A 55295-nucleotide genomic window follows, 5' to 3' on the forward strand; every position below is an offset into this window, starting at 1 on the left:
CCACCATTGGTCCGGCAGCGGGGCGGCCGGATCGAAGGCACCGGCCTGCGTCACGAAGGCGCCGCTGGCGGCTGCTTTGGCTTCCGGGCGGTGATAGTCGGGGCCGGTGGCGCATCCGCCGGTCAGGAGCACCGCGATCAGCGGTAACAGGGATTTACGCATGGACGGGTTCTCCCGCAGACAGGCCGCTTTCATCGCGGGCATTGGCCTTGCGATGGTCGCCGGCCAGCAGCGTGTAGAAAGTGGGCAGGACGAAAAGGGTGAAGAGTGTGCCGATCAGCATCCCCATCACCACGACGATGCCGATGGCGAAGCGGCTGGCAGCCCCCGCGCCGGCCGCGAAGATCAGCGGCACAAGACCCGCCACCATCGCAGCCGTGGTCATCAGCACTGGCCGCATGCGGACGGCGGCGGCATGGCGGATCGCTTCCATTCTGCTTAGCCCCTCCTTCGCCTGCATCTCATTGGCGAAGGACACCATCAGGATGCCGTGCTTGGAAATGAGGCCGATCAGCGTCACGAGGCCGATCTGAGTATAGATGTTGAGCGTGGTGAAGCCGAGATAGAGCGGCACCAGCGCCCCGCACACCGCCAGCGGCACGGTGACCAATATGACCAGCGGATCGCGGAAGCTTTCAAACTGCGCCGCGAGCACCAGGAAAATGACGATCAGCGCGAAGGCGAAGGACAGGGTCAGCCTGTCCCCCTCCGTCACATATTGGCGGCTGTTGGACAGCCAGTCGATGCTGGTGCCGGCCGGCATGGGCTGGCTCTTCAGGAAATCGACCGCCTGCCCCATGGTGACGCCGGGCATCAGCACGGCGGACAGGGTGGCCGAATTCATCTGGTTGAACTGCGGCAGTTTGTTGGGTTGCGGCCGCATTTCCACCTTGGCCACGGTGGACAGCGGGATCAGCGCGCCCGACCCGGCCTTGACATAATATTGACCCAGATTGTCGGGCGTGACCCGCTTGTCGCGGGGTACCTGCGCGATCACGTCATAGCTGCGGTCATGCCAGTTGAAGCGGTTGACGTAATTTTCGCCGACCAGCACGGCCAGCGTGTCGGCGATTTCCGCCATGGTGACGCCCAGTTGCCCGGCCTTCGCCCGGTCGATGCTGATATGCGCTTCGGGACTGTCGAAGGCGAGGTCGCTGTCGACGAAGGCGAAAAGGCCACTGCCCCAGGCCGCGCCCTTCACCGCCTCCAGCGTCTTGTAGATTTGCGGGAAATCGTCGGAGGAGCGGATGACCATCTGCACCGGCAGGCCGCCGCTGCCGGCCGGCAGAGGGCTGTCCTGAAAGGCGGTGGCATAGATGCCGGTCACTGCGCCGGTGCGGCCCGTCAGTTCGCCCTGAATGGCGTCGGCATTGCGCTTTCGCTCACCCCATTCGGACAGGATGATGCCGCCAAAGCCACTGTTGGTGCCATTGGCCCCGCCCGCATCGAACCAACTGCCGCGATATTCAGGGAAGGTGCGGAAGATGTCATCGACTTGGCGGTTGAAGCGCGAGATATAGTCGATATTGGCATATTGCGGCGCCTTGGTCGCGACGAAGACATAGCCCATATCCTCCTGCGGCGCGAGTTCACGCTGGCTGCCGGTGAAGAGCAGCACGATCGCGCCCAGCATCGCCACGCCGACGACCAGCACGGCCGTGCGCGCCGCCAGCGTGCGATCGAGCAGCCGGCCATAGCCCAGCGTGACACGGTGCATGGTGCGTTCGATGGATTGGCTGAGGCGGCCTTCGGCGAGCTTGTTGTTGAGCAGCAGGCCGCTCATCATCGGTGACAGGGTCAGCGCGATCACGCCCGACACGATCACCGATCCGGCCAGCGTGAAGGCAAATTCCCGGAACAGCGCGCCGGTCAGGCCGCCCATCAGGCCGATCGGCGCATAGACAGCCGCCAGCGTGATGGTCATGGCAATGACCGGGCCGACGATTTCCCGCGCGCCCAGCAATGCGGCGTCGAACGGGCGCAGGCCATCCTCGATATGGCGGTGGATATTTTCGACGACGACGATGGCATCGTCCACCACCAGCCCGATCGCGAGCACCATGGCCAGCAGGGTCAGCAGGTTGAGCGAGAAGCCGAAGGCCAGCATCAGTGCCGCCGTGCCGAGCAGCGACAGCGGGATGGTGACGATCGGGATGATGACCGCGCGGAAGGAGCCGAGGAACAGGAAGATGACAATCACGACGATCACGATCGCCTCGACCAGCGTATGTTCGACCTCCTCAATGGAGGCGTTGACGAAATGGGCGACGTCGAAGTCGTTATGCACCTTCACGCCCGGCGGAGCGACGCGCTGCATTTCCGGCAGCAGGGCATGGACGGCCGCGACGATCTCCAGCGGATTGCCGTCCGGCGTGGGCGATATGGCGATGGAGATGCCCGGCACACCCGATGACAGGGCGCCGGCATCATAGCTTTGCCCGCCCATTTCCACGGTCGCAACGTCGGCAAGGCGCACGATGCTGCCCCCGCCATTCTTGATGACCATGTCGCGGAAGGCGGCGACATCGCGCAGGTCGGTGGCGGCGGTGATGTTGATAGCGGTATCGGCGCTCTTCAACTGGCCGGGAGACGCCTGCACATTATTGGCGCGCAGCGCATTGGCAATGTCGCCGGGGGTCAGGCCGCGCGCTGTCAGCTTCACCGGATCGACCCAGATTCGCATGGCGAGCGGCGCGCCGCCGGTCATCTCCGCCGACGCGACGCCGGGGACGGAGGTGATCATCGGCTGGGCCACGCGGGTCGCGAAATCCTGAATCTGCGGCGGAGAGAGGGTTTTGCTGGAAAAGGACACATATTGAATCGCCGATGCGCCATCGGTGATCTTGGCAATGACCGGATCGGTCACACCGGTCGGCAGGCGATATTTCACCTGTTGCACCTTGGCCAGAATCTCGGTCATCGACCGGTCGGCATTGGCGTTCAGCACCAGCTTGGCGGCGATATGGCTCTTGCCCTGGCTGGAGGTGGAGGTGAGATATTCGATGCCGTTGGCCGTCGCGATCGCCTGCGCGATCGGCGTGGTGACGAAGCCCTGCATCACATCCTGCGTCGCGCCGGGCAGCGCCGTGTCGATCGTGATCGTGGCGCTTTCCATCTTGGGATATTGGCGGATCGGCAGGCTGAACAGAGCCGCAAGCCCGACCAGCAGGATCAGCAGGCTGACGACGACCGACAGGATCGGCCGGCGGATGAAAAGATCGGTGAAGGCGCGGTTGGCGGTCATGTCAGCGCCCTCCCTGCTTCACGGGCGCGGCGACCTTGACCTCTGCACCAGGCTGCACGCGCAACTGGCCCTCGGTCACGATGACGTCGCCCGGACGGATGCCGCTGGTGACGACGACGTCATTGCCGATGCGCCGCCCGGTCTGGACCGGCAGGATCTCCGCCTTGCCGCCGACGCGGGCATTCTTGCCGCGAATGACGATGATGCTGTCCCCCTGCGCCGACGTCTGGATCGCGGTGGCGGGGACGAGCAACGCGCCCTGCTGCACCGGTAGTTCCAGCGCGGCGGTGACATACATGCCGGGGCGCAGCGCGCGGTCGGGGTTGGGCAGCAGCGCCTGCACCGTGACGTTGCGGGTATCCTCGCCGATCTTTGGCTCGATCGCATTCACCCGCGCAGTGAAGCGACGGCCCGGCCAGGCATCGCTGGTGACGATGACGGTCGATCCGGGCTTCAGCCGGCTCAATTCCTGCTGCGGCAGGGCGAAGTCGACGAAGAGGCTGTCGAGCGCGGTGAGCGTCGCGACGGCATCGCCGGGATTGAGATATTGGCCAAGATTGACCTGACGGATGCCCAGCACCCCGGCAAAGGGCGCGCGTACCTGTTTCTGGACCAGCCGGGCGTCGATCTGTTGCACGGCGGCAACGGCCTGGTCGCGGTCGGCGCGGCGCTGCTCCAGTGTTTCGCGTGGCTCCGCACCGGTTGGCGCCAGTTCCTGCGACCTTGCGACCTGCACGCCGGCAAAGGCTGCCTTGGCTTGTGCGGCGCGGCGATCCGCGCGCTCCGGTCCGTCGAATAGTTGGACCAGCAACGCGCCGGCACCGACCTGCCGCCCGGCTTCGAAATGGATGGCGGAAACCCGGCCGGCGACTTCGGGCGACAATATCACCTCTCGCACTGCGCGCAGATTGCCGACCGCTTCCAGCGCGGCGGGAATGTCGCGCGGTTGCACCACCGTGGCGGCAACCGGTACGGCCTGCGGCTGCCACGCCTGCGCCTGACCCGCGCGCCAGCCGCGCCAGAGATAAAGCGCGCCGAGCAGCAGGATCAGGATCGTGACCGTCAGCGCGATGGTGCGAATGGGCCGATGCGCCGCAGAGGCGGGTGGAGGCAAATCATGGTCGGTCATGGGGTCATGGTCTGTCATGCCGGGGCCTCCGTGCGCTTCGCACCGCCAAGGCGGGGCCACAGGAGAACGGCAAGGCTGAAGGGGTCGATGCTCATCGAATGTCCATTAAGAAAAGAGGAGAGGCAGGACGCGGCGCGCGCGATCAGCGATGATCGGCGTTGCGGTAGGTCCAGGTCAGGCAGGAAAGGTCGAAAGAATAAGTGCGCACGGGCTGTCCTTTATTGGGGACAGGGCGTGCGGAAGCGGAAACCACGAAATGCGCGCGCCATGCCCCGATGGAGGTCGGGTCGACGCCGCGGCGGGGAAGAACTTGCAGCAAGGCAAGCGCAGGAGACACCACCCTGCCACTCTATTTCCGGCGCGCTTGGAATAGGGTTGTTGCGAGCGACTTGCAACAAATTTCGAGGCTCGGCGCGTGGCCGGAAACAGCCGGTGACAGGATCATGCAAATTTCGTCTCCCTTGCGAATCAGGGAGTGTCCCTATAAAACCTCAACAATAGTTGAGGTAAAGACCTTTCCTTTCCCTGTGATCCTGAAAGGCAAAATATGCCGCTCGCCGCATCCGACCTGAGCGTGGGCGAAGTTGCCCGCCGCGCCGGCGTGGCCGTTTCCACGCTGCATTTTTATGAAGCACAGGGATTGATCGAAAGCAGGCGGACACGGGGCAACCAGCGGCGCTACCACCGGATGGTGCTGCGCCTGATCGCAGTTATCAAGGTGGCGCAACGGGTCGGCATTCCGCTGGGACAGATACGAGAGAATATCAGCCACCTCCCCTCGGGCCATTTGCGCAATGCGGCCGACTGGTCGGCCCTGTCGACGGACTGGCGCGGGGAACTGGACCAGCGGATCGCCCTGCTGTCGCGGCTGCGCGATCAGTTGGATAGCTGTATCGGTTGCGGTTGCCTGTCACTGACGGATTGCCCGCTGCGCAACCCGGACGATGTCGCGGCAGGCGGTGGCGCGGGCGCGCGCGCCTTCGATGATAGCCCGCCTTGTTCGGGACATGGCGAATAGCGGAGCAGGCGCGGTATGGAAAACTGGCTGGGGCGGCAGGATTCGAACCTGCGCATGGCGGCATCAAAAGCCGCTGCCTTACCGCTTGGCGACGCCCCAGCAGCGCCGAACATGATGCCGGCGCGGGGACGCCATATAGCGTGTCATTCGTGAAAGGAAAGCCTAGTCATGATAGTTTGATGACGCCAATATGCGCGCAGCCCTTTTGCCGGATCACAGCCCTTCATGTCGGTTTCCAATGCCTCCGCCACGCAGATATCGCCTGCCTCGCCGCTGTTCCTGCGCGAGGATGAGATCCGGCGAGGGATCGAGATGCTCTATTTCGGCTATTCCGCGCTCACCCGGTCGATCGACGAGGGGCTGGCGGCGCAGGGGCTGGGACGCGCGCATCATCGGGCGCTCTACTTCATTTCCCGCCAGCCGGACCTGACGGTCAAGGATTTGCTGCGCTTGCTGGCCATCACCAAGCAATCGCTGGGGCGCGTGCTGAACGATCTGGTCGAGCGGGGCTATATCGAGACGCGCACCGGGGCCAGCGATCGCAGGCAGAAACTGTTGCGGCTCAGTCCCGCTGGCAAAGCGCTGGAGGCGGAGTTGTTTCGTGCGTTGCGCGAGAAGATGGCGACCGCCTATGCGCAGGCGGGGCAAGGGTCGGTGACGGGTTTCTGGCGCGTATTGGAAGGACTGATTCCCGAAGCCGACCGGTCGATGGTGTTCGGCCTGCGCGGCGGATAAACGACACGGCTGCGAAACCTTCTGTCGCTTCCTGCGCTTAGAGAGGCTCTATTCACTGGCAAGAGGAGCCATCATGCGCAATTCCCTACTCGCCGCGGTCGCGGTGCTGACCGTCGCCGGCCTGTCCGCCTGCTCGGAAAAGGCGCAGGATAATCTGGAGAATGCCGGATCGGCCATCGGCAATGACATGACCAACGCAGTCGATGATGCTGGCGCGAAGATCGACAACGGGCTGGAGCATGCCGGCCATGCGATCGACAATGGCGCCGAACGGATCGGCGCGGCCAGCGACAATGCGGCGGCCGATGCCAAGCGCGAGGCGGGCGAGGCCAGGCATGATGTCGGTACGACGCTGGAAAAGGCCGGGAACGACCTGAAGAAGGAATAAGGCCCCCTTCGACTGCCCGCCTGCGGCAGTCGCTCGGGACAGGCTTAGACAGGCTCAGGGCGAACGGACTTTTCGCGACTGACGCCTAGAACACCACATTCCTGACGAAGCGGACCGGTTCGGTTTCGCGGTTGGCGAAGAGATAGGGGCGATCGCTGGTGAAGATCAGGAAGTCGCCCCTTTCCACGCGCTTGGGAGCGGCGCCCTCCCGCTCCACGGTCAGTACGCCGTCTATCACATAGAGCATTTCGTGCCAGTTGGCGGCATCGGCTTCGGCCGGATAGACCTCCCCTGCCCCCAGCGACCATGTCCATAACTCTGCCTCCCGCGCGGCGGGGACGGTGCCGAGCAGGGTGGCGCGGCTGTCCGGACTTTGCCCGCGCCAGGCGAGGCTGTCGATGCGGCTGTTGTCGGGCATTTCGGGCGGGCGGACGAGGCGCGAGAAGCTGACGCCCAGCGCCGCCGCCAGCCGGTCGAGCGTGGAAAGACTGACGTTCGCCTCCCCGCTTTCGATGCCGGAGATCATGCGGCGGCTGACATCCGCCGCCGTCGCCAGCCCATCCTGACTGAGGCCGCGTTCGGCCCGGAGTGCACGGACATTGCCGGCGACATGGGCGAGAACATCGGGGCGCCGTTCCATCGGCCGATCTTGACTGTGCAATATATTACTCATAGGGCGACGTGCATTATGTTGCACAATGACGCTTCCGGCAAGCCCGACTCTCCGCGCCTGATGATCGGCCGCCCCGAACTGGCGCTGATCGGCGTGACCGTCCTTTGGGGCGGGACTTTCCTGATCGTCCATCATGCGATGCAGGAAACCGGGCCTTTCTTCTTCGTCGGGCTGCGCTTCGGCACGGCGGCGCTGATCGCCCTGCCGCTGGCGCTGCCGGTGCTGCGTGGACTAACGGGCAAGGAATTGCTGGCGGGTTTGATGATCGGGCTGGGCATTTTCGTCGGCTATTCGCTCCAGACCTGGGGCTTGCAGACGATCAGCAGCAGTACGTCCGCCTTCATCACCGCCGCCTATGTACCGCTGGTGCCGATCATGCAGTGGATCATATTGCGCCGACGGCCGCGCCTGACCAGTTGGATCGGCGTGGTGCTGGCCTTTATCGGGTTGATGCTGGTGGCTGCGCCCAAGGGTGGACTGGCGCTGGGCAAGGGCGAGGCATTGACCCTGATCAGCACGGTGGCGATCGCGCTGGAGATTATTTTCATCAGCCTGTGGGCGGGCAAGGTGAATGTCGCGCGCGTGACATTGGTGCAGTTGGCGGTAACGTCGCTGCTGGCCTTTGCCTGCATGGGCGCGGTGGGTGAGCAGGTGCCGCCGCTCAGCTGGACCGTGGGGTTGAGCGCCTGCGGGCTGGGCGCGATGACGGCACTGATCCAGTTCGTGATGAACTGGGCGCAGCGTACCGTTTCGCCGACGCGTGCGACGTTGATCTATGCCGGCGAGCCGGTCTGGGCGGGCATCATCGGCCGGATCGCGGGCGAGCGGTTGCCGCCCACGGCGCTGATGGGCGGCCTGCTGATCGTCGCGGCGGTGATCGTCAGCGAGATGCAGTTCGGGCGGAAGAAAAAATGCGAGGAGGCCGACGCTGGGAAAGAACCGGCATCGGCGTAACGCGGATCGGGGCATGTAGGACAGACATATTTTTGTTTATCGTCCGCCCCGCCCCAACCTCTCCCCTGAAGGGGAGCGACTCATCTATTATTCCCGCCTGAACACTGGCGCGCGCTTCTCGAAGAAGGCGGCGAAGGCTTCCTGCGCTTCAGGGGAGGACAGGCTTTCGCGGAACAGGCGCGCTTCTTCCTCGATCCGGGCGATCAGAACGGCAGGATCTCCCTTCATCAGGCGACGGGTGGCGAGCAGGGCCTGGGGTGGCTTGGCCATCAGCGCCGCAGCCTTGGTCCGCGCATGGGCGAGCAGGCCGTCCGCCGGGACGATCGCCGTGACGAGGCCGGCGCGGTCGGCGCTTTCGGCATCGAGCGGTTCACCCAGCAGCAGCATCGCCGCCGCCTTCGCATGCCCCAGCACGGCCGGCGCGAGCAGGCTGGAGCCGGCCTCCGGCACGATGCCCAGATTGACGAAGGGCATGACGAAACGCGCGTCCGGCGCGGCGTAGACGAGGTCGCAGTGGAAAAGCATGGTCGTGCCCACGCCCACGGCCAGCCCCTGCACCGCCGCGACCAGCGGCTTGTCGAAGGCGGCGATGGCGCGGATGAAGTCGAAGGCGGCGGCCCCGCCCTCCGGCCCGGCCATGAAATCCTTCAGGTCATTGCCGGCGCAGAAGGCATCCCCCTGCCCCGCGATCAGCACTGCGCCGATTTCAGCACGGGCCGATGCGTCCGCCAGCGCGGCGGTCATCGCGCGGTACATGGGCGCGGTCAGGGCATTTTTCTTGTCGGCGCGGTCGATCATGATTTCCACCACGCCCTGATGTTCGGCGATCGCGATATGCTCGCTCATGGGGGAGCCTCTCCTTGTCTGCATCCAAGGGGAAATTGTTGGCGCAGGCAGAACGCCGCGTCTATCCCCCGCGGCAATCCATCGTTCGACCCGGAATAGCCATGAACCGCCTGCGCCAAGCCCTCGACCCGTTCCTGATGCTGCTGATCGCCACCGTTGCCCTAGCGTCGGTCCTGCCGGCGCGCGGCGACGGCGCACGGATTGCCGACTGGGTGGCGGATGCCGGCATCGTGCTGCTTTTTTTCCTGCATGGCGCGAAATTGTCGCGCGAGGCGATCTGGGATGGGGCTAAAGCGTGGAAATTGCATCTGGCGACGCTGGCCACGACCTTTGCCGCCTTTCCGTTGCTGGGCCTTCTGATCGGGCGATTCGGCTTCGTGCCGCAGGATATGCGCGCGGGGCTGCTGTTCCTGACGCTGCTGCCGTCCACAGTGCAATCGTCGATCGCCTTTACCGCAATCGCGCGGGGCAATGTCGCCGCCGCCGTGGTGAGCGCGTCCTTCTCCAACCTGCTGGGCATATTCCTGACGCCGCTACTGGTCGCGCTGCTGATGCAAAGGAGCGGCAGCGGCAGCCTGATTTCTCTGTCGTCGGCCGAGGGGATCGTGCTGCAACTGCTGTTGCCCTTCGTCGTGGGGCATTTGCTGCGGCCGTGGATCGGGGGATTTGTGGCAAAGCACAAGGCGATGATCGGACGGGTCGATCGCGGGTCCATCCTGCTGGTCGTCTATGCCGCCTTTTCCGCCGCCGTGGTCGAAGGACTGTGGGCCAAGGTTTCGAGCGAGGAATTGCTGGTGCTGGCAGGGCTGTGCATCGCGATGCTGGTGGTGATCCTGCTGTTCACGCTGGCGCTGGGACGGATGCTGGGCCTGTCGCGGGAAGATGCGATCGTGCTGCAATTTTGCGGGTCCAAGAAGAGCCTGGCATCGGGGGTACCGATCGCGGGCGTGCTGTTCCCGGCGGCGGCAGTCGGGCCGATCCTGCTGCCGATCATGCTGTTCCACCAGATTCAGCTGATGGCCTGCGCCTGGCTGGCGCGGCGCTATGGCGCGCAGGCGGAGGCCGATCCGGTCGCAGATTGAGACAGCGAGTTGGACAGGTGAATCGACTTTTGCGAAATACTGTTATACATACGTAAAACATAACGATGCCGGGGGGCGTTCGACATGATGCAAGGGGAAGTGGTGAGGCCATTGTCCGGCAATGATCCCGACGCGGGATGGAGCCTGCCGGCCTGGACCTATGCCGACGCCGAATTTTTCGGCGTGGAGGTGGAACGCATTTTTCGCCCGTCCTGGCAGATCGTCTGCCATGAGAGCGAAATTCCCCACCCCGGTGATTTTCATACGCTCGATTATGTCGGCGAAAGCGTGATCGTGATGCGCGGCGATGATCGGGCCGTGCGGGCTTTCACCAATGTCTGCCGTCATCGCGGGGCACGGATCGTGGACGAGGCCAGCGGCTGCGCCAAGAAGTTGGTCTGCCCCTATCATGGCTGGACCTATGAGCAGGATGGCCGGCTGTCGGGCGTGCCGATGAAGGCCAGCTATGGCGCCGCGTTCGCAGTGACGGATCATGGGCTGGCAACTGTCGAGGTGGATAGCTGGCAGGGTTTTCTGTTCGTGCGGCTGGAGGATGATGGCGGACCTTCGGTCGCGCAGATGATGGCGCCCTATGATGCGGAAGTCGCGCCCTATCGCTTCGGGGACTTGCGGGCGCTGGGGCGAGTGACGTTGCGGCCGAGGGCCGTGAACTGGAAGAATATCGGGGACAATTATTCGGACGGGCTGCATATCGCGGTCGCACATCCGGGGCTGAAGCGGCTGATGGGCGATGGCTATGGGGTGGAAGCGTCCGCCCATGCCGACAAGATGTGGGGGCCGATTGTCGATCGCCCGTCGGCCAATCTGTCCGAGCGGGCCTATCAGCATTTCCTTCCGCCGGTGCCGCATCTGCCGCCTGAGCGGCAACGGCTGTGGACCTATTATAAGCTGTGGCCCAATTTCGCCTTCGACATCTATCCCGATCAGGTCGATTTCATGCAGTGGCTGCCGGTGTCGCCTACGGAAACGCTGATACGGGAGATCAGCTATGCGCTGCCCGACGATCGGCGGGAGATGCGGGCGGTGCGCTATCTGAACTGGCGGATCAACCGACAGGTCAATGCCGAGGATACCGATCTGGTCGGGCGGGTGCAGGCGGGGATGGCATCGGCCAGCTTCACCATGGGCCCCTTGAGCGAACAGGAAGTGGCGCTGCGGCATTTTTGCGGGCGGGTGCGGGAGATCATTCCGCAGGCGCGGTTGCATCGTGCACCGGGGATGGGGTGGAGCAGCAAAGCATGAGCAAATCCTACGACGCGGTCATCATTGGCGGCGGGCATAATGGCCTTGTCTGCGCCTTCTATCTGGCGCGGGCGGGATATAAGGTGCGCATCCTGGAGCGGCGCAATGTCGTCGGCGGGGCGGCGGTGACGGAGGAATTCCATCCCGGCTTCCGCAATTCGACCGCCAGCTATACCGTCAGCCTGCTCAATCCCAAGGTCATCCGCGACATGAAGCTGGCCGACCATGGCTATCGCGTGATCGAGCGGCCGGTCAGCAATTTCCTGCCGCAAGAGGATGGCGGTTATCTGAAGCTGGGCGGTGGGCTGGAGAAGACGCAGGCCGAGTTTCGCAAGTTCAGCGCGCATGATGCCGACGCGCTGCCGGCCTATTATGATGCGCTGGAAGTGGTGGCCGATGTGCTGCGCGATCTGGTGCTGAAAAGCCCGCCCAATGTGGGCGACGGACTGACTATGATCGTGGATGCCTTGAAGCAGGGACGGCGGATCGCCGGGCTGGGGCTGGAGCAGCAGCGCGACGTGCTGGACCTGTTCACCAAATCGGCGCGTGGTTTCCTCGATAGTTGGTTCGAGAGCGATGCGGTGAAGGCCGCGTTCGGTTTCGACGCGGTGGTCGGTAACTATGCCTCGCCCGATACGCCGGGCAGCGCCTATGTGCTGCTGCACCATGTATTCGGCGAGGTGAACGGCAAGAAGGGAGCTTGGGGCCATAGCGTCGGCGGCATGGGGACGATCACACAGATCATGGCCAAGGTCGTTGCGGCCATGGGCGTGGAGATCAGCCTGGAAGCGCCGGTGGCGTCCGTCTTGATCGATGGCGCGCGCGCGGTCGGCGTGAAGCTGGAGAGCGGCGAAGAGGTGATGGGCGGCGCAGTGATCGCCAATGTCGGGCCGAAGCTGCTGTACGAGCGAATGATGGCGCCGGGCGACCTGCCGGCCGATTTCACCAAGCGGATCAAGGCGTTCAAGGCCGGGTCGGGCACGTTCCGGATGAATGTGGCGCTGTCCGCCCTGCCCGACTTCACCTGCCTTCCGGGCGTGGGCGAGCATCATCAGTCGGGCATCATCATCGCGCCGACGCTGGACTATATGGACCGGGCGTTTCTGGACGCGAAGCGGGACGGCTGGTCGAAGGCGCCGATTGTGGAGATGCTGATTCCGTCGACCATCGACGATACATTGGCGCCGGAGGGCTGCCATGTGGCCAGCCTCTTCTGCCAGCAATTCGCGCCGGAATTGCCGGACGGGCGAAGCTGGGACGATGAGCGGGAGGCTGCGGCGGACCATATCATCGCCACGGTCGAGGCCCATGCGCCGGGCTTTGCCAAGAGCGTGATCGCGCGGCAGATTCATTCGCCGCTCGATCTTGAGCGCAAGTTTGGCCTCATCGGCGGCGATATCATGCACGGCAATCTGACGCTGGACCAGATGTGGGCGGCGCGGCCGGTGCTGGGCCATGGCGCCTATCGCGGGCCGGTGAAGGGCCTTTATATGTGCGGCGCGGGGACGCACCCGGGCGGCGGCGTGACCGGCGCGCCGGGCCATAATGCGGCGCGCGAAGTGATGAAGGACAAGGCCATCTTCGGGAAATGGCGCGGACGGGCCTGAGCGCATCAGGACGCCTTGCCCTCCCCGGCTGGCTCCCTTAAAGCACCGGCTCATGCCAGACATTTTCATCCCCGACGCCACGCCCGAGCTGACCGGCCGGGCGCTGTTTCCGCACAGGCATCTTCTGTCCATCGCGGACCTGAAACCCTGGGAAATCCGCTTCCTGCTGGATGAGGCCGAACATTGGGCGCAGGCGAACAAGGGCCAGGCGCGCAAACATGACGGCCGGCTGGCCGGGATGACGCAGATCAACGCCTTTTTCGAGAATAGCACGCGGACGCTGCTGTCGTTCGAGATTGCGGGCAAGCGGCTGGGCGCGGACGTCGTGAACATGGCCGCGGCGACGTCGAGCGTGAAGAAGGGCGAGACGCTGATCGACACGGCGATGACGCTGAACGCCATGGCGGCCGATGTGATCGTGATCCGCCACGCCAGTTCGGGCGCAGTGCGGCTGATCGCGGACAAGGTCGACTGCCCGGTGCTCAACGCAGGCGATGGCTGGCATCAGCATCCGACGCAGGCCTTGCTCGATGCGCTGACCATCCGGCGTCGGAAGGGCAGTTTTGCGGGGCTGGTGGTCGCGATCTGCGGCGATGTGCTGCATAGCAGGGTGGCGCGGTCGAACATGCTGTGCCTCGCCGCGCTGGGGGCGCAGGTGCGCGCGGTGGCGCCGCCGACTTTGCTGCCGCCGGAGGTGGAGATGCTGGGGGCGACGCCCTTTACCCGGATGGACGAAGGGCTGGACGGCGCCGATGTCGTCATGATGCTGCGGTTGCAGAACGAGCGGATGGATGGGGCGTTCATCCCTTCGCCGCGTGAATATCATGCGCTGTACGGGCTGACGCCGGAGCGGCTGGCGCTGGCCAAGCCCGATGCGCTGGTGATGCACCCCGGCCCGATGAACCGGGGCGTGGAGATCAGCAGTTCGGTGGCCGATCATCCCGAGCGGTCCGCCATTACCGAGCAGGTGGCGATGGGCGTGGCGGTGCGCATGGCGTGCCTGGACGTACTGACGCGCAGCGCGCGCGGCGTGGAGGGATGGGCATGACCATCCCGACCAACAAGGAAAGCGCGATGGGAATGACCAAGATCGCCATCATCAACGGCAAGCTGGCCGATCCCAAGGGCGATGCGCTGACCCCCGGCACGATCCTGATCGAGGGCGACCGGATCGTCGCGGCGGGCGATGTCGCGGTGCCGCACGATGCGCAAAGCGTCGATGCGGGCGGGCTGGTCGTTGCGCCGGGCCTCATTGATCTGGGCGTGTTTGCGACCGACAAGCCGGCCTTTCATTTCGGCGGGATCACGCGCGCAGCGCTGATGCCCGACCAGCGCGCGCCACTGGACGAGGTCGGCCTGATCCGGGAAGCGACGCGGGCGGGCAAGCCCGATTTCTGGGTCCATCCGATCGCGGCGGCGACGCGCGGCCTGCTGGGCAAGGAAATGGCCGAAATGGGCCTGATGCAGATGGCGGGCGCGAAGGCGGTCGGTACCGGGCGCCAGTGGATCGCCGATGCGGGCGTGATGCTGCGGGTTCTCTCCTATGCCAGCGGGCTGGGCCTGACGGTCATCGCCCATGCTGAGGATAGCGGGCTGACGGCCAAGGCGGTGGCAACCAGCGGCGAGACGGCGACGCGGCTCGGCCTGCCGCACGCGCCGGCCTGCGCCGAGGCATTGGCGATCGCTCGCGACATCATGCTGGTGCGTGAGACGGGCGCGGCGATCCATTTCCGACTGGTGACGACGAAGGCGGGCTTCGATCTGATCCGCGCAGCCAAGGCGGAGGGACTGAAGGTCACATGCGGCATCAGTCCGGCCTATCTGTTCCTGAACGATCAGGCGGCGACCGATTTCCGCACCTTTGCGCGCCTGTCGCCGCCATTGCGGGACGAGCGGGACCGGCAGGCCAGTCTGGCGGCGGTGGCGGATGGGACGGTGGACGTCATCACATCCAGCCATGATCCGCGCGGGCCGGAGGACAAGCGCCTGCCCTTCGCCGATGCCTCGCCCGGCATGGCGGGGGCGGAGACGTTGCTGGCGCTGTCGCTCAATCTGGTGCGGGAGGGGCATGTGTCGATGGGTCGGCTGATGACGTTGCTCTGCGCCAATCCGGCAAGGATATTGGGCGTGGATGCGGGCAGTTTTGCGAGCGGTAGTGCGGCGGACCTGATCTTCGTCGATCCCGATGCGCCGTGGATCGTGGACAGCGCGAAGATGGCGGCGGCGGCCGGCAATACGCCGTTCGACCGCGTGCCGGTGCAGGGACGCGCGCGGCGGGTGATGAAGGGTGGGATGTTCCTTTAAGCGAACGGCATTTGTCATATTTGCGGCAACCGATCCTTTACCGTGACGCGCCTAACCACCGGGCATGACTGTGGGACATTTTGGCATGAAGGCGGCTTTGGCAGCGATCGTGATCGGCGGCGTTGGCGGGGTCGCATCGCGCCAGTTCGCCAACGAACCGGCCGCAACCACGCAGGCCGCGCCAAGCGAGCCATGGCGGCCCACCCGCAACACGATCGGCACCGATCGCCCCATGTCCGCCGCTGATCTGGACCGGCAGCAGCCGAGCGGCGGCGGCGCGCCATCGGCGCCGCGCGTACGGCAGGTCGGGGCGGTAGCGGCCACCGGCGCAAACTGGTCCTATCGCGGGTGCCGTGAAGCCAGAGCTGCTGGTGCAACGCCGCTCTATCGCGGTCAGCCGGGCTATGGCGCGCATATGGACGGCGACGGGGACGGCATCGCCTGCGAGGATTATCACGCGCGCTGATGCGATGGTGCCGGCCAGAGAATATCTGGCGGCGGCGATCGAGATCATGGCGACGCGACAGGGCGAAGTTCACAGTATTGCCCGGCTTTTGCGGCGGAAGCGTTCCCGTGGCGCTCGCAACGCGCTCGCGAAGCGTCACACACGCTACATGCGGGTCACGATCGCGCGTCATCAGGAGCACAGGACCGCGCCACCCACGCGCCTGTATCGTGCCTTTGCGCACTGACCGATCGGTGATGCCATTGAAGGGCGAGGCTTTCATGCCACAGGATAGATCAGAGAAAATCCTACATTGGAAGCGTGGTGGGAAGTCGTTGATGATGACCGAGAGCCGCTATCCTTCTCCCCTTGAGGGAGAAGGATATGAAGCCTTGGCGACGAAGGAGCCTAGGCGCAGTTGGATGAGGGGAACGGACGCAAGGCCAGCCTATTGTCGAGAGGCTGCTTCCCCCTCACCCAGCTACGACTAGGCAGCAAGCTGCCAAGTCTGCGCAGCCCTCTCCCTCAGGGGAGAGGGGTAAAAGGATGGCCGGAAGCGACCAAAAGCAGATATGTTCCCTCTCCCGTTTACGGGAGGGGGCTAGGGGGTGGGCTGGACGTCACGAGAGCCCACCCCGCTGCGACTAACGCGCTGCCCGCGCAAGTCTCGCTTCCCCTCCCGCAAGCGGGAGGGGAATGACCGCTATCCACCCAACACCCCGTTCCATCGCCCGTCCGCCTTCATAAGGGAACCACCCTCCCCCTTTGCGCGCTTGCTTTTATGAACAGCAGGGGAATGTGATGACCGCACAAGTCGCGAGCCAAGTGCATGTCGATGCGCCGTGGAAAATACCGGCGCGGGGATGGTGGGAGATATTGAAGCGGGTCCATGGCGCGCTGTCGTCCAATCATGTCGGGTTACTGGCGGCCGGCGTGGCTTATTATGCGTTTCTGTCGATCGCGCCGTTGCTGGCCGCCGTGGTGCTGACCTATGGCCTGTTCGGCGATCCGGCGATGGTCGGGCGGCATATGCAGGCGATCATTTCCGTCGTGCCGCAGGACGCCGCATCGCTGATCAACGACCAGTTGCTGGGCGTGGTCAGTACGCGGAAACCCGCGATCGGGTTCGGGCTGCTGCTGGCGCTGGCCATCGCCGTCTATGGCGCGACCCGTGCGGCGTCGGCGATCATGGAGGCGCTCAATATCGTCTATGACCAGAAAGAAGGCCGCAACATCCTGAAATTCTATCGCACGTCGATGGGGATCACCTTTTCGGCGGTGCTGGTGGTGGTCGCGGGCGTGTTTACCGCCACGATCATCGGGCTGTTGCAGGATTTCCTCACCAACTGGGGGCCGGGCGTGTTGTTCGCGATCAAGGCGGCGACATGGGTGTGCGCGGGCCTGCTGGCCAGTACGATCTTCGGCCTGATCTACCGGTTCGGGCCGAACCGGCGCCATGCGCAGTGGCAGTGGCTGACGGTGGGATCGGTGGCGGCGACCCTGTTCTGGCTGGCCGCGACGCTGGGCGTATCCTTTTACGTGTCCACATTCGGCAATTATAACAAGACCTACGGGTCACTGGGCGCGGTAGTGGTGCTGCAACTCTGGCTGTTCGTGTCCGCTTATATCGTGTTGCTGGGCGCGCAGATCAACGCAGAGGCAGAACGGCAGACCAGCGTCGACACGCAAGTTGCCGAGCCAATGCAAAAAGCCGCATAATGGCGCTTGCCCTCCCCGCACGGCCACGCTAAAGCGCCCTCCTTCGCTGGTCCCGGCCAGTGCAGGAGTGTAGCTCAGTTGGTAGAGCGTCGGTCTCCAAAACCGAATGCCGTGGGTTCGAGTCCCTCCACTCCTGCCAAGCGAACTGGCCGCGAGCCCTTGAAAAGCAAGGGCTCGCGGCTAAGTGTGCTTAGCGATTTCGAGGTGGGCGGCACGTCCACCGTTAAGAAATCGCGGCCTTACAGGCCGGCGAAGTTGGTCGCGGAGCGTGCGGCCGCACCCCCGGACGCTGAAACATAGCGGGATCGGGAGGGCGGACTGTTGCTTCGCGATTTGGTGTTGGTTTCAAGACGTGCAAAGGCAGACGATGGCGAAGGTATCCCCCGGCGAATTCGTCAACCAGGTACAGACCGAAGCGAAGAAGATCGTATGGCCGACCGGCCGCGAAACGATGATGACCGGCGTGATGGTCGTCATCATGACGACGCTGCTGGGCCTGTTCTTCTTTGGCATCGACACTTTCTTCGGCGCGATCGTCCAGTGGTTGCTGGGCGTGGCAGCAGGTCGCTAAGCCACAGGCTTAGATTTGCGGGCGTCGGGACATTGAGCATAATGCTCTGAACAGGAGTTTAGACGGTAACATGGCGCGCTGGTACATCATCCACGCCTATTCGGGCTTCGAGAACAAGGTCAAGGAATCGATCCTGTCCGAAGCCGAGCGCATGGGCCTGTCGCAACTGGTCGAGCAGGTCGAAGTGCCTGTCGAAACCATCACCGAGGTCAAGCGCGGCAAGAAGGTCCAGGTCGAGCGCAAGTTCATGCCCGGATACGTCCTCGCCAAGCTGGCGATGAACGACGACATCTATCACCTGGTGAAGAACACGCCCAAGGTGACGGGCTTCCTGGGTTCGATGGGCAAGCCGCAGGCGATCAGCGAGGCGGACGCTGCCCGCTATTTCGGCGCCCAGAAGGAAGCCGAAGCCGCCCCCAAGCACAAGGTCAGCGTCGATTACGAAATCGGCGACAGCGTCAAGGTGCTGGACGGCCCGTTCGCCAGCTTCAACGGCGTGGTCGAGGAACTGGATTTCGAAAAGAACCGCGTCAAGGTGTCGGTGTCGATCTTCGGTCGCGCCACCCCGGTGGAACTCGACTTCGAACAGGTCGAACTGTCGAAGTAAGATCCGGCCGCAAGGCAGGTTGCAAAAAGGGTCGCCTTTCTTCGGATCGGCGGCCCTTTTGCCGTAAAGAGCAGGTCGAACAGGGGTTTGTCGCACATGTCGACAGACCCCCTTTCCTTTCAAGGCGAACATCGCTATAGGCCCGCGCTTCCGTGCCGCCCTCTGGGTAGCCGGACCATGTGCGGGAGGTCGTTTTCGGATGACCGTTCGACCGCTAAACTTGAACCGGGCGGCATGCTTGCCAAGTCGCCCAGCTAAAGAGTGAGTGACAATGGCCAAGAAGATTACGGGCTATATCAAACTCCAGGTGCCCGCTGGAGACGCAAAGCCCGCCCCGCCGATCGGCCCTGCCCTGGGTCAGCGCGGCGTGAACATCATGGAATTCTGCAAGGCGTTCAACGCCCAGACGGCCAGCATGGACAAGGGCACCCCGCTGCCCACCATCATCACCGTTTATGCAGACCGCAGCTTCACCTTCGTGATGAAGCAGCCGCCCGCCACCTATCTGATCAAGAAGGCCATCAACCTGAAGTCGGGTTCCAAGGAACCGGGCAAGGTCGTCGCCGGCAAGATCACCCGTGCGCAGCTCGCTGAAATCGCCCAGTCGAAAATGGTCGACCTGAACGCGAATGACATCGACGCAGCGACGAAGATCATCGAAGGCTCCGCCCGCGCGATGGGCCTCGAAGTGGTGGAAGGCTAAGAGCATGGCAAAGATCACCAAGAAGGCCAAGGTTCTGGCCGCCGCCATCGACAAGGAAAAGCTGCACGGCGTTGACGAGGCGCTGGGCCTGATCAAGACCCACGCGACCGCGAAGTTCGACGAAAGCGTCGAAATCGCGATCAACCTGGGCGTCGATCCGCGTCATGCCGACCAGATGGTCCGTGGCGTCGTCACCCTGCCCGCCGGCACCGGCAAGGACGTCCGCGTCGCCGTGTTCGCCCGCAACGACAAGGCTCAGCAGGCGCTCGACGCCGGTGCCGACATCGTGGGCGCCGAAGACCTGCTCGAATCGATCCAGGCCGGCAACATCGACTTCCAGCGCGTCATCGCCACCCCCGACATGATGGGTCTGGTGGGTCGCCTGGGTAAGGTTCTGGGCCCCAAGGGCCTGATGCCGAACCCGAAGCTGGGCACCGTGACGCCGAACGTCGCCGAAGCCGTGAAGGCCGCCAAGGGTGGTCAGATCGAATTCCGCGTCGAAAAGGCCGGCATCATCCACGCTGGCCTCGGCAAGTCGAGCTTCTCGGCCGAAGACCTGCGCAAGAATTTCGACGCCTTCGTCGACGCGATCGTCAAGGCGAAGCCATCGGGTTCGAAGGGCAAATATGTTCGCAAGATCGCCCTGTCGTCCTCGATGGGTCCGGGCGTGAAGGTCGACGTGGCGGAAGTCGCTTCGGTCTAAGTCTTGCGCTATAGATAATGGGAAAGCCTCCTTCCTCGGAATGCGGGAAGGAGGCTTTCTTATTTGAGGGAAGACAGGCTTCGCGCCCTTCCCTTTCGTCATGCCTGCAATGGCAATGACGTGTCGGGCAACCGGCAGGACAGGTGCGCATTGACCTGACGCACCGGCTGATCCGCGCATGGCGGCAGCGAGAGGTCATCAAGTATCCGTCGGGAATGGCGGGTCGCTTTTACCGATGGAAAACAGAAAAATGGCTTTTGAAACTCTCCCCGCCCTCCTGTCCCAGGCGCTCGTCGCCAAGGGCTATGAGGCACTGACCCCCGTTCAATCGCAGGTGACAGAGGAAGAGGCGCATGGTCGCGACCTCCTCGTGTCGGCGCAGACCGGTTCGGGCAAGACCGTCGCCTTTGGCCTCGCCATGGCGGGCGAATTGCTGGGCGATGCCGATCGGCTGCCGGTTGCCGGCCTGCCGCTGGCGCTGGTGATCGCGCCGACGCGCGAACTGGCGTTGCAGGTCAGCCGCGAGCTGGAATGGCTGTACGGCGCCGCGCGTGCCCGCATCGCCACCTGCGTGGGCGGCATGGACGCCGCCAAGGAACGCCGCGCCCTGTCGCACGGCGCGCATATCGTGGTCGGTACGCCGGGCCGCCTGCGCGACCATCTGGAGCGCGGCGCGCTGGACCTGTCGGCGATGCGCACCGTTGTGCTGGACGAAGCGGACGAGATGCTCGACATGGGCTTCCGCGAGGATCTGGAAGGCATTCTCGACAGCGCGCCGCAGGAACGCCGTACCCTGCTGTTTTCGGCCACCATGCCCAAGCCGATCGTGGCGATGGCCAAGCGTTACCAGAATGACGCGCTGCGCATCTCGACGATGAGCGAAGAGCGCGGCCATGGCGACATCAGCTATCAGGCGCTGACGGTCGCCCCGTCCGATATCGAGAATGCGGTGGTGAACCTGCTGCGCTTCCACGAGGCGGAGACGGCGATCCTGTTCTGCGCCACGCGCGACAATGTGCGTCACCTGCATTCGAGCCTGACCGAGCGTGGCTTTGCCGCCGTGGCGCTGTCGGGCGAACATAGCCAGAATGAGCGCAACCATGCGTTGCAGGCGCTGCGCGACAAGCGCGCCCGCGTATGCGTGGCGACCGACGTGGCTGCGCGCGGCATCGACCTGCCCAGCCTGACGTTGGTGGTGCATGTGGAACTGCCGCGCGACGCCGAGACGATGCAGCACCGGTCGGGTCGCACCGGCCGCGCGGGCAAGAAGGGCACCGCCGTTCTGATCGTGCCCTATCCGCGTCGCCGCCGCGTCGAATCCATGCTGCGCGGGGCGAAGATCCCGGTCGAATGGGGCACCCCGCCGAGCCGCGAGGCGATCCTGGAGCAGGACAATGCCCGCCTGCGTGCCAGCCTGATGGAACAGGCGGAACTGGACGAGGCGGACTGGGCGCTGGGCGCCGAACTGCTGGCCGAAAAGTCGGCCAAGGAAATCGCCGCCATGCTGGTCAAGAGCGCCCGTGCAGCCCTGCCCGCGCCAGAAGAGCTGCTGGACCGCAGCGAAGCGCCGGTGCGCAATGACGGGCCGCGTCCGGGCTTTGAGGATACCCAATGGTTCCGCATGGACATCGGCCGTCGTCAGAATGCCGATCCGCGCTGGATATTGCCGCTGATCTGCCGCCGTGGCCATGTCTCGCGTCAGGATATCGGCGCGATCCGCATCACCACCAATGAAACGATGTTCGAAATCCCCAAAGCGATCGTCAGCCGCTTCATGTCGGCGGTCAAGCGCAGCGGCGAAGCGAATGACGAGGGTGCCGACGTGGCGTTCGAGATGATCGACGGCGCGCCGCGCGAAGAGGCTCGCGAAAACCGCAAGCAACTGCGTCCGTCCAACGGTGACCGGCCGAACCGCAGCGGCCCGCCGCGCGGTGGTCCGGGTGGCGGACGTCCGCACAGTGCGCGCCCGTTCAAAGGGGCCGGCGCTGGCGGCCCGCGCAAGGGACCGCCCCGTTCGCGCGGCTGATAGCCCCGATTAGAAAAAGGCCCCGTTCGGCATGACCGAACGGGGCCTTTTTCTTTTATCTCACGCCGCAGAGCGTGAGCATACGCCCGGCCAGTTCGCGTTCGCCCATGACGACATGGGGGACGCCCAGCCGCTCCAGATGCTCGACCTCCGCGTCGCTATGGGCGCGGGCAATGACCTGAACCTTGTCGTTGAGGTTGCGGGCATGTTCGTGGATGGCGCCACCTTCATAGCCTTCAGGCACGGCGATCAGCAGGTGGCGCGCCTCGCAAATGCCGGCGGCGAGCAGATGCTTGTCCTCCAGCGCATTACCCTTCACCACCGACAGGCCGTTTTCTTCCGCTTCCTCCGCGCGTTCCGGGTCGCCTTCCACAACCACAAAATGCACGTCGCGTTCATGCAGGCGCAGGGCGATCAGCTTGCCGACCCGGCCATAGCCGATCAGGATGACATGGCCGATGCGCGGCTTCTCCGGTGCCTTGACGGCTTCCACGTCCTCATCGTCATCCTTCTTGTGGTCGCGCACGATGAGCGAGAAGAGGATGGGATTGAGGAAGATGGAGACGAGCGCGCCCGCAAGGATGAGGTCGCGCGCGTCGGCAGGCAGGACACCAAGGCCCGTGCCCAGCGAAGCCAGGATGAAGGAAAATTCGCCGATCTGCGCCAGGCTGGCGGCGATGGTGAGCGCGGTGACATTGGCATGGCCGAAGGCGCGGACGATGCCCCAGGCGGCGATCGACTTGCCGATGACGATGATGAGGACCGTCGCCAGCAAGGGCAGAGGATGCTCCAGCACGATCGAGGGGTTGAAGAGCATCCCGACCGATACGAAGAAGAGCACGGCGAAGGCATCGCGCAGCGGGAGGGTTTCCTCCGTCGCGCGGCGGCTGAGCGGGGTTTCGCCCAGGATCATGCCGGCGAAGAAGGCGCCCAGCGCAAAGGACACGTCGAAGGCCAGTGCGGCGCCGAAAGCGACGCCCAGCGCGATCGCCAGCACCGCGAGGCGGAACAGCTCGCGCGAGCCGGTATGGACGACCCAATGGAGCGCCCAGGGGATGACCCTGCGGCCGACGATCAGCATGACCGCGACGAAGCCTGCAACCTTCAGCAGCGTGCCCAGCAGCGGCGCTATGAGCGCCCCTGCCCCGCCGCTGCCATCGGCATTGTTGAGGACGCCGGCGAGCGCGGGGAGCAGGACGAGCGCGAGGACCATGACCAGATCCTCCACGATCAGCCAGCCGATCGCGATTCGGCCGCGCCGGGTTTCGACCAGGTCGGCGCCCTGCAAGGCGCGCAGCAACACCACGGTACTGGCGACCGAGAGCGCGAGGCCGAAGACGATGCCACCCATCAGGCCCCAGCCCATATAATAGGCCAGGCCCATGCCGAGCAGGGTCGCGACCGCGATCTGCACCAGCGCGCCGGGGACGGCGATATTCTTGACCGACAGCAGGTCTTTCAGCGAGAAATGCAGGCCGACGCCGAACATCAGCAGGATGACGCCGATTTCGGCCAGTTCATTGGCGAGGCCAGCGTCAGCGACGAAGCCGGGCGTGAAGGGGCCGACCAGGATGCCAGCGACCAGATAGCCGACCAGCGGTGAGAGTTTGAGGCGATGGGCGATCGCGCCCATGATGAAGGCGACGACGAGGCCGGCAACGATGGTGCCGATCAGGGGCGTATGGTGGGGCATGAAAGCCTTTCGATCCTGTCGCCAGACGCTGTGCGATGCGTCTGGCGGGACTATTGATACCACATCCGTTCGTTTCGAGCCTGTCGAGAACGCAGGCGCGGAGCTGACTGCTTCTCGACTTCGCTCGAAGCGAACGGTGTGGGGGGATGGGGATTATTCTACGACGGTCATCATCACCGCCGACAGGCCGACCGCCGCGATGGCAAGGCCGGACATGACGGCGGGCATGAACCACCAGGGCGGGCGACGGCGACGAATGCGCCGCGCGGCTTTCCTGCGAGCCATGGGAGATGCTCCTTCTTCCGACGAAAGCCCGGTTCAGGGCCGGGCAAGGGCGCGAATCGTCAGGAAGCGGCGGGCGGCGCACGGGCGCGGCGGGTGCGCGCGGGGGTGAAGGATGGAAGATGTGCGCGATAATGTGCTACAGAGCCGGTCGGGCGGGCATGACGACGCCCTAGCAGGACGATGGCCAACGCCAGCGCCAGCAGCATGGGTGGTGGACCGCCGTCGCCATCCGGGCGCGGCGCGACCACCACCGTCTGCGCCGCGGACTGGGTGCGCGCCTTCAGCACTACGTCCAGAGTCGCGGGGTTGAAGGCGGAGCCGGTTGCGCGACTGAGCGGCGGTCCCAGCGGGGCGAGCGCGGACAGCAAGGTCACCGCCAGCAATGTCCACAGGGCGGCAAGGATCGGCAGGCGCATCATCGCGCCCTTTCCGTTCCACCATGACCCCGTACCCTGCCGCATGCGTGAGACTTGCTCCTTCAAGGCCGCGCGTGTAACGCCGCCTTCGCCTGTGTAGCCGTGAAGATAGGGACGAAAAAGCGGGAAAACCACCCCGGTTCCGAACCGCCATCGGTTGACAGGCGCGAGTCATTCCACTAACGGGCCACATTCCCGCGCGGGTCGGCAAGGCATCATGTCTTTGGTGAGCTGCGTAAAGCAGATTTGAACGAGAAGAGACAAGCCATGTTCGCTATCGTGCGCACGGGCGGCAAGCAGTATCGCGTCGCCGCCGGAGACAAGATCGTCGTTGAAAAGCTGGCTGGCGAAGCCGGCGACAAGGTTACGCTGGACGACGTCCTGCTGGCCGGTGAAGGCAGCGACCTGAAGGACGTTGCCAAGCTGACCGTTGCCGCCGAGATCATCGCGCAGGCGAAGGGCGAGAAGGTCATCGTCTTCAAGAAGCGTCGTCGTCACAACTATCGCCGCAAGAACGGTCACCGCCAGAATCACACGATCCTCAAGATCGTGTCGATCGCCTGAGCGCAGCTAAGTTAAGGAGTTTAGGTCATGGCACATAAGAAAGCTGGCGGTTCGTCGCGCAACGGTCGCGATTCTGAGTCGAAGCGCCTTGGCGTGAAGAAGTTCGGCGGTCAGGAAGTGATCGGCGGCAACATCATCATTCGTCAGCGCGGCACGCGCGTCTATCCGGGCCGCAATGTCGGCATCGGCAAGGACCACACCCTGTTCGCGCTGAACGAAGGCCGCGTGGTATTCCACACCGGCAAGCTCGGCCGCAAATATGTGTCGGTCGACGCCGTGGCGCTGGCCGCCGAATAACGGACGATCGATGACGGATCGTTCCTCCGCAAAGGGGCGATCCTCCCGGCAGATGTCACCAGACAATTGCCGGTTTTCGAGGGAAACAAGGGGCGCTCCTTCCATGGGAGCGCCCCTTTTTCCGTTGCGCGATTCGAGCCGGATCGTAACAAAAGAATAAAGCGGCAATTCCTCTCCCGATTTCCCTCAAGCCTCTGGAACTCCTCGCCTTCTCGCGCGTCTAGCGGGCGGGGAATCATCCAGACCATGCCGTCGCGAAGTCGTCATCATTGGCGGCTAACGGCGCAGCCAAGAGGAGAGACGAGAATGTTTGCCCGTACCCCCCGCCTGCTCCTTCGTCCGGGCTGGATGGAAGATGCCCCCGTGCTGGCCCAGACGATCGGTGATCCGTCGGTCCTGCGTAACCTGACCCGTGCGCCCAGCCCCTATGGACTGGACGATGCGGAAGCATTTCTGGCTTTGCCGCAGCATCCGCAATTGCCGCGCCTGCTGGCCTTCACCCGCACGCAGGGCGCGCCGCGTCTGGTGGGCGGATGCGGCATCCATCTGGATGAGCAGGGTGCGCCCGAATTGGGTTACTGGATCGCCCGCCCCTATTGGGGCCTGGGCTTTGCGACCGAGGCTGCACGCGCGGTGATGAGCATGGCGCGGGCCAATGGCGTCCGCGATATCCGCGCCTGCCACTTTGCCGACAATCCGGCTTCCGGCAACGTCCTGCGCAAGCTGGGCTTCCGCTTCACCGGGCAGAAGGCGCAGCGCCATAGCCTGGGCCGCGACGCGATGGTCGATTGCCTGCTGTTCGAGGAAGGCGATGCCATGCGACAGGATAATGATCCGGCCATGGACCTGTATCGCGACGCGCTGCCGGTGGCGGCGTGAAGTCGATATCGTAAATGTCATCGCCATCTCCGCGAATGCGGGGATGGCGACTCTTTTACTGTTTCGGCCGATCGAAGACGCGGGTGGGTTTGCCGCCATAGTCGGTATCGACCAGCGCATGGAAACCCAGTTTCTCCGCGACATGGATCGAGGCTGCATTGTCCGGGTCGATGATGCAGCGGAGCGAGGGTGCATCAACATGCGCGTCGGCCCAGTCGAGGATCGCCTGCATCGCTTCGGTGGCGATCCCCCTGCCCCACGCCTGCGGCCCCAGCACCCAGCCTGCTTCGGGCACGCCTTCCAGTTCGGCGATGCCCCGTTCGGCGCTGAGCAGACCGGCTTCCCCCAGGAAGGCGCCGCTGTCGCGTTCCTCGATCACCCACATGCCGTGGCCGAGCAGCGACCACATGCCCGCATAGCGCAGGATGCGGAACCAGACGGCCTGGCTATCCTGCGGCATCCCGCCGATATGGCGTACGACATCCGCGTCAGCCCATAATGTGCGGCAGTTGGCATAATCCTCCACCCCGTGCGGGCGGAGGATCAGGCGAATGGTTTCGAGCGTGGGGGCTTGCGTCATGCGCCGATAAGACGCCGTCCCTTCCGTCCGGTCAAGCCGGCGACGGCAGGGCGCCCTGTTGGAGCGCATCGGCATAGGGGCTTTCGGCCAGCGCGATAAGCGCGCGGTCGTCCACTTTCCACGGATGGAAGCCGGGCAGGAAATAGCCGAGCCATGGCCGCGCTACCCGGCGCAATATGCCGGGACGGACTAGTGCATAGCGCAGCAAGCCGCCCCATGCGCGCTGGCCGGTGATGCCGTCCTGCCGCAACAGGTCCATCATGCCGCGGGCACGGTGGTGGAGGAAATGCTTGGTCACGACCAGCATCATCGCGCTCTTCACCCACCAACGTTTGAAACGGCTCCAGTCGCGGGTCGCGTGGACCCATGTGTCATGGGCGACGCCCTTATGCTCGATTTCCTCGATCGCGTGCCAGCGCCACAGGGCGGCAATCTCCGGATCGGCCCCGTCCAAATGGCGCGAGTCGCTCAACAGTTCATGGGCGAGGATGGCGGTGAAATGTTCGAGCGCCATGGTCGCGGCGAGGCTGGCGATGGGTGGGCGCTGTTTGGCGAGGTCCAGCACCATCGTCACGTCGGCTTCGAGGCGCGATACGTTATAGCCATGATCCGTCACCTGACGGTTGAAGGCCAGATGTTCGCGGCTGTGGACGACTTCCTGCTTGATGAAAGCAGCGATTTCACCGGCCAGCTTGTCCGGCACGCCGGCGCGAAAGGCGCGGACGCTGTCGATGAAATAGGCTTCCCCGCGCGGGAAGGTGATCGACAGGGCGTTGAAGAAAGCCGTGGCGATCGGATCGCCGTTCAGCCAATGTCGCGCGGCCCGGCGATCACGCGCAAAGCGACGATCGCGCGGCGTGATGGTGAGATCAGTCGGGGTCATGGAGATGCCTCCGGTTGTTACTTACATTGATGTAAATAAGAGTAACTGACACTCATGTCAATTAAACGTGCCCGCCTCAGCCCGGATGAAAGCCGCCTCGTCGCCGTGGAGGCCGCGCGCGACCTGCTGATCGAGGCCGGACCGCAGGCAGTGACGCTGAAGGCCGTTGCGGGTCGGGTCGGCCGGACGCATGCCAATCTACTCCATCATTTCGGGTCGGCGGCGGGATTGCAGAAGGCATTGGCCGCCCATCTGGGCGACACGATCACCGCCAAGATCGGCGATGCAGTCAATGCGGCGCGGCGCGGCGAGGTCAGCCCGCGCATCATCGTCGACATGACATTCGATGCGTTCGACCGGGAAGGCGCGGGCGCGCTGGCGAGCTGGATGCTGGCGTCGGGCAATGAAGATGCGCTGGACCCGGTGGTGGAGGCGATTCACCGGCTGGTCGACAAGCTGGCGGCGAGCGCGCTCACTCCCAACCTTGCCGAGCTGATCCGCGAAAATACGCTGATGCTGGTGCTGCTGGCTTTGGGCGATTCGCAACTGGGTGGCGCGATGGCCGGCGCATTGGCCCTGCCCCGCGAAAAAGCGCGCGAAATCGCGACGCGCAGCCTGACATTTGCGCTGATGCAGGAGGCTGCGGCCATTGCGGCGCAAGCCAAGGTTTAACTTTCGCACTAATGGCGCTATGGGCGCGCCATGCATTTTCTCGATCAAGCCAAAATCTATATCAAATCCGGCTGGGGCGGCCCCGGCGCGGTCAGCTTCCGCCGTGAAAAATACGAGGAATATGGCGGCCCGGACGGCGGCAATGGCGGCAAGGGCGGCGACATCATCTTCGAAGCCGTACAGGGCCTCAATACCCTGATCGACTTCCGCTACACCCAGCATTTCAAGGCGCAGCGCGGCACGCCCGGCATGGGCAAGAACCGCTATGGCGCCGGTGGCAAGGATCTGATCATCAAGGTGCCGGTCGGCACGCAAATCCTGTCCGATCCCAAGCCGATCGAGGGCAGCGAGGACGAGGACGGCTATCCCGAATATGAGGATCAGGACGTTCTGGCCGACTTCACCGAAGTGGGGCAGCGCGTCACCTTCCTGCGCGGCGGCGATGGCGGGCGTGGCAACATGTCCTACAAGACCAGCACCAACCGCGCCCCGCGTCAGCATGGCACAGGCTGGCCGGGCCAGGAAATGTGGGTGTGGTTACGGCTGAAGCTGCTGGCCGATGTCGGGCTGGTGGGCATGCCCAATGCGGGCAAGTCGACCTTCATCAATCAGGTGACAAACACCAAGGCGAAGGTCGGCGCCTATGCCTTCACCACCACCAAGCCGCAGCTGGGCGTGGTGCTGCATCGCGACCGCGAATTCGTGCTGGCGGATATTCCCGGCCTGATCGCGGGCGCGGCCGAGGGCGTGGGGATTGGCGACCGGTTCCTGGGCCATATCGAACGGTGCCGCGTGCTGCTGCACATGATCGACGCGACGACGGATGATCCGGTCGAGGCCTTCCATATCGTGACCGACGAACTGGCCGCTTATGGGGAAGGTCTGGACGAGAAGCCCCAGCTGGTCGTGCTGAACAAGGGCGACCTGCTGGGGCAGGAGCTGATGGAAGATATTGCCGAGCAACTGCGCGAGGAAGCGGGCGTGGAGGATGTGTTCATCATTTCCGGCGCGACCGGCGAAGGCGTGGGTCCGTTGCTGGACGCGGTTTTGCTGATGATGGACGAAGACGCCGAGGACCGTGAAGAAGAAGGCGGCGCGGAGAGCGACGCCGGCTGGTCGCCGATTTGACGAACTAATCTCCCCTCCCTTTTAAGGGAGGTTGACCAGAGGCACGTGACTCTGGTCAAGGAGTGGGTCGCGAGCGAAGCGAGCGCTGCTTCCGGTTGAGACGTAGAAGCGCCGCTGACGCGGCGCACCCACCCCCTGCCCCTCCCTTAAAAGGGAGGGGGGAAATAGAATATGACCTCACCCCTTTCCGGTTTCCCCCCTGCCCTTGTCCGCCGTCTGGTCATCAAGATCGGGTCGGCCCTACTGGTCGATCCGGCGGGTCAGGTGCGCGTCGACTGGCTGCGCACGCTGGTGGCCGATGTGGCAGCGCGCAAGGCGGCGGGGCAGCAGGTCATCATCGTGTCGTCGGGCGCGATCGCACTGGGCGCGCGGCGGTTGAAGCTGCCCAAGGGCGGACGCGGATCGCTGGAGGATGCGCAGGCGGCGGCGGCGACCGGGCAGATTGCACTGTCGCAGTGCTGGGCCAGCCTGTTGGATGAAAAGGGCATTACTGCCGCGCAGATGCTGGTGACTCTGGACGATCTGGAGAACAGGCGGCGCTATCTCAACGCTTCGGCCACGCTGGAGCGGCTGATGGCACTGGATGTCGTGCCGGTCATCAACGAGAATGACAGCGTGGCGACCAGCGAGATCCGCTTCGGCGACAATGATCGGCTGGCGGCGCGTATCGGACAGGCGGCACGGGCTGACGCGGTTGCGCTGCTTTCCGATGTCGACGGGCTTTACACCGCCAACCCGCACGTCGATGCCAGCGCCATGCTGATTGAAACGATAGAGACGATCGACGCCCGGATCGCGGCGATGGCCGATACCGGCTCCGCGTCCGGCATGGGATCGGGCGGCATGGTGTCGAAGATTCAGGCGGCGCGGATCGCCACGGGTGCCGGCGCGCATCTGGCGATCATTTCGGGCAAGGTGGAGTCGCCGCTGGCACATTGGGCCAATGGTGGGCGTGGTTCGATCTTCCTCGCAGCGCAGGGCAAGGGCGCGCGCAAGGGCTGGCTGGCCGGGCGGTTGACGACGCGCGGGCGGATCATCGTGGACGCGGGCGCGGAAAAGGCGCTGGGCAAGGGCAACAGCCTGCTGCCCGCCGGTGTGGCAAGCGTCGAAGGTGTGTTCGATCGCGGCGATGTGGTCGACATCGTGGCGCAGGACGGCCGGGTGATCGCGCGGGGCCTGATCGAATATGACAGCGAAGCGGCCGTGAAGATCGCGGGCAAGCGCAGCGAGGATATCGCGGCGCTGCTGGGCGAAATGCCGCGATCCGTGCTGGTCCATCGCGACCATATGGCGATGGTCTGAGCGCGATGCAGCAGATGCGGATTGCCATTACGGGTGCGACGGGCTTTGTCGGTGCTGAAGTGCTGGAACAAGCGCTGGGCGAAGGGTTGCGCGTCAACGCGCTGACCCGCCGGGCGCAGCCGCCACGCGCGAAGCTGAAATGGGTGCATGGGTCGCTGGAGGATGCAGCCGCGCTCGATACGCTGGTGCGCGATGCCGATGCGGTGATCCATATTGCCGGCGTGGTGAACGCGCCCGACCGCGAGGGTTTCGAGGCGGGCAATGCGCGCGGTACCATGGCGGTGGTCGACGCGATGCGGAAGCGCGGGATCAAGCGGCTGGTGCATGTGTCGTCGCTGGCGGCGCGGGAGCCGGGCCTGTCCGACTATGGATGGTCCAAGGAACTGGCCGAAAAGCATGTGAAGGCGAGCGGCCTGGACTGGACCATCGTGCGGCCGCCGGCGATTTACGGGCCGGGTGACAAGGAAATGCTGGAACTGTTCCGCATGGCCAAGCGCGGCATCATGATGCTGCCGCCGGGCGGGCGGTTGTCTGTGATCCATGTGGGCGATCTGGCCGCGCTGTTGCTGGCGCTGTCGGGTGAGCGGGAAAACAGCCTGACCCGCACCTATGAAGTGGACGACGGGACGCCGGGCGGATGGGATCACAGGGATTTCGGGCAGGCGATCGGCCGGGCGGTCGGGCGCGCGGTGCGGACGGTGGCGACGCCGGCATGGCTGCTGAACGTGGCGGCGCGGGCTGATCGGCTGGTGCGCGGCAGACATGCCAAGCTGACGCCGGATCGGGTCGATTATTTCTGCCATCCCGACTGGGTGGTGGGCAAGCGGAGGCAGCCGCCCAAGCGGCTGTGGTTGCCGCAGGTGAAGACCGAGGATGGGTTGAGCGCGACCGTGGCGGCCTATCGATTGAAGGGCTGGCTGTAGGGCCGCTCCATTCGATAAACACAATTCCGTTCGTGCTGAGTAGAGGCTGAGCCTGCCGAAGCCTCGTATCGAAGCACCAATCCTTCGATACGCCATTTCGACTTCGCTCAATGGCTACTCACGACGAACGGCATGTTGATTGTCGTTTATACAAGTATTTCCGACAGGCTCAGCCTGAACGGGCTTTCTTACCGATCCTCAGCCGCCGGCTTTTTCGCGCGTTGTTCTGCCAGAAATTCGCTGATCGCCTGACCGCTGGCGTTGAGCAGCGGATAGGTGCGTGCGTCGCTGAGCCAGTCGGGGCGGCGGGCGCCGCTGCCGTAGAATGTGTCATAGACCAGGCTGAAAGCGAGGAAGAGCAGCGTCGCGCCGATCAGGCCCTTTACTGCGCCAAAGCCTGCGCCCAGTACCCGGTCTACGGGGCCGAGGATCGACTGGCGGGTGCGGCGGCCGATGGCGTGGGCGATCAGCTTGCCGACGCCGAAGGTCACGCCGAAGACGAGGACCAGCGCCAGCATCGCCGCGCCGCTGCTGTTGCCGACGAAGGCGCTCAGCACTTCGGCGGCAGACGCATGGAACAGGCGGATGGCGAAGATCGCCAGCACCCAGGCGATGAGCGAGAGGGTTTCCAGCACGAAGCCGCGCATGAGGCCCAATATGGCGCAACCGCCGATAGCAAGCAGGACGAGAATGTCGATGGCGTTCATTGCCCCTGTCGCTATCCGCGTCCCAGCATCTGGTCAACCAACTGCGCGAGGGTGCGGAAACCGCTGACTGCGATTCCCTTGACCCCGTCCGCCGCCGACGCCGGGATATAGGCGCGGGTGAAACCGAGTTTCGCCGCTTCGCGCAGGCGCAGGGGGGAGTGGGAGACGGGGCGGATTTCGCTGGAGAGCGCGATTTCGCCGAACAGGACGATGTCGACCGGCACCGGCCGTTCCGACATGGCGGAGATAAGCGCGGCGGCGACGGCAAGGTCGGCGGCCGGATCGGTCAGGCGATAGCCGCCCGCGACGTTGAGATAGACTTCGCAGGTCGAGAAGCTGAGGCCGCAGCGCGCCTCCAGCACGGCGAGGATCATGGCGAGCCGGCCACTATCCCAGCCGACGACGGCGCGGCGGGGCGTCGCGCCACTGGAGAGGCGCACGACCAGCGCCTGTATTTCTACCAGCACCGGGCGGGTGCCCTCCAGTGCGGGGAAGACAGTGGCGCCAGTCACTGTCTCGTCGCGATTGGTGAGGAACAGGGCGGATGGGTTGGCGACTTCCTCCAGCCCTTCGGCGACCATGGCGAAGACGCCGATCTCGTCCGTGCCGCCGAAGCGGTTCTTGACCGCGCGCAGGATGCGATATTGGTGGCTGCGTTCGCCCTCGAACGCCAGCACGGTATCGACCATATGTTCCAGCACGCGGGGGCCGGCGATGCTGCCATCCTTGGTCACATGGCCGACCAGGATCAGCGCGGTGCCGCGCTGCTTGGCGAATTTGATGAGTTCCTGACTGGAGGCGCGGACCTGGCTGACGGTACCGGGCGCGCCTTCGATCAGGTCGCTGTGCATCGTCTGGATCGAATCGATGATCAGCAAGGCGGGCGGTGGCCCATCGCCCAGCGTCGTCAGGATATCGCGGACAGAGGTGGCGCTCGCCAGTTGCACCGGGGCGTTGCCGAGGCCGAGGCGCTGGGCGCGCAGGCGGACCTGATCGGCGGCTTCCTCGCCACTGATATAGGCCACGGAAAGCCCGCGCGCGGCGATGCGGGCGGCGGCTTGCAGCAACAGGGTGGATTTGCCGATGCCCGGATCGCCGCCGATCAGGGTCGCGGAGCCATGGACGATGCCGCCGCCCAGCGCGCGGTCGAATTCGGCGATGCCGGTGCTGGTGCGCGGAGGGAGTTCGACCGTGCTGTCCAGGCCGACCAGGGTGATGGCGCGTCCGCCATTTTGCAGGTCATGCCGGGACGAGAAGACCGTCTCCGCCGCTTCTTCGACGATGCTGTTCCATTCGCCGCAATCCTCGCACTGGCCCTGCCACCGGCTGGCGACGGTGCCGCATTGCTGACAGACGAATTTGCGTTTTGCCTTGGCCATGGCACGGATATGCCGATGGCGCGCGAACATTGCAAGAACATCGCAACATGATCTGGAAACATCCGCCAAGCTGGCGCATTGAAACGGCATGAAAACAATCCGGGTCGCCAGCTATAATATCCGCAAGGCCATCGGCACCGATCGGCGGCGGGTGCCGGAACGGGTGCTGGAGGTGCTGAGCGAGGTGGACGCCGATATCGTCGCCTTGCAGGAGGCCGACCGGCGCTTTGGCGTGCGGTCTGCGGCGATCCCGCCACTGCTGATGGATAACCAGAGTGGGTACCGGCCGGTGCCGTTGAACGTGCAGACCGATTCGATGGGCTGGCATGGCAATGCGATATTGGTGCGCAAGGAGGCGGAGGTCGCGGCCCATGATGTGCTGCACCTGCCCTATCTGGAGCCGCGCGGCGCGACCATGGCGGAGGTGACGCTGAACGGCGCATCGGTGCGGGTGTTCGGCATGCATCTGGATCTGTCGGGCCTGTGGCGGCGGCGACAGGCGGCGGCGGTGATCCATGCGGCGGCGCAGGGTGAAGCGATGCCCACCGTGCTGATGGGCGACCTCAACGAATGGAGCGCCGGGCGCGGGTGTCTGGCGGATTTTGCGCGCCATTATAGTTTCGCGCCATGCGGGCGGAGCTTCCATGCGCGGCGACCGGTGGCGCGGCTGGACCGGATCATGCACTGCGGGAAACTGAAGCTGACCGATTGCGGCGTGCATGAAAGCGCAGCGGCGCGGAAGGCTTCGGATCATCTGCCGATCTGGGCGGAGTTTGCGGTTGGATAACCGCCGCCTTGGGTTGCCAACCCCACCGCCCTCTGCGACGTTCGGCTCATGAAGGAGCGGGAACTACGGCTGGCGCTGGTCTGCTATGGCGGGATCAGCCTGGCAATCTACATGCATGGCATCACCAAGGAGGTGTGGCATCTGGCGCGCGCCAGCCGGGCCTTTCATGATGGCGTACCGGCCAGCGGCGGCAGCGAGGCCGTCTATGCGCAGGTGCTGGCGGCGATGGAGGCGGCAAGCGGGGTGCGGCTGCGCGTCATGCCCGACATTATCGCGGGCGCCAGTGCGGGCGGGATCAATGGCATTTTCCTGGCGCAGGCGATCGAGACGGGCCAGTCGCTGGAACCGCTGACCACCATGTGGCTGGACAATGCCGATGTCGACCGGCTGCTGGACCCTGATGCCCGCCCTGCCCGCGCCATGACGAAATTCTGGGCGACCCCTCTGGTGTGGATGGCGGCGCGGCGGCCGGGCGATGCGGTGGAGCGAACGGTGGCACCGGACACGCGCGAGGAAGTGCGGATGAAACTCTCCCGCTTCATCCGGTCGCGCTGGTTCGAGCCGCCCTTTGGCGGGGAGATATTTTCGGCGATGCTGGTCGATGCGTTCGACGCGATGGCGGCGGCGGACAAGGGGCAACCGCTGTTGCCGGAGGGGCATCCGCTCGACCTGTTCGTGACCGTCACCGATTTCGAAGGGCATCCCCAGAGCCTCAATCTCAACAGCCCGGCGCAGGTGATCGAGACGGAGCATCGGCTGTCGATCGGCTTCAAGGCGCGGGGACGAGGTGAACGGGGTTTTGCCGATGCGGCCGAACTGGTGTTTGCGGCGCGGGCGACGGCGAGTTTTCCCGGCGCCTTCCCGCCCTTCACCGTGCGGGAACTGGACCGGGTGTTGAAGCGCCGGCATCGCGGATGGCCGACGCGGGACGCCTTTCTGGCGCGTGCCCTGCCCCGCCATGCGGCGCGGGGGACGGCAGAGGACGCGGTGCTGATCGACGGGTCGGTGCTGGCCAACGCGCCCTTTGCGCAGGCGATCGGCGCGCTGAAGAACCGGCCGTCGCGGCGAGAGGTCGATCGGCGCTTCGTCTATATCGACCCCAAGCCGGGGCATCGCTCCATCCGCCTGAACAAGGAGGGCGAGCAGCAGGACGCGCCGACTGGCGAGGATGCGCCATTGCCCGGTTTCTTCCGCACCATATTCGGCGCGCTGTCCGACATTCCGCGCGAGCAGCCGATCCGCGACAATCTGGAGGCGATCGATCGCCATAGTGCGGGCATCAGGCGGATGCGGCGGATATTGGATGCGCTGCGCCCCGGCATAGAGGCCGATGTGGAAAGCGCGATCGGGCGGATGCTGTTTCTGGACCGGCCGACGCCCGCGCGCCTTTCGGCCTGGCGCGGCAAGGCGCAGCAGCGGGCGGCGAGCGCGGCGGGCTTTGCCTATCCGGCCTATGGCCATCTGAAATTGTCGGGGATTGTCGAGTCGCTCTGTTCGCTGCTGTTTCGCCTGAGTGGCGAGGAGAGCGCGATGATGCGGGAAAGCTATCGTCAGGCGATCTGGGCCGCGATCCGTGCCGAGGGGGCGGACCAATTGAGCGAGGAAGGCGGATCGGCCTCTGCACCGGTCGCCTTCTTCCGCGCGCATGATCTGGCTTTCCGTATCCGGCGGCTGCGCTATCTGGCGCGGCGGCTGGCCGATACGCTGGAACTGGAGGCGGAGGCGGACGATCCGACGGTGCTGGCGATGCACGATGCCATTTATGGCGCGCTCAGCCTCTATGCCGAATGCGAGGATAGCGAGTTTCACGGGGCCGAGGTGATCGCGGCGGCCAAGGCCGTGCCGACCGAAGCGGCGGCGGCGATGGAAGCGGTGGCGCAGGCGCGGGGATTGAAGGCGCGGGACGAAGCGGCCGACCTGATGCTGGCGGAAGCCTTCGCCGGCCTGCCCAAGGGCGGTCGTCGGACGATGTTGCTCGCTTATCTCGGCTTTCCCTTCACCGATATCGCGACATTACCGTTGCTTCAAGGTGACACTCTGGATGAATATGATCCGGTCAAGGTCGACCGGATTTCGCCCGAAGATTGCACCGCAATCCGCAGCGGCGGCGCGACCGCTACGCTCAAGGGCATTGAATTCAACAACTTCGGGGCTTTCTTTAGCAGGGTCTATCGCGAGAATGACTATCTGTGGGGGCGGCTGCACGGGGTGGAGCGGCTTCTGGACATCGTGATTTCGGCCATGCCCACAGCAAGCCGTCTTTCGCCCGACGCGCTGGCCGACTATAGGCGGGCCGCGTTTCTGGCGATCCTCGACGAGGAAGAGTCGCGGCTGCCTCATGTGGCCGATCTTATCGCCAGCTTGCGGGAGGAGATCGGGTGAGCGGGCGGTTTGGTCTGGTTCCTGTGGTGCTGATGCTGGCGCTGGTCGCCGGCTGTCGCGACTCGTCCGATGACAGCGCACAAGCCGACAATGGCATTGCACCACCAACGGTCGTCGCCACTCTCCTACCGGAAGAACCCGCCCCGCCGTCGGTCGAAAATGCGACGATTCCGGTCAAGCCGTCCCCGCTCGTCACCGTCCGCGCCCAGCCGGCGCCCCGCAGCCATGGGGGCAACGTGATGGACCTGCCGCCGTCGAGCGACGACATGTCCGCCCTGCCCTTCCCCCAGGAAGTCACCGCCTTCATGGTCGACCGTGACGGGTGCGATCATTTCCGGGGTGAGGAAGCCTATGACGCGGAACGGCGCGCCTATATCGCCGAGAATGTCGCCGAACTGTGCCGCGGCACCGACGCCCGACTGGCGATGCTGCGCCGCCGCTATGCTGGCGATGCGTCGGTGACCAGTGCGCTCAAAGGCTATGACGCGCATATCGAGGGCGTAGCGAATTACTGAGGCTGGGTTTTGCAGTTTGGAAGGCTGATGTGGGTGGCTTGCTGCCATTCCCCTCCCGCCTGCGGGAGGGGCGGCGAGACTTACGCGCGCAGCGCGTTAGTCGCAGCGGGGTGGGCTGTCGCGACGTGCCCACCCCCCAGCCCCCTCTCGTAAACGGGAGAGGGAACATGTCTAAAATTGGTCGATGCCGGATAATCCCTATCCAGCCGTTTATCCCGCCAGTTCGTCTATCGCCTTTGCCAGATCAATGTCGCGCTGGGACAGACCGCCGGCGTCGTGTGTGGTGAGGACGATGTCCACCCGGTTATAGACGTTCGACCATTCAGGATGATGGTCCGCCTTTTCGGCGAGGATCGCGACGCGCGTCATGAAGCCGAATGCGGCGACAAAGTCGGTGAAGGTGAAGCGACGGGAAATGCCGTCCGGGTCAGCCACCGGAGTCCAATGCGGCAAGTCGGCCAGCGCGATGGCCCGTTCCTCATCGGTCAGTTTACCAATCATGTCCCTATCCTCATGAAATGCCTTGGGGTATGTGGCAGGCATGCCGTCCAACAGTCAACCGCCCCGCTTCGCTCCGACCAAGGAAGAGATTGAGACGCTGGCGCTTGCCGCGCTCAATCGCCTGCCATCCCCCTTTACCGAGCATCTGTCCGATGTCGTGCTGTTCGTAGAGGATTTTGCGGATGCGGCGATCCTGAAGGAGATGGACCTTAGCGATCCTTTCGAACTGACCGGCCTCTATACCGGCCGCTCCATCGGACAGGAGGCGCAGACCGGGGACGGGCCGCCGACCGTGCATCTGTTCCGTCGTCCGCTGCTGGACGAATGGGTGGAGACGGGCGTGCCGCTGGATGCGCTGATCACCCATGTCGTCGTGCATGAGATCGGCCATCATTTCGGCCTGTCGGACATCGACATGCATGTCCTGGAGGACATGGTCACGCTATGACCGGCGCGGCGTTGCGCCTGAGTGATGTCGCCTGCCTGCGTGGCGGGCGGATGTTGTTCGCCGGGGTCAGCCTGTCGCTGGCGCCGGGTGGCGGGGCACTGCTGACCGGCCCCAATGGCGTGGGCAAGTCCAGCCTGTTGCGGGTCTGTGCCGGGCTGCTGCCTGCCTTTGCCGGGACGGTGGAGCGCAGCGGCGGTGTGGCGATGACCGACGAGCGGCTGGCGCTGGATGGCGAGCAACCCTTGCGCGAGGCACTGTCCTTCTGGGCGAAGCTGGACCGGGCAGCGCCGCAGACGATCGATACCGCGCTGGACGCGATGGCGCTGGCCCCGTTGGCGCAGGTGCCGGTGCGGATGCTGTCCACCGGGCAGCGCAAGCGAGCGATGCTGGCGCGGGTGATCGCGAGCGGTGCGGGCGTCTGGCTGCTCGACGAGCCGGGCAATGGATTGGACAGTGCATCGCTGGACCTGCTGGGCCAGGCCGTGGCCGGGCATCTGGCGACGGGCGGGGTCGTGGTCGCGGCATCGCACCAGCCGCTGCCGATCGTTGCGCCGGTGACGCTGGCGCTGTCGGACTATCTGCCCGATTATCCGGCGGACGCGGCATGAGGATCTTGTGGCTGCTCGCCGCGCGCGATCTGCGGCAGGCCTGGGCTTCGGCCGGGCTGTGGCTGCCGGTCGCCTTCCTGCTGCTGGTGGCCAGCCTCTATCCCTTTGCGGTCGGGCCGGATGCGGCGCTACTCGCGCGGACGGGCGGTGGGATGTTGTGGATCGCGGCATTGCTGGCCAGCCTGTTGCCGGTCGACCGACTGGTCGCGCCGGACATGCAAGCGGGGGTGCTGGACCAGATCGCGCTGCGCGGCATTGGCGAGGAAATGGTAGTGACGGCGCGGCTGGTGGCGCACTGGCTGGGCTTCGGACCGCCGCTGATGATCGCCACCCTGCCCGCCGCCGCGCTGCTGAAGCTGGATGGCGTTACGATCCTGAAGCTGGAGGTCGGGCTGTTGATCGGCACGCCGGCGCTGGCCGCACTGGGATTACTGGTGGCGACGCTGACCGCCGGGTTGCGGTCCAGCGGGGCGCTGGCCGGGCTGCTGGCGCTGCCACTGGCGGTACCGCTGCTGATCTTCGGCGCGGGGACGCTGGGCGACGGGAGCGGCGCGGCGCTGAAATTCCTGGGTGCGGCGTCGCTGCTGCTGGTGGCGATCACGCCCTTTGCGGGCGGGGCGGCGATCCGGGCGGGGCGGGAATAATAGTTTTGCCTTGCATTTGAGTAACGAAGGATTGCGCCGCCCGCCGCCGCATTGACGGACCGGCGCAAATCGGGCAGCTTCCCTTACGGAAGTCGATAAAAATCGACGCCATGGAGAGGATGCCACCATGAACCGAATTCGCGCGAATTCCGGGAACGCCTTTCATCGGCTGCTGGTCCGATGTCTGGCGGAAGACCATCAACCGACGGTCGAAGAGATCGACCTGGTCGCCGGGAAGATCTGGCAGGACAGCTATGGCCTGCTGACCGGCCAGCCCTGGCCAGATGTCGTACCCAATAGCGACGCGCACCGGCAGATGATCGGTGCAGCGAAAATGGCGCTTCATCCCCCGTTGCGCTGCGAGGCGAGCGCAGTATAGGCGCCGCCCCCCGCCCGACCTTGCCGCTTTCGCTCACCCCCGCGGCAAGGCGGGCGCATCGGCCGGGGCTGATCGTCTCTCCTCCCTTCCTCCGGCTCGACATCGCCCTGCCCATCCGCCAAAGGCGGCGGCATGTTCGGTCTTGTCGCTTCCATTCTCTTCATCCTCATCTGGTCCACCGGCTTCATCGTCGCGCGGGCGATGGTGCCGCATGGCGCGCCGGAACTGATCCTGGCGCTGCGCCTGACGGCGACGGCGATGCTGCTGACCGGGGCAGCCCTTTATGCCCGGCAGGCCTGGCCCAGAGGGCGGCGATTGGGGCTGCATCTGGCGGCCGGGGCGATGCTGCATGGCTTTTACCTGACGCTGAGCTGGTGGGCGGTGAATAATGGCATGCCGGCCGGGATCATGTCGTTGCTGGGGTCGCTGCAACCGCTGATGGTCGCGGTGGTGAGTGTCGCCCTGCTGGGCGATCGGTTGCCGGGCCGGGCCTGGGGCGGCCTGGCGGTTGCGATCATGGGGGTGGGTTGCGTGCTGATGCCGGCGATCGAACGGTCGGGCGCGGGCGGGATAAGCATCGCGCCGGCGGTTGCCGGCATGTTGGCAGTGCTGGGCATGGCCGGCGGCACGCTGATCCAGCGCGGCGCGATTGCGGGCGACGGGATCGCGGTGTCGGGCGCGGTGCAGAATATGGGCGGGGCGCTGGTGGCGATCGCCGCGACTCTGTTGATCGGCGACTATCGCTGGGACGGCGCGCCGATATTGTGGCTGGGCCTTGGCTGGTCGGTGCTGGGCCTGTCGGCGGCAGGCCTGTCGCTGCTGGTGTGGCTGGTTCGACATCAAGGGGCGACGCGCATGTCGATGCTGTTGCTGCTGGTGCCGCCATTGGCCGCGATCGAGGCGTGGATATTGTTTGGCGAGCGGCTGGGGCCGGTGCAGTTGCTGGGCTTTGCACTGGCGCTGGGTGGGGTGCTGATCGGGCGGTCGCAGGGGAAGAAGGTGGAGGTCGTGGAGCCGGCCTGAGCAGCGCGCGCGTCCTTCGACAGGCTCAGGACGAACGGATCTTGCTGTTTGTCCACCGTCACACAAACGTCATCCGTTGCAACATCGCCGTCATCATCGGACGGTAAGGAGCGGCATGAGCAAGACCCTGCCCTCCCTCCCCGCCCAGGCCGACGACATGCGGATGCAGATGGCCCTGCGGCAGATTGACTTCGGCGCTGCCGCCTCAAGGTCGGCGCCGTCCGTCCCGGCCAAGGCGCCCGAAGATACGCTGGCGCTCAAGCGGCAGGACTGGCTGATGGAGGTGCAGGAGCGGCAGCGGGCCTTGTCGCCCTATGCGGCCGGCTTGCTGACCGCCGAAAATCTGTCCGGCGAGGATTTTCTGCATAGTTTCTACGCGCCGGGACGGCCGGTGCTGATCAAGGGTGCGATTGCGGACTGGCCGGCGCTGGCGCGCTGGACGCCCGATTATCTGGCGGAGACGGTCGGCGATGCCATGATCGAATATCAGGGCGGTCGGGCAAACGCGCAGGATTATGAACTGAAGAAGGAGAAGCATCGCAAGCGGGCGCCGTTCCGTCAGTTCATCGCCCTGGCGCGCAAGGGCGGCAACGATGCTTATCTGACCGCGTCGAACAGCGCCGCCAACGGACCGGCGCTGCGGCCGCTGGAGGCCGATCTGGGACCGATCGACGCCTATCTGACGCGCGCGCCGGGGATGCTGTGGATCGGTGGCGAAGGGACATTCACGCCGCTGCATTTCGACCTGACCAATAACCTGCTGGCGCAGGTGACGGGCAGCAAGCGGGTGATATTGATCCCGCCGTCACAGGCGCGGCGGCTGGCCCATCGGTCGCATGTGTTCAGTGATGTGCGCGATGTCACCGACGAGGCACGGTTGAAGCTGCATCCGCAGGCGCGGGACGTGCTGCGCTATGAGGTGCGGCTGGCGCCGGGCGACCTGCTGTTCATCCCCATCGGCTGGTGGCATCAGGTGCGGTCGGAGAGTTTTTCGACCATGCTGACCTATACCAACTTTCATTGGCCCAATGTGGGGCATGAAAATTATCCAGCCGGATAACCGCAGGACCAATCGACACTCGGCGCTACGCCCCGCATATCGTCATGCTGAACGTGGATCAGCATCCATTCCTCCCCGCCGGCGAATGGCGCATGGAGGCACGATGGATCCTGAGCCGAAGGCCAGCGCAGCTAAACAAGTTCAGGATGACGTCGCGTTTATCGGTGAACTCGTGCAACGCCGGTAAGGCAATGCACAATGAGGCTCAGCCCTCGCGCAGTTGCTCGTGGTGACGGATGACTTCGTCAATGATGAAGCGCAGGAATTTTTCGGTGAAGTCGGGATCGAGCTTCGCGTCGAGCGCCAACTGGCGCAGGCGGGTGATCTGGCGATCTTCCCGGCCCGGATCGGCGGGGGGCAGATCGTGAGTCGCCTTATGCTCGCCGACGGCCTGGGTGATCTTGAAACGCTCGGCCAGCATGAACACCAGCGCCGCGTCGATATTGTCGATACTCTCGCGATAGCGCTGCAATGTCTCGTCCACTTGGGCCTCCGGTTCCAGATGGCGCGCTTTTTGCCGCATCCGGCGCCTTGTGCAAGCTATTCCCGCTTGCCTTTCACATTTTGCGCCGCCACATGGGCGCGTCATGACAGCACCTGCCCCCGGTAACGTCCACCCGATCGGCCGCGCGAACGCCGCGCCTTCGCTCGCCCCCATCATGTCGCTGGTCGCCGACGGCATGAACCAGGTCAATGCCGTGATCCTGGACCGGATGCAGTCGCGCATTCCGCTGATCCCGGAACTGGCCGGCCATCTGATCGCGGGCGGCGGCAAGCGGCTGCGGCCGATGCTGACATTGGCCTGCGCCGACCTGGTCGGCTATGCCGGTGCGCGCCATTACAAACTGGCCGCGGCCGTCGAGTTCATCCACACCGCCACGCTGCTACACGACGATGTCGTCGATGGATCGGGGCTGCGTCGGGGTCGCAAGACCGCCAATATCATCTGGGGCAACAGCGCCAGCGTGCTGGTGGGCGATTTCCTCTTCTCCCGATCGTTCGAGCTGATGGTCGAGGCGGAGTCGCTCAAGGTTCTCAAGATCCTGGCCAATGCGTCGGCGGTGATCGCCGAGGGCGAGGTCAACCAGTTGACCGCCCAGCGCAAGATCGACACCAGCGAAGACCAATATCTGGACATTATCGGCGCGAAGACCGCCGCTTTGTTCGCCGCCGCCTGTCGCATTTCCGCCGTCGTCGCCGACCGCAGCGAGAGCGAGGAGCAGGCGCTGGACGTCTATGGCCGCAATCTGGGCATCGCATTCCAGCTGATCGACGACGCGATCGACTATGAATCGGACGGCGCGACGATGGGCAAGGATGCGGGCGACGACTTCCGCGACGGCAAGGTGACGTTGCCGGTGATCCTGGCCTATGCGCGCGGGTCGAACGAGGACAAGGCCTTCTGGAAGGCGGCGATCGCCGGCCACAAGATCGGCGACGAGGATCTGGCCCATGCCACCGGTCTGCTGCGCCAGACCGGCGCGATCGCCGACACGATGGCGCGCGCGCGCCATTATGGCCAGCGCGCGATCGACGCGCTGGGCCGGTTCGATGCCGGTCAGGCCAAGGCGGCCCTTACCGAAGCGGTCGAATTCGCTATAGCGCGGGCCTATTGAGGGAAGGGGCGGTTTCGTTCGTTTCTCCGACCGTTCGGGCTCCCCTAACCGAACCGTTCGTCCTGAGTAGCCACTGAGCCTGTCGAAGTGGCGTGTCGAAGGACTGAGCCATAGGCCGATGCTTCGATACGGGGCTTCGACTTCGCTCAGCCCCTACTCAGCACGAACGGGAGTGGGAGCAGATAGCCCCATTTCCTGAAGGCCGCCCATGATCCTCTCCCCCGAAACCATCGCTTTCCTTGTCGCCGCGGCGACCATGGCCGGGTGCGTCGATGCGATGGCCGGCGGTGGGGGACTCATCACCCTGCCCGCCTTGATGGCGGTGGGTATTCCGCCGGTGCAGGCGGTCGCCACCAACAAGCTGCAAAGCTGTTTCGGCACATTCGGTGCTTGCGTCGCCTATGCCCGGCGCGGGCATATGGATTTGAAGACATATAAATGGCCGATCATCGCGGCCTTTATCGGGTCGGTGGGGGGCGCATGGCTGCTCCAGCGGGTCGATCCGTCGATCCTGGCGGGGCTGATGCCGGCCTTGCTGATCGCGATGGCGGCCTATTTCACCTTTTCGCCCAAGCTGGGCGATGCGGATCGCCATGCGCGGGTGGGCATAGCGGGACTGACCGGGCTGGTCGGGGTCGTGGGCTTTTACGACGGCTTTTTCGGACCGGGTGCAGGCGCTTTCTACACCACCATATTGCTGGCGCTGGGTGGCTTGTCGATCCTTCGGGCAACGGCGCAGACGAAGGCCGCCAATTTCGCGAGCAATGTCGCGGGACTGCTGACCATGGTGGCAGGCGGGCATGTGATCTGGATTGCGGGCCTGGCCATGGCGGTGGGCAGCATCGTCGGCGGGCAGATCGGGTCGCATCTGGCGATGCGCTTTGGGTCGCGCCTGATCAAGCCGCTGCTGATCATCATGTCGCTGGCGCTGACCGCCAAGATGCTGCTGGACCCGAAAAACCCGATCCACATCTATCTGTTCGGATAGATCATTCCGCCTGCACCAGCGTCGCCACGCGCCGATGCAGTTCGTCCACGGCGAAGGGCTTGGTCAGCACTTCCATGCCATGTTCGATATGGCCGTGGTTCAGCACCGCATTTTCCGCATAGCCGGTCACGAACAGGATCTTGAGATCGGGGCGCAGCGCGCGGGCGGCATCGGCGACCTGACGCCCGTTGAGCCCGCCGGGCAGGCCGACATCGGTGATGAGCAGGTCGATCCGCGACCGCGACTCCAGCAGGCGCAGGCCTGACGGCCCATCTGCCGCCTCCAGGCAATGATAGCCCAGATCGCGAAGCGCATCGACGATCAGCATCCGCACCGACGGTTCGTCGTCGATCACCAGGATGGTTTCGTTCGCGCCCCCTTCGACCGGGGGTTCGCTGATTTCGGCCGTATCGACATCTTCCTCGCCGCGATGGCGGGGCAGGTAGATGCAGACCATCGTGCCCTGCCCCGGTTCGGAATAGATGCGGACATGGCCGTTGCTCTGGCGCGCGAAGCCGTAGACCATGGACAGGCCAAGGCCCGTGCCCTGCCCGATCGGCTTGGTGGTGAAGAAGGGGTCGAAGACGCGGTCGATGATCGCCTTGTCGATGCCGGTGCCGGTGTCGCTGGTGCAGACGGTGACATATTGGCCCGGCGTGAGCCCATGCTCGCGCGCGGTGCGATCATCGAGCCAGCGATTGCCCGTCTCGATCGTGATCTTGCCACCATCCGGCATGGCATCGCGTGCATTGATGCAGAGGTTGAGCAGCGCATTTTCCAGCTGGTTGGCATCGACCAGAGCGGGCCAGAGGCCGCCCGCCGCGATCGTCTGCACCTCGATCTGCGGGCCGACGGTGCGGTGCACAAGTTCTGAAAAGTCGCCCAGCAGCCGGTTAATGACCGTTGGTTTGGGCGTCAGCGTCTGGCGTCGGGAAAAAGCGAGCAGACGGTGGGTCAGCGCCGCGGCGCGGCGGGTGGCGCCCTGCCCGGCGGTCAGATATTTGTCGACGTCAGCCGTGCGCCCCTGCGCCAGCCGCACTGCGATCATTTCAAACGCGCCAGAAATACCAGCCAACAGATTGTTGAAATCATGGGCTAGGCCACCAGTCAACTGCCCCACCGCCTCCATCTTCTGCGCCTGTCGCAGGGCGCTTTCGGCCTGTTCGCGCTCCTCCAGCGCCTGGGCGATGCGGGCTTCGAGCGTTTCGTTGAGGGTCCGCTGCGCCCGCTCCGCCTTGATCCTGTCGGTGATGTCGTTGAACAGCACCGCGACCTGGCGCTGTTCGAAGGGACCGACGCGGAAGGAGGAAACCTCCAGATGGTGGCCGGTCGCCTCCAGTTCGCGCTGAAAGCGGATGGGCTTGCCACTGTGCAGGACGCCACCATAGAGTTCGACCCAGCCATCGGCTTCGTCCGGCACCATTTCGCGCAGCTTTTGTCCCACGACATTGGGGATGCCGGCATGGCGTTCATAAGCGGCGTTCGCCTCGATATGGATATAGTCGCTCAAGGGGCCGTGGGGGCCATCGAAAAATTCGATGATGCAGAAACCCTCATCCATCGTCTCGAACAGGGTGCGATAGCGGTCCGCATCCTCCATCTGGCTGGCCATTCCCCTGTTTTCCTCGCACGCCATGATCTGCATCAGCTTCTGTGCGCCCAACGTGCGGATTGGCAACTCTTTCCCGCCTGTCCGGCGATTTTTACCGCGCCTTGCGCTGGCGGCCGATTGGCGCGAGAGGAGGCGCGATGAGCGACCTTCCCATTCACGCCGTGCTGCCCGATCTGCTTGCCGCGTTGCGGACGGGGAGCAATGCCGTGCTGGTGGCGCCGCCGGGCGCGGGTAAGACGACGGCAGTGGCCCCTGCCCTGCTGGACGAGCCATGGTGCGACGGGCAGGTTTTGCTGCTGTCGCCGCGCAGGCTGGCGGCGCGGGCGGCAGCGGAGCGGATCGCCGAGATGATGGGCGAGCAGCCGGGCGGCACGGTCGGCTATGCGACGCGCATGGACAGCAAGGTTTCGGCGCGGACGCGGCTGCTGGTGCTGACCGAGGGTATTTTCGTGCGGCGGATACAGGACGACCCGGAACTGACGGGCGTGTCGGCGGTGCTGTTCGACGAAGTGCATGAGCGCAGCCTGGACAGCGATTTCGGGCTGGCGCTGGCGCTGGATGCGCAGGAAGCGTTGCGGCCGGATTTGCGGATCGTGCCGATGTCGGCGACGCTCGACGGCGCGCGCTTTGCATCGTTGCTCAATGGCGCGCCGGTGATCGAAAGCGAGGGGCGCATCCAGCCGCTGGAGTTGCGCCATATCGGCCGTGCGTCGGAGAAGAAGATCGAGGATGAGATGGCGGCGGCGATCCGCCGGGCGCTGAGCGAGGAAGCGGAGGGCGACCTGCTCGCCTTCCTGCCGGGTGTGCGCGAGATTGAGCGGACGGCGGAGCGGATCGAAGGCAGCGCGGTCGAGGTGCATATGCTGCACGGATCGCTTGATCCGGGGGCGCAGCGGGCAGCGATCCGGCCTTCGCGGTCCGGCGCGCGCAAGGTGATATTGGCGACGTCGATCGCGGAAACCAGCCTGACCATCGATGGCGTGCGGATCGTGGTCGATAGCGGCTTGGCGCGGCGGCCGCGTTATGACCGGGCGGCGGGCGTGACGCGGCTGGTGACGGAGCGGGCCAGTCAGGCGTCGGCGACCCAGCGCGCCGGGCGTGCGGCGCGGCAGCGGCCGGGTGTCGCCTATCGGCTGTGGGAAGCGGCGGCGAGTGCGGGCATGCCGCCCTTCGACCCGCCAGAGATATTGGAGAGCGACCTGTCCAGCCTGTTGCTGGATTGCGCATTGTGGGGGGTGAGCGATCCCGGCGCGCTGCGCTGGCTGGATGCGCCGCCGGCCGCTGCGGTCGAGGAAGCGCGCAAAAGGCTGACGGTGCTGGAAGCGCTGGACGGTGACGGGCGGATCACGGCGCATGGGAAGGCGCTGGCCAAGCTGCCTCTGTCACCCAGGATCGCGCATATGCTGGTACGCGCGGGCGAGATGGGCCTGGCCGAGGTTGCGGCGGAGGTCGCCGTTCTGCTGGGCGAGCGCGGGATTGGCGGGCAGGACACCGACCTGACATTGCGACGGCAGCGCTGGCGGCGGGAAAGCGGCAAGCGGGCGGATGCGGCAAGGGGGCTCGCGAAAAGGTGGGCGACTTTAATTAAGCCTCTCCCTCTTAGAGAGGGGTTGGGGGTGAGTGCCTCCGAAGGAAGCTCGCTACGCTCGCCACCCACCCCCAACCCCTCCCTAATAGGGAGGGGAGAAAATAGCGTAGGCCTGTGCCTCGCCTTGGCCTTTCCCGATCGCGTCGCGAAGCGGCGGTCGGCGGATGGCGCGGACTGGACCAGTGTGGGCGGGCGCGGGTTTCGGCTTGATCCACTGTCGCCGCTCGCGCGGGAGCCGTGGCTTGCCGTGGGTGAGGTGCAGGGTAGCGCGGCGGGCGCACGCATCTTGTCCGCCGCGTCGATCGACGAGGCGGACGTGATCGCTTTGTTCGGCGCGCGGATTGCAGAGCATCGCACGGTGAAGTTTCGTGCCGCCAATGGCGGGATTGAGGCGTTACGGGAACGGCGGCTGGGCGCGGTGCGGCTGTCATCCGGGTCGGATGACCGGCCTGATCCCGATGCCGTGGTTGCGGCGCTGACGGATGGTGTGCGCCAAGGCGGGCTGGACCTGCTGCCATGGTCGGAGGCGGCGCAGTCGCTGCGGATGCGGGGGGCATTTGCGGGGCTGGAGGCGCTGTCCGATGTGGCGTTGATCAAGACGCTGGACGAATGGTTGCCATCGCTGCTGACGGGCAAGCGCAAGCTGTCCGATATCGACCGGTCACAGCTGTCGGGGGTGCTGGAAGGGCTGATCGGCTGGGACGGCAAGAGCCAGCTGGATCGGCTGGCCCCGCCCGATTTCCGATCGCCCGCCGGGAGCAACCATTCGATCGACTATGCGGCCGAGGGTGGACCGCGCGTGGAATTGCGGGTGCAGGCGCTGTTCGGATTGGCCACGCATCCGACCGTGGGGAGCGAGCGCATTCCCCTGGTTCTGTCGCTGACGTCACCGGCCGGGCGGCCGATCCAGACGACGCGCGATCTGCCCGGTTTCTGGGCGGGCAACTGGCGCGATGTGGCGAAGGAAATGCGGGGGCGCTATCCGCGCCACCCCTGGCCCGACGATCCGGCCGGCGCGAGCGCCACATTGCGGACCAAAAATGCCGATGCCAGAGGACATGGTGCCCGCAAGTCTTGACTTCGCGGCGGCCACTGGTGCAACGCACAATGACGAATTTACGGAGTCTTTCGCGATGAGCGCGCGCATTTACCAGATCCAGAAGAACGCCCTCCAGTCCGGCAAGGCGCTGACCCATAAATGGGTGCTGGAATATGCGCCGGCCGAAGCGAAGAAGGCCGATCCGCTGACCGGCTGGGCCGGGTCGGGCGACACGCAGCAGCAGCTGAAGCTGAGCTTTCCGTCGCAGGAAAGTGCGGTCGCCTATGCGGAAAAGAAGGGCGTTGCCTATACCGTCATCGCGACGCCGCCCAAGACGCTGAAATTGCAGGCCTACGCCGACAATTTCCGCTGATAGCGGCTTTTACGACATTCATATTCGGGCGCGATGCTGCCCGATTGACGCCTTATTCCCTTGCCAAAGGACAGGATGAGGCGGCAAATGCCGCGCTTTGACGGAAAGATTTTACCGATAATGACCGATCGCACCGCCATTTTCGACAGCGTCGCCGCGCAGATCGAGCCTTTCAACAAGAAGGGCGTCGCGCTGACCGAAGCCACCAGCTTTGCCGGCGACCTGGAATGGGACAGCCTGACGGTGATGGATTTCGTCGCGGCCATCGAGGATGAGTTCGACATCATCATCACCATGAACATGCAGGCCGAAATCGAGACGGTCGGCCAGCTGGTGGACGCGGTCGCGAAGCTGAAGACCGCCTGATTTTAAAACTCCGTTCGTCCTGAGTAGCCGCGCAGCGGCATATCGAAGGACGGGAGCGGGAAGACCCTTCGATACGGGCCTTCGACTTCGCTCAGTCCCTACTCAGGGCGAACGGCATAGGGATTCTTGCCATGACCGACGCCACCGCGACCGAAACGCGCGACCTGTTTTCCAAGTTCGATCCGCTGATCAACGAGCGCGAGGCGCTGCTGGCGACCGGCGTGCGCGATCCTTATGCGATCGTGATGGATCAGGTGCTCTCGCCTACCCGCGCGATCATCAAGGGCAAGGAAACCATCCTGCTCGGCACCTATAATTATATGGGCATGACGTTCGATCCCGATGTGGTCGAAGCGGGCAAGAAGGCGCTGGACGAGTTCGGCGCGGGCACGACCGGCAGCCGCGTCCTCAACGGCACCTATCAGGGCCACAAGGAAGTCGAAGACGCGCTCAAGGAATTTTACGGCACTAGCGGTGCGATGGTCTTTTCGACCGGTTATCAGGCGAACCTGGGCATCATCTCCACGCTGGCGGGCAAAGGCGACTATGTCGTGCTGGACGCGGACAGCCATGCGTCCATCTATGACGGCTGCGCCATGGGCAATGCGGAAATCGTGCGGTTCCGCCACAACAGCGTCGAGGATCTGGACAAGCGTCTGGGCCGCCTGCCCGCAGATGCGCTGAAGCTGGTGGTGCTGGAAGGCGTCTATTCGATGCTGGGCGACGTCGCGCCCCTGCCCGAAATGGTCGCCGCGATCCGCAAGCATCCCAACTGCATGATCCTGTGCGACGAAGCTCATGGCATGGGCTTTTTCGGCCCGAACGGCCGGGGCGCCTATGAAGAACAGGGCGTCGAGGGCGAGATCGACTTCGTGGTCGGCACCTTCTCCAAGTCGGTCGGCACCGTGGGCGGCTTCTGCGTATCGAACCATGCCAAGTTCGAGATTCTGCGCCTCGTCTGCCGCCCTTACGTCTTCACCGCCTCGCTGCCGCCCAGCGTCGTCGCCACCGCCGCGACCAGCATCCGCAAGCTGATGCATGCGGGCGAAAAGCGCGCCCATCTGTGGAAGAACAGCCAGCGCCTGCACAAGGGGCTGTCCGACCTGGGCTTCAAGCTGGGCAGCGCGACGCCGCAGTCAGCGATCATCGCCGTGATCCTGACCGACCAGATGCAGGCCGTCGCCATGTGGCAGACGCTGCTGGAACTGGGCCTGTACGTCAATATGGCGCGCCCACCCGCAACTCCGGCCGGCACCTTCCTGCTGCGCTGTTCGCTGTGCGCGGAGCATAGCGACGATCAGGTGACGCAAATCATCGGCATGTTCGAGGCCGCGGGCAAGGCGACCGGCGCGATCGGCTGACCGGATCAGGGCAAGTCTTAGCGGCCGATGGAGCCATGGATGCGATGGAATGCCGTGCATCCATGGAACTTTTCACCGTTGATGTTTCACCATTAACCTTGTTCGGCTAGTGTAACGGTCCAATGGCCGATACCGACTTTCCTGGCGACCAATTTGACTGGGGCCGCGCGCTTGTCCGGCGCGCGCTACCGCTGCTGCTCGGCCTGTTGCTGATCGGGTCGCTGGGCGCGCTGATCTACAGCGCCAGCAATGCGTCGCGCGACCATGCACAGGCGCTGGCGGAGCAGCAGAGCAGTTTCGAGGTCATCGCTTTGGCTCGCGGGTTCGAGGCACGCGTGGCGCGGGCGGAAGTGACGCTGGCCCGCTATGTCATCAGCCTGGACCCCGATACCGGCCGCCTGTTCCAGGACCAGTGGCGTGGCGCCGCGAGCCAGTTGAAGGCACTGAGCTATGCGACGCGCGCTTCGGGCTGGCAGAAGGGCAATGTCGCGGCGCTGCGCTATGCCTTCATCGCGCGCGGCAAGACGCTGAACGAAATCGGCCTGCGCACCACATACGACCAGAAAATGGGAGCGCTGGCGCGATTCCATCAGGCCGGCAAGAGCCAGGATCTGCGGCGGATCACCGCCCTGCTCGACCTGGTCATCAAAGCGGAGAATGACCGGCTGCGTGAACGCAGCCTGGCGGTGACGCTGGCCGGGAATCGCAACGAATGGGTGGGCAAGACGTCGCGGCTGGTCGGGCTGGCGATGCTGGTTTGCATCCTGTTCGGTATCTGGTTTGCCAATACGGCGCTTCGCGAGCGGCGCACGGCGCGGCGGTTGGCGGAGGTGGAAACGGAGCGCGCCGATCGGCTGGAGGCAGCGGTGGCGGCGCGCACGGCCGAACTGTCGGACGCCTATCAGCAGTTGAAGCAGGAATCGGCGGATCGGGCGGCGGCTGAAGACCATCTGCGCCAGATGCAGAAGATGGATGCAGTGGGCCAGTTGACCGGCGGCATCGCGCATGATTTCAACAATATGCTGGCGGTGGTTGTCGGCGGGCTGGAACTGGCCAAGCGCAAGATGGCGTTGAAGCCGGAGGAGGCGCACCGGCATCTGGACAATGCGATGGAGGGCGCCAATCGCGCGTCCGCCCTCACCCGGCGGCTGCTGGCCTTTGCCCGGTCGGAACCGCTGTTGCCGAGTGCGGTCGATCCCGATGGGTTGCTGCGCGGCATGGCCGACCTGATCGACCGGACGATCGGCGACCAGATCATTGTCCATTTTGCGGAAGGGGCGAGTGGCTGGCGCATCTTCGTCGATCAGCATCAGATGGAAAATGCGATCCTGAACCTGTGCGTCAATGCGCGCGACGCCATGGAAGGGCGCGGACGACTGACGCTCGCGACCGGGCAGACCTTGTTGTCGGACGGTGAGGTTGGAGAGTGCGCGGCGGGCGATTATGTGACCGTCAGCGTGACCGATGACGGATGCGGCATGACGCCTGAGATAGTGGCGCGCGTGTTCGAACCCTTCTTCACCACTAAGCCGGTGGGTAAGGGCACGGGGCTGGGCCTCAGCCAGATTTTCGGCTTCGTGCGGCAGTGCAGCGGTGAGATTCGCATCGAATCGACGCCCGGCGTCGGTACCGGCGTGCATCTGTACCTGCCGCGATCGGCCGGTGCTGAGGAAGCTTTGGACGCGGAGGCGCATTTCGGTCGCGCGCCGGTGGAGCAACCGCCCACCCGCATCCTGGTGGTCGAAGATGATGCGCGGGTACTCAACCAGACGATGGCGGCGCTGGCGGAACTGGGCCATCTGCCGATCGCCTGCGACCATCCAGCCAAGGCGGCCAAGCTGCTGGCCAGCCATGGCGACATCGGCCTGATCATCAGCGACGTTTTGATGCCCGACATGACCGGGCCGGAAATGGTGAAGGCCCTGCCCGCCCGTTTCCGCCACCTGCCGGTGCTGTTCGTAACCGGCTATGCCGGCGACGGCAATGACAGCGCCGATTTTGAAGCGCATGCAGTGTTGCGCAAACCCTATACGCTGATGGCGTTGGGACAGGCGCTTGGCGAGACGCTCAGCGTATCGCGCCACCCCGGAACAGCCGCGGCAGCAGAGTGACCGCGCCCAGCAGCGGCCAGCGCCGTTGCCAGGGCTTGATCTCTATCTTCGTGCCGGCATGGCGATTGATCTTCCACGCCAGATAATCGATCCCCCCAGCATAAGTGAAGCTGGCCTTGGCCAGACGCGTGACCGACAACCGCTTGCCGCGCCGCTGAAGTTGGCGCCACCGGGTGGGCGCATCGACGGGGGGCGGCGGCAGGCCATCGGCCAGCGCAGCCTCGCCGAAGCGGCGATAGCGGTCGGGATCGGCATCGACGATGGAGAGGGAACGCCCCTTCTTTTCGGCGCGCAATTCGGCGTTGTAGGTCAGGGTGAAGCCGGTCTTCCAGAGGTCGATGGTATCTCCCGGCTTTGGGCCCTGCCCTTCGTGCATCGGCTTGGCGAGCGACAGCAGGGTTGGCGCGGCCTGCGCCACCGCGGCGATCGTACGCTGGCGGGCAAGATCGTCCGACGCCCAGAGCAGGCGCGATGGCTGGGCAAAGCGCGCCCAGACCGAGACATTGTCCGCCGCAGGGCTGTTGAGCCGTGCAAAGTCGGCTTCGGACAGGACCGCATATTTGGCGATCAGACCATTATGTTCGAATGGGAAAACATTGGGCGGGATCAGCCGGTTGGCGGTCGCGAGCCAGCTTTTGCCGTAAGCGGTCGGATAGTCCGACACGATCAGGTAGAAATCGAGCATCAGCCCGTCGAGATCGGCCTCCCGCAGGCAGGAGCCGTAGAAGAGGACGGCGCGGGCGGTGGCGCAATATTGCGCGGCGAGCGCGCCGGCCATGGCGGCCGCGCGCGGATCGGCCGGGGATGAGAGCTCGGCGGTGACGAGGGGGAGGAGTTGGTTGGGCATGTGCGCCCCCCATATCCGTTCGGCCTGAGCTTGTCGAAGGCCAGTCCTGCTCCTGGCAAAAAGAAGAGCCCTTCGACAGGCTCAGGGCGAACGGAATGGGGTGGGACTATGTCTTGAGGAAAAGCAGCGACAGGTTATTCGCGGGCATTTCGATCAGGCGGTCGAAGCGCAGGCCCTGCATATTCGCTGCCGCCATCACATCCTCTACCGCGCGCAGGCCCCAGCGGGGGTCACGCGCCTTGAGCGAGGCGTCGAAGCTGAGGTTGCTGGGCGCGGTTTCCACGCCTGCGCGGGTGTAGGGGCCGTAGAGATAGAGCGGCCCGCCCGATGGCAGCACCGCCCCTGCCCCACGCAGCAAGCCAAGTGTCGCATCCCAGGGCGAGATGTGGACCATGTTGATGCAAAGGATCGCATCGGCCTGGGCGACAGGCCAGTCGGTGGCGGCGTCGAGTTGCATTGGGGCGCGGAGGTTCGGCAGGCTCGCTTCGGCGCGCCAAGCGGCAATGGAAGCGAGCGCCGCCGGATCGGGATCGGTCGGTTGCCAGTCGAGGGCGGGGAAAGCGGCGGCGAAGTGGACGGCATGTTCGCCGCTGCCGCTCGCGACCTCCAGCACAAGGCCGGAGGATGGCAGGGCGTCGCGCAGGATATCCGCGATGGCGTCACGGTTGCGCTGCGTCGCGGGGGCGTGGCGCCTGAGATCCTTCTGGCCCGCGACGGCAGGGCCGGAACCCGGTTGCCAGGGTTCCGGCCTGTCGGTCATTCGGCAGCGACCGCCAACGCGGGGTCGGTCCAGGTCAGGATCGGCTTGCGCGCGGCCAGCGTTTCGTCGAGGCGACGGCGCGGGGCGTGATAGGGCGCGCCCTTGAGCGCTTCGTCCCCGGCCTTGGCCCGTTCGGCGAGGCTGCGCAACGCCATGATGAACTGGTCAAGCGCGGCCTTGCTTTCGGTTTCGGTCGGTTCGACCAGCATCGCGCCATGGACGACCAGCGGGAAGTACATGGTCATCGGGTGGAAGCCTTCGTCGATCAGGCCCTTGGCGATGTCGAGCGTGGTGAAGCCTTCGGCCAGGCCCTTGTCGCTGAACAGCGCTTCGTGCATGCACGGGCCGCTGCCGCCGAACGGTGCGTCCAGCACGTCGTCCAGACTGCGCAGGATATAGTTGGCGTTCAGCACCGCGTCGTTCGCGACCTGACGCAGGCCGTCCGCGCCATGGCTGAGGATATAAGTCAGCGCGCGGGTGAACATGCCCATCTGGCCATGGAAGGCGACCATGCGGCCGAAGGTCTGGGCGTGGTGATCCTCCGCCGTTTCCTCCTCGACGA

Annotated in this window: 57 protein-coding genes and 2 tRNA genes (2 of these 59 cut by a window edge); 40 read left to right on the forward strand and 19 right to left on the reverse strand. The window is 65.0% G+C overall.

Going from position 1 to position 55295, the window contains the following annotated elements; genetic code table 11:
• The 3 genes in view from RQH62_RS08955 to RQH62_RS08965 are tightly spaced (at most 1 nt apart) and all read right to left on the reverse strand, a layout consistent with a single transcriptional unit that may run on beyond the window.
• Positions 1-162, reverse strand: the beginning of a protein-coding gene (locus RQH62_RS08955; RefSeq protein ID WP_311268422.1) for an efflux transporter outer membrane subunit. It extends 1254 nt beyond the left edge of the window; the window shows 162 of its 1416 coding nt (coding positions 1-162); its start codon is at positions 160-162; its stop codon lies beyond the left edge, outside the window.
• Complete coding sequence (locus RQH62_RS08960) at positions 155-3244, reverse strand: efflux RND transporter permease subunit (RefSeq protein WP_311268423.1); 3090 nt, start codon at positions 3242-3244, stop codon at positions 155-157. The genes RQH62_RS08955 and RQH62_RS08960 overlap by 8 nt, the downstream gene beginning before the upstream one ends.
• 1 nt (position 3245) lies before the next feature.
• Complete coding sequence (locus RQH62_RS08965) at positions 3246-4373, reverse strand: efflux RND transporter periplasmic adaptor subunit (RefSeq protein WP_311268590.1); 1128 nt, start codon at positions 4371-4373, stop codon at positions 3246-3248.
• A gap of 547 nt (positions 4374-4920) precedes the next feature.
• Here RQH62_RS08965 and soxR point away from each other — a divergent pair.
• Positions 4921-5391 (forward strand): redox-sensitive transcriptional activator SoxR, encoded by a 471-nt coding sequence (gene soxR, locus RQH62_RS08970; RefSeq protein ID WP_311268424.1) that lies wholly within the window; start codon positions 4921-4923, stop codon positions 5389-5391.
• Positions 5392-5415: 24 nt separating this feature from the next.
• On the opposite strand, the gene RQH62_RS08975 is transcribed toward soxR, so the two are convergent.
• A tRNA-Gln gene (locus tag RQH62_RS08975) sits at positions 5416-5490 on the reverse strand.
• 126 nt (positions 5491-5616) lie between these two features.
• On the opposite strand from RQH62_RS08975, the gene RQH62_RS08980 reads away from it, so the two are divergent.
• Complete coding sequence (locus RQH62_RS08980) at positions 5617-6126, forward strand: MarR family transcriptional regulator (RefSeq protein ID WP_311268425.1); 510 nt, start codon at positions 5617-5619, stop codon at positions 6124-6126.
• Positions 6127-6199: 73 nt separating this feature from the next.
• Positions 6200-6514 carry a hypothetical protein gene (locus RQH62_RS08985; RefSeq protein WP_311268426.1) on the forward strand — a complete coding sequence of 105 codons (315 nt, stop codon included), beginning with the start codon at positions 6200-6202 and terminating at the stop codon, positions 6512-6514.
• Between the two features lie 85 nt (positions 6515-6599).
• Here the strand turns inward: RQH62_RS08985 and RQH62_RS08990 are convergent, their stop codons facing one another.
• Positions 6600-7154 carry an XRE family transcriptional regulator gene (locus tag RQH62_RS08990; RefSeq protein WP_311268427.1) on the reverse strand — a complete coding sequence of 185 codons (555 nt, stop codon included), beginning with the start codon at positions 7152-7154 and terminating at the stop codon, positions 6600-6602.
• A 48-nt stretch (positions 7155-7202) separates the two neighbouring features.
• On the opposite strand from RQH62_RS08990, the gene RQH62_RS08995 reads away from it, so the two are divergent.
• The gene (locus RQH62_RS08995; protein ID WP_311268428.1) at positions 7203-8141 is read left to right on the forward strand and encodes a DMT family transporter; all 939 of its coding nucleotides are present in this window, start codon (positions 7203-7205) and stop codon (positions 8139-8141) included.
• 87 nt (positions 8142-8228) lie between these two features.
• Here RQH62_RS08995 and RQH62_RS09000 read toward each other — a convergent pair whose 3' ends face one another.
• Positions 8229-8987 carry an enoyl-CoA hydratase gene (locus tag RQH62_RS09000; protein ID WP_311268429.1) on the reverse strand — a complete coding sequence of 253 codons (759 nt, stop codon included), beginning with the start codon at positions 8985-8987 and terminating at the stop codon, positions 8229-8231.
• 101 nt (positions 8988-9088) lie between these two features.
• On the opposite strand from RQH62_RS09000, the gene RQH62_RS09005 reads away from it, so the two are divergent.
• The 13 genes from RQH62_RS09005 to RQH62_RS09065 all read left to right on the forward strand — a co-directional run bounded on the left by RQH62_RS09005 (position 9089) and on the right by RQH62_RS09065 (position 22017).
• The gene (locus tag RQH62_RS09005) at positions 9089-10069 is read left to right on the forward strand and encodes a bile acid:sodium symporter family protein (protein ID WP_311268430.1); all 981 of its coding nucleotides are present in this window, start codon (positions 9089-9091) and stop codon (positions 10067-10069) included.
• Between the two features lie 102 nt (positions 10070-10171).
• Entirely contained in the window at positions 10172-11332 is a 1161-nt protein-coding gene (locus RQH62_RS09010) for an aromatic ring-hydroxylating dioxygenase subunit alpha (RefSeq protein WP_311268431.1), read from the forward strand.
• Positions 11329-12939, forward strand: coding sequence for an NAD(P)/FAD-dependent oxidoreductase (locus RQH62_RS09015; RefSeq protein WP_311268432.1), 1611 nt, complete (start codon positions 11329-11331; stop codon positions 12937-12939). Before RQH62_RS09010 ends, RQH62_RS09015 begins: the two co-directional genes overlap by 4 nt.
• Before the next feature lie 52 nt (positions 12940-12991).
• Positions 12992-13987: an aspartate carbamoyltransferase catalytic subunit gene (locus tag RQH62_RS09020; RefSeq protein WP_120250591.1), complete on the forward strand. Its 996-nt coding sequence runs from the start codon at positions 12992-12994 to the stop codon at positions 13985-13987.
• 32 nt (positions 13988-14019) lie between these two features.
• Positions 14020-15243: a dihydroorotase gene (locus tag RQH62_RS09025; RefSeq protein WP_311268591.1), complete on the forward strand. Its 1224-nt coding sequence runs from the start codon at positions 14020-14022 to the stop codon at positions 15241-15243.
• Positions 15244-15328: 85 nt separating this feature from the next.
• A complete protein-coding gene (locus RQH62_RS09030; protein ID WP_311268433.1) occupies positions 15329-15709 on the forward strand; it encodes an excalibur calcium-binding domain-containing protein in 381 nt (126 codons plus the stop codon).
• Positions 15710-16489: 780 nt separating this feature from the next.
• On the forward strand, positions 16490-17407 hold the full coding sequence (locus tag RQH62_RS09035; protein WP_311268434.1) for a YihY/virulence factor BrkB family protein: 918 nt from the start codon (positions 16490-16492) through the stop codon (positions 17405-17407).
• Between the two features lie 63 nt (positions 17408-17470).
• A tRNA-Trp gene (locus tag RQH62_RS09040) sits at positions 17471-17546 on the forward strand.
• A gap of 228 nt (positions 17547-17774) precedes the next feature.
• Positions 17775-17978, forward strand: coding sequence for a preprotein translocase subunit SecE (secE, locus tag RQH62_RS09045; RefSeq protein ID WP_311268435.1), 204 nt, complete (start codon positions 17775-17777; stop codon positions 17976-17978).
• Between the two features lie 70 nt (positions 17979-18048).
• Positions 18049-18585, forward strand: coding sequence for a transcription termination/antitermination protein NusG (gene nusG, locus RQH62_RS09050; protein ID WP_056687666.1), 537 nt, complete (start codon positions 18049-18051; stop codon positions 18583-18585).
• Positions 18586-18856: 271 nt separating this feature from the next.
• Positions 18857-19288, forward strand: a complete 432-nt coding sequence (rplK, locus tag RQH62_RS09055) for a 50S ribosomal protein L11 (protein WP_311268436.1) — start codon at positions 18857-18859, stop codon at positions 19286-19288.
• Positions 19289-19292: 4 nt separating this feature from the next.
• Positions 19293-19991 (forward strand): 50S ribosomal protein L1, encoded by a 699-nt coding sequence (rplA, locus tag RQH62_RS09060; RefSeq protein WP_311268437.1) that lies wholly within the window; start codon positions 19293-19295, stop codon positions 19989-19991.
• Between the two features lie 250 nt (positions 19992-20241).
• Positions 20242-22017 (forward strand): DEAD/DEAH box helicase, encoded by a 1776-nt coding sequence (locus tag RQH62_RS09065; protein WP_311268438.1) that lies wholly within the window; start codon positions 20242-20244, stop codon positions 22015-22017.
• A 55-nt stretch (positions 22018-22072) separates the two neighbouring features.
• Here RQH62_RS09065 and ybaL read toward each other — a convergent pair whose 3' ends face one another.
• The 3 genes from ybaL to RQH62_RS09080 form a co-directional block, all read right to left on the reverse strand.
• The gene (gene ybaL / locus RQH62_RS09070; RefSeq protein WP_311268439.1) at positions 22073-23710 is read right to left on the reverse strand and encodes a YbaL family putative K(+) efflux transporter; all 1638 of its coding nucleotides are present in this window, start codon (positions 23708-23710) and stop codon (positions 22073-22075) included.
• A 153-nt stretch (positions 23711-23863) separates the two neighbouring features.
• Positions 23864-23995, reverse strand: a complete 132-nt coding sequence (locus tag RQH62_RS09075) for a hypothetical protein (RefSeq protein WP_311268440.1) — start codon at positions 23993-23995, stop codon at positions 23864-23866.
• A 59-nt stretch (positions 23996-24054) separates the two neighbouring features.
• Positions 24055-24456, reverse strand: a complete 402-nt coding sequence (locus tag RQH62_RS09080; RefSeq protein WP_311268441.1) for a hypothetical protein — start codon at positions 24454-24456, stop codon at positions 24055-24057.
• A 222-nt stretch (positions 24457-24678) separates the two neighbouring features.
• On the opposite strand from RQH62_RS09080, the gene rplU reads away from it, so the two are divergent.
• From rplU to RQH62_RS09095, 3 genes are all read left to right on the forward strand, one after another.
• Positions 24679-24975: a 50S ribosomal protein L21 gene (gene rplU / locus RQH62_RS09085; RefSeq protein ID WP_311268442.1), complete on the forward strand. Its 297-nt coding sequence runs from the start codon at positions 24679-24681 to the stop codon at positions 24973-24975.
• A gap of 27 nt (positions 24976-25002) precedes the next feature.
• Complete coding sequence (gene rpmA / locus RQH62_RS09090) at positions 25003-25272, forward strand: 50S ribosomal protein L27 (RefSeq protein ID WP_120250600.1); 270 nt, start codon at positions 25003-25005, stop codon at positions 25270-25272.
• A gap of 306 nt (positions 25273-25578) precedes the next feature.
• Positions 25579-26151: a GNAT family N-acetyltransferase gene (locus RQH62_RS09095; RefSeq protein ID WP_311268443.1), complete on the forward strand. Its 573-nt coding sequence runs from the start codon at positions 25579-25581 to the stop codon at positions 26149-26151.
• Between the two features lie 55 nt (positions 26152-26206).
• On the opposite strand, the gene RQH62_RS09100 is transcribed toward RQH62_RS09095, so the two are convergent.
• Both RQH62_RS09100 and RQH62_RS09105 read right to left on the reverse strand, forming a co-directional pair.
• A complete protein-coding gene (locus tag RQH62_RS09100) occupies positions 26207-26731 on the reverse strand; it encodes a GNAT family N-acetyltransferase (protein ID WP_311268444.1) in 525 nt (174 codons plus the stop codon).
• A gap of 31 nt (positions 26732-26762) precedes the next feature.
• A complete protein-coding gene (locus RQH62_RS09105) occupies positions 26763-27614 on the reverse strand; it encodes a metal-dependent hydrolase (protein ID WP_311268445.1) in 852 nt (283 codons plus the stop codon).
• 54 nt (positions 27615-27668) lie between these two features.
• Here RQH62_RS09105 and RQH62_RS09110 point away from each other — a divergent pair, with 54 nt between their 5' ends.
• From RQH62_RS09110 to RQH62_RS09125, 4 genes are all read left to right on the forward strand, one after another.
• A complete protein-coding gene (locus tag RQH62_RS09110) occupies positions 27669-28286 on the forward strand; it encodes a TetR family transcriptional regulator (protein ID WP_311268446.1) in 618 nt (205 codons plus the stop codon).
• A 30-nt stretch (positions 28287-28316) separates the two neighbouring features.
• Positions 28317-29414, forward strand: coding sequence for a GTPase ObgE (gene obgE / locus RQH62_RS09115; RefSeq protein WP_311268447.1), 1098 nt, complete (start codon positions 28317-28319; stop codon positions 29412-29414).
• A gap of 171 nt (positions 29415-29585) precedes the next feature.
• The gene (gene proB, locus RQH62_RS09120) at positions 29586-30716 is read left to right on the forward strand and encodes a glutamate 5-kinase (protein ID WP_311268448.1); all 1131 of its coding nucleotides are present in this window, start codon (positions 29586-29588) and stop codon (positions 30714-30716) included.
• Positions 30717-30721: 5 nt separating this feature from the next.
• Positions 30722-31639 carry an NAD(P)H-binding protein gene (locus RQH62_RS09125; RefSeq protein ID WP_311268449.1) on the forward strand — a complete coding sequence of 306 codons (918 nt, stop codon included), beginning with the start codon at positions 30722-30724 and terminating at the stop codon, positions 31637-31639.
• A gap of 188 nt (positions 31640-31827) precedes the next feature.
• On the opposite strand, the gene RQH62_RS09130 is transcribed toward RQH62_RS09125, so the two are convergent.
• Both RQH62_RS09130 and radA read right to left on the reverse strand, forming a co-directional pair.
• Positions 31828-32346, reverse strand: a complete 519-nt coding sequence (locus RQH62_RS09130; RefSeq protein ID WP_311268450.1) for a CvpA family protein — start codon at positions 32344-32346, stop codon at positions 31828-31830.
• An 11-nt stretch (positions 32347-32357) separates the two neighbouring features.
• Entirely contained in the window at positions 32358-33725 is a 1368-nt protein-coding gene (gene radA / locus RQH62_RS09135) for a DNA repair protein RadA (RefSeq protein WP_311268451.1), read from the reverse strand.
• 88 nt (positions 33726-33813) lie between these two features.
• On the opposite strand from radA, the gene RQH62_RS09140 reads away from it, so the two are divergent.
• Genes RQH62_RS09140 through RQH62_RS09150 form a run of 3 tightly spaced genes read left to right on the forward strand, consistent with a single transcriptional unit; the run spans position 33814 to position 37409 of the window.
• A complete protein-coding gene (locus RQH62_RS09140; protein ID WP_311268452.1) occupies positions 33814-34512 on the forward strand; it encodes an endonuclease/exonuclease/phosphatase family protein in 699 nt (232 codons plus the stop codon).
• Between the two features lie 48 nt (positions 34513-34560).
• On the forward strand, positions 34561-36894 hold the full coding sequence (locus tag RQH62_RS09145; RefSeq protein ID WP_311268453.1) for a patatin-like protein: 2334 nt from the start codon (positions 34561-34563) through the stop codon (positions 36892-36894).
• Positions 36891-37409, forward strand: a complete 519-nt coding sequence (locus tag RQH62_RS09150) for a hypothetical protein (RefSeq protein ID WP_405053532.1) — start codon at positions 36891-36893, stop codon at positions 37407-37409. The genes RQH62_RS09145 and RQH62_RS09150 overlap by 4 nt, the downstream gene beginning before the upstream one ends.
• A gap of 210 nt (positions 37410-37619) precedes the next feature.
• Here RQH62_RS09150 and RQH62_RS09155 read toward each other — a convergent pair whose 3' ends face one another.
• Positions 37620-37910: a 4a-hydroxytetrahydrobiopterin dehydratase gene (locus RQH62_RS09155; RefSeq protein ID WP_311268454.1), complete on the reverse strand. Its 291-nt coding sequence runs from the start codon at positions 37908-37910 to the stop codon at positions 37620-37622.
• 40 nt (positions 37911-37950) lie between these two features.
• Here RQH62_RS09155 and RQH62_RS09160 point away from each other — a divergent pair, with 40 nt between their 5' ends.
• The 6 genes from RQH62_RS09160 to RQH62_RS09185 all read left to right on the forward strand — a co-directional run bounded on the left by RQH62_RS09160 (position 37951) and on the right by RQH62_RS09185 (position 42072).
• Positions 37951-38358: a metallopeptidase family protein gene (locus RQH62_RS09160; RefSeq protein WP_311268455.1), complete on the forward strand. Its 408-nt coding sequence runs from the start codon at positions 37951-37953 to the stop codon at positions 38356-38358.
• The gene (ccmA, locus tag RQH62_RS09165) at positions 38355-38966 is read left to right on the forward strand and encodes a heme ABC exporter ATP-binding protein CcmA (protein ID WP_311268456.1); all 612 of its coding nucleotides are present in this window, start codon (positions 38355-38357) and stop codon (positions 38964-38966) included. The genes RQH62_RS09160 and ccmA overlap by 4 nt, the downstream gene beginning before the upstream one ends.
• On the forward strand, positions 38963-39610 hold the full coding sequence (locus RQH62_RS09170) for a heme exporter protein CcmB (RefSeq protein ID WP_311268457.1): 648 nt from the start codon (positions 38963-38965) through the stop codon (positions 39608-39610). The genes ccmA and RQH62_RS09170 overlap by 4 nt, the downstream gene beginning before the upstream one ends.
• A 127-nt stretch (positions 39611-39737) precedes the next feature.
• Positions 39738-39989: a hypothetical protein gene (locus RQH62_RS09175; protein ID WP_311268458.1), complete on the forward strand. Its 252-nt coding sequence runs from the start codon at positions 39738-39740 to the stop codon at positions 39987-39989.
• A 132-nt stretch (positions 39990-40121) separates the two neighbouring features.
• A complete protein-coding gene (locus RQH62_RS09180) occupies positions 40122-41012 on the forward strand; it encodes a DMT family transporter (protein ID WP_311268459.1) in 891 nt (296 codons plus the stop codon).
• Positions 41013-41127: 115 nt separating this feature from the next.
• A complete protein-coding gene (locus tag RQH62_RS09185) occupies positions 41128-42072 on the forward strand; it encodes a cupin-like domain-containing protein (RefSeq protein WP_311268460.1) in 945 nt (314 codons plus the stop codon).
• A 205-nt stretch (positions 42073-42277) separates the two neighbouring features.
• Here the strand turns inward: RQH62_RS09185 and RQH62_RS09190 are convergent, their stop codons facing one another.
• Positions 42278-42556 (reverse strand): chorismate mutase, encoded by a 279-nt coding sequence (locus RQH62_RS09190; protein ID WP_311268593.1) that lies wholly within the window; start codon positions 42554-42556, stop codon positions 42278-42280.
• 103 nt (positions 42557-42659) lie between these two features.
• On the opposite strand from RQH62_RS09190, the gene RQH62_RS09195 reads away from it, so the two are divergent.
• Together RQH62_RS09195 and RQH62_RS09200 are read left to right on the forward strand one after the other, a co-directional pair.
• A complete protein-coding gene (locus tag RQH62_RS09195; RefSeq protein WP_311268461.1) occupies positions 42660-43688 on the forward strand; it encodes a polyprenyl synthetase family protein in 1029 nt (342 codons plus the stop codon).
• A gap of 208 nt (positions 43689-43896) precedes the next feature.
• Complete coding sequence (locus tag RQH62_RS09200) at positions 43897-44676, forward strand: TSUP family transporter (protein ID WP_311268462.1); 780 nt, start codon at positions 43897-43899, stop codon at positions 44674-44676.
• A gap of 1 nt (position 44677) precedes the next feature.
• Here the strand turns inward: RQH62_RS09200 and RQH62_RS09205 are convergent, their stop codons facing one another.
• A complete protein-coding gene (locus RQH62_RS09205; RefSeq protein ID WP_311268463.1) occupies positions 44678-46288 on the reverse strand; it encodes an ATP-binding protein in 1611 nt (536 codons plus the stop codon).
• 137 nt (positions 46289-46425) lie between these two features.
• On the opposite strand from RQH62_RS09205, the gene hrpB reads away from it, so the two are divergent.
• The 5 genes from hrpB to RQH62_RS09230 all read left to right on the forward strand — a co-directional run bounded on the left by hrpB (position 46426) and on the right by RQH62_RS09230 (position 53126).
• Complete coding sequence (hrpB, locus tag RQH62_RS09210; protein ID WP_311268464.1) at positions 46426-48954, forward strand: ATP-dependent helicase HrpB; 2529 nt, start codon at positions 46426-46428, stop codon at positions 48952-48954.
• A gap of 55 nt (positions 48955-49009) precedes the next feature.
• Complete coding sequence (locus tag RQH62_RS09215; protein ID WP_311268465.1) at positions 49010-49288, forward strand: ETC complex I subunit; 279 nt, start codon at positions 49010-49012, stop codon at positions 49286-49288.
• 120 nt (positions 49289-49408) lie between these two features.
• Positions 49409-49654, forward strand: a complete 246-nt coding sequence (locus RQH62_RS09220) for an acyl carrier protein (protein ID WP_311268466.1) — start codon at positions 49409-49411, stop codon at positions 49652-49654.
• Between the two features lie 131 nt (positions 49655-49785).
• On the forward strand, positions 49786-51015 hold the full coding sequence (gene spt, locus RQH62_RS09225) for a serine palmitoyltransferase (protein ID WP_311268467.1): 1230 nt from the start codon (positions 49786-49788) through the stop codon (positions 51013-51015).
• 122 nt (positions 51016-51137) lie between these two features.
• Positions 51138-53126, forward strand: a complete 1989-nt coding sequence (locus RQH62_RS09230) for an ATP-binding protein (protein WP_311268468.1) — start codon at positions 51138-51140, stop codon at positions 53124-53126.
• On the opposite strand, the gene RQH62_RS09235 is transcribed toward RQH62_RS09230, so the two are convergent.
• The 3 genes from RQH62_RS09235 to gcvPB form a co-directional block, all read right to left on the reverse strand.
• Entirely contained in the window at positions 53083-53973 is an 891-nt protein-coding gene (locus RQH62_RS09235) for a hypothetical protein (RefSeq protein WP_311268469.1), read from the reverse strand. The genes RQH62_RS09230 and RQH62_RS09235 overlap by 44 nt on opposite strands.
• A gap of 106 nt (positions 53974-54079) precedes the next feature.
• Positions 54080-54733 (reverse strand): DUF938 domain-containing protein, encoded by a 654-nt coding sequence (locus RQH62_RS09240; protein ID WP_311268470.1) that lies wholly within the window; start codon positions 54731-54733, stop codon positions 54080-54082.
• Positions 54730-55295 carry the end of an aminomethyl-transferring glycine dehydrogenase subunit GcvPB gene (gene gcvPB, locus RQH62_RS09245; protein WP_311268471.1) on the reverse strand. 1006 nt of this gene lie beyond the right edge of the window, so only the last 566 of its 1572 coding nucleotides appear in the window; its start codon lies beyond the right edge, outside the window; the stop codon is at positions 54730-54732. The genes RQH62_RS09240 and gcvPB overlap by 4 nt, the downstream gene beginning before the upstream one ends.

Source organism: Sphingobium sp. WCS2017Hpa-17 (assembly GCF_031843765.1).
Classification (GTDB): domain Bacteria; phylum Pseudomonadota; class Alphaproteobacteria; order Sphingomonadales; family Sphingomonadaceae; genus Sphingobium.

Bases quoted from the DNA above. Each gene is read 5' to 3' on its own strand.
- RQH62_RS08960 (WP_311268423.1), bottom strand. From the start codon at position 3,244: ATGACCGCCAACCGCGCCTTCACCGATCTTTTCATCCGCCGGCCGATC.
- RQH62_RS08965 (WP_311268590.1), bottom strand. From the start codon at position 4,373: ATGACCGACCATGATTTGCCTCCACCCGCCTCTGCGGCGCATCGGCCC.
- soxR (WP_311268424.1), top strand. From the start codon at position 4,921: ATGCCGCTCGCCGCATCCGACCTGAGCGTGGGCGAAGTTGCCCGCCGC.
- RQH62_RS08980 (WP_311268425.1), top strand. From the start codon at position 5,617: ATGTCGGTTTCCAATGCCTCCGCCACGCAGATATCGCCTGCCTCGCCG.
- RQH62_RS08985 (WP_311268426.1), top strand. From the start codon at position 6,200: ATGCGCAATTCCCTACTCGCCGCGGTCGCGGTGCTGACCGTCGCCGGC.
- RQH62_RS08990 (WP_311268427.1), bottom strand. From the start codon at position 7,154: ATGGAACGGCGCCCCGATGTTCTCGCCCATGTCGCCGGCAATGTCCGT.
- RQH62_RS08995 (WP_311268428.1), top strand. From the start codon at position 7,203: ATGTTGCACAATGACGCTTCCGGCAAGCCCGACTCTCCGCGCCTGATG.
- RQH62_RS09000 (WP_311268429.1), bottom strand. From the start codon at position 8,987: ATGAGCGAGCATATCGCGATCGCCGAACATCAGGGCGTGGTGGAAATC.
- RQH62_RS09005 (WP_311268430.1), top strand. From the start codon at position 9,089: ATGAACCGCCTGCGCCAAGCCCTCGACCCGTTCCTGATGCTGCTGATC.
- RQH62_RS09015 (WP_311268432.1), top strand. From the start codon at position 11,329: ATGAGCAAATCCTACGACGCGGTCATCATTGGCGGCGGGCATAATGGC.
- RQH62_RS09020 (WP_120250591.1), top strand. From the start codon at position 12,992: ATGCCAGACATTTTCATCCCCGACGCCACGCCCGAGCTGACCGGCCGG.
- RQH62_RS09025 (WP_311268591.1), top strand. From the start codon at position 14,020: ATGACCAAGATCGCCATCATCAACGGCAAGCTGGCCGATCCCAAGGGC.
- RQH62_RS09030 (WP_311268433.1), top strand. From the start codon at position 15,329: ATGAAGGCGGCTTTGGCAGCGATCGTGATCGGCGGCGTTGGCGGGGTC.
- RQH62_RS09035 (WP_311268434.1), top strand. From the start codon at position 16,490: ATGACCGCACAAGTCGCGAGCCAAGTGCATGTCGATGCGCCGTGGAAA.
- secE (WP_311268435.1), top strand. From the start codon at position 17,775: ATGGCGAAGGTATCCCCCGGCGAATTCGTCAACCAGGTACAGACCGAA.
- nusG (WP_056687666.1), top strand. From the start codon at position 18,049: ATGGCGCGCTGGTACATCATCCACGCCTATTCGGGCTTCGAGAACAAG.
- rplK (WP_311268436.1), top strand. From the start codon at position 18,857: ATGGCCAAGAAGATTACGGGCTATATCAAACTCCAGGTGCCCGCTGGA.
- rplA (WP_311268437.1), top strand. From the start codon at position 19,293: ATGGCAAAGATCACCAAGAAGGCCAAGGTTCTGGCCGCCGCCATCGAC.
- RQH62_RS09065 (WP_311268438.1), top strand. From the start codon at position 20,242: ATGGCTTTTGAAACTCTCCCCGCCCTCCTGTCCCAGGCGCTCGTCGCC.
- ybaL (WP_311268439.1), bottom strand. From the start codon at position 23,710: ATGCCCCACCATACGCCCCTGATCGGCACCATCGTTGCCGGCCTCGTC.
- RQH62_RS09075 (WP_311268440.1), bottom strand. From the start codon at position 23,995: ATGGCTCGCAGGAAAGCCGCGCGGCGCATTCGTCGCCGTCGCCCGCCC.
- RQH62_RS09080 (WP_311268441.1), bottom strand. From the start codon at position 24,456: ATGCGGCAGGGTACGGGGTCATGGTGGAACGGAAAGGGCGCGATGATG.
- rplU (WP_311268442.1), top strand. From the start codon at position 24,679: ATGTTCGCTATCGTGCGCACGGGCGGCAAGCAGTATCGCGTCGCCGCC.
- rpmA (WP_120250600.1), top strand. From the start codon at position 25,003: ATGGCACATAAGAAAGCTGGCGGTTCGTCGCGCAACGGTCGCGATTCT.
- RQH62_RS09095 (WP_311268443.1), top strand. From the start codon at position 25,579: ATGTTTGCCCGTACCCCCCGCCTGCTCCTTCGTCCGGGCTGGATGGAA.
- RQH62_RS09100 (WP_311268444.1), bottom strand. From the start codon at position 26,731: ATGACGCAAGCCCCCACGCTCGAAACCATTCGCCTGATCCTCCGCCCG.
- RQH62_RS09105 (WP_311268445.1), bottom strand. From the start codon at position 27,614: ATGACCCCGACTGATCTCACCATCACGCCGCGCGATCGTCGCTTTGCG.
- RQH62_RS09110 (WP_311268446.1), top strand. From the start codon at position 27,669: ATGTCAATTAAACGTGCCCGCCTCAGCCCGGATGAAAGCCGCCTCGTC.
- obgE (WP_311268447.1), top strand. From the start codon at position 28,317: ATGCATTTTCTCGATCAAGCCAAAATCTATATCAAATCCGGCTGGGGC.
- proB (WP_311268448.1), top strand. From the start codon at position 29,586: ATGACCTCACCCCTTTCCGGTTTCCCCCCTGCCCTTGTCCGCCGTCTG.
- RQH62_RS09125 (WP_311268449.1), top strand. From the start codon at position 30,722: ATGCAGCAGATGCGGATTGCCATTACGGGTGCGACGGGCTTTGTCGGT.
- RQH62_RS09130 (WP_311268450.1), bottom strand. From the start codon at position 32,346: ATGAACGCCATCGACATTCTCGTCCTGCTTGCTATCGGCGGTTGCGCC.
- radA (WP_311268451.1), bottom strand. From the start codon at position 33,725: ATGGCCAAGGCAAAACGCAAATTCGTCTGTCAGCAATGCGGCACCGTC.
- RQH62_RS09140 (WP_311268452.1), top strand. From the start codon at position 33,814: ATGAAAACAATCCGGGTCGCCAGCTATAATATCCGCAAGGCCATCGGC.
- RQH62_RS09145 (WP_311268453.1), top strand. From the start codon at position 34,561: ATGAAGGAGCGGGAACTACGGCTGGCGCTGGTCTGCTATGGCGGGATC.
- RQH62_RS09155 (WP_311268454.1), bottom strand. From the start codon at position 37,910: ATGATTGGTAAACTGACCGATGAGGAACGGGCCATCGCGCTGGCCGAC.
- RQH62_RS09160 (WP_311268455.1), top strand. From the start codon at position 37,951: ATGCCGTCCAACAGTCAACCGCCCCGCTTCGCTCCGACCAAGGAAGAG.
- ccmA (WP_311268456.1), top strand. From the start codon at position 38,355: ATGACCGGCGCGGCGTTGCGCCTGAGTGATGTCGCCTGCCTGCGTGGC.
- RQH62_RS09170 (WP_311268457.1), top strand. From the start codon at position 38,963: ATGAGGATCTTGTGGCTGCTCGCCGCGCGCGATCTGCGGCAGGCCTGG.
- RQH62_RS09175 (WP_311268458.1), top strand. From the start codon at position 39,738: ATGAACCGAATTCGCGCGAATTCCGGGAACGCCTTTCATCGGCTGCTG.
- RQH62_RS09180 (WP_311268459.1), top strand. From the start codon at position 40,122: ATGTTCGGTCTTGTCGCTTCCATTCTCTTCATCCTCATCTGGTCCACC.
- RQH62_RS09185 (WP_311268460.1), top strand. From the start codon at position 41,128: ATGAGCAAGACCCTGCCCTCCCTCCCCGCCCAGGCCGACGACATGCGG.
- RQH62_RS09195 (WP_311268461.1), top strand. From the start codon at position 42,660: ATGACAGCACCTGCCCCCGGTAACGTCCACCCGATCGGCCGCGCGAAC.
- RQH62_RS09200 (WP_311268462.1), top strand. From the start codon at position 43,897: ATGATCCTCTCCCCCGAAACCATCGCTTTCCTTGTCGCCGCGGCGACC.
- RQH62_RS09205 (WP_311268463.1), bottom strand. From the start codon at position 46,288: ATGGCCAGCCAGATGGAGGATGCGGACCGCTATCGCACCCTGTTCGAG.
- hrpB (WP_311268464.1), top strand. From the start codon at position 46,426: ATGAGCGACCTTCCCATTCACGCCGTGCTGCCCGATCTGCTTGCCGCG.
- RQH62_RS09215 (WP_311268465.1), top strand. From the start codon at position 49,010: ATGAGCGCGCGCATTTACCAGATCCAGAAGAACGCCCTCCAGTCCGGC.
- RQH62_RS09220 (WP_311268466.1), top strand. From the start codon at position 49,409: ATGACCGATCGCACCGCCATTTTCGACAGCGTCGCCGCGCAGATCGAG.
- spt (WP_311268467.1), top strand. From the start codon at position 49,786: ATGACCGACGCCACCGCGACCGAAACGCGCGACCTGTTTTCCAAGTTC.
- RQH62_RS09230 (WP_311268468.1), top strand. From the start codon at position 51,138: ATGGCCGATACCGACTTTCCTGGCGACCAATTTGACTGGGGCCGCGCG.
- RQH62_RS09235 (WP_311268469.1), bottom strand. From the start codon at position 53,973: ATGCCCAACCAACTCCTCCCCCTCGTCACCGCCGAGCTCTCATCCCCG.
- RQH62_RS09240 (WP_311268470.1), bottom strand. From the start codon at position 54,733: ATGACCGACAGGCCGGAACCCTGGCAACCGGGTTCCGGCCCTGCCGTC.